At 29.7% G+C, this 57,671-nt stretch carries 50 protein-coding genes and 2 riboswitches (1 of these 52 running past the window's edge); of the genes, 40 read left to right on the forward strand and 10 right to left on the reverse strand.

Annotation, left to right across the window (positions count from 1 at the left end; genetic code table 11):
- Window positions 1-593: 593 nt before the first annotated feature.
- The 7 genes from HBE96_RS16140 to HBE96_RS16170 all read left to right on the forward strand — a co-directional run bounded on the left by HBE96_RS16140 (window position 594) and on the right by HBE96_RS16170 (window position 6,493).
- Complete coding sequence (locus HBE96_RS16140; RefSeq protein ID WP_169298762.1) at window positions 594-755, forward strand: hypothetical protein; 162 nt, start codon at window positions 594-596, stop codon at window positions 753-755.
- 38 nt (window positions 756-793) lie between these two features.
- On the forward strand, window positions 794-1,192 hold the full coding sequence (locus HBE96_RS16145) for a hypothetical protein (protein ID WP_169298763.1): 399 nt from the start codon (window positions 794-796) through the stop codon (window positions 1,190-1,192).
- Between the two features lie 22 nt (window positions 1,193-1,214).
- Window positions 1,215-1,805, forward strand: a complete 591-nt coding sequence (locus HBE96_RS16150; protein ID WP_169298764.1) for a hypothetical protein — start codon at window positions 1,215-1,217, stop codon at window positions 1,803-1,805.
- Window positions 1,806-1,817: 12 nt separating this feature from the next.
- Window positions 1,818-2,054, forward strand: a complete 237-nt coding sequence (locus HBE96_RS16155) for a restriction endonuclease (protein ID WP_342590196.1) — start codon at window positions 1,818-1,820, stop codon at window positions 2,052-2,054.
- Between the two features lie 299 nt (window positions 2,055-2,353).
- Window positions 2,354-2,785: a MarR family winged helix-turn-helix transcriptional regulator gene (locus HBE96_RS16160; protein WP_169298765.1), complete on the forward strand. Its 432-nt coding sequence runs from the start codon at window positions 2,354-2,356 to the stop codon at window positions 2,783-2,785.
- Between the two features lie 50 nt (window positions 2,786-2,835).
- A complete protein-coding gene (locus tag HBE96_RS16165) occupies window positions 2,836-4,575 on the forward strand; it encodes an ABC transporter ATP-binding protein (protein WP_169298766.1) in 1,740 nt (579 codons plus the stop codon).
- Entirely contained in the window at window positions 4,562-6,493 is a 1,932-nt protein-coding gene (locus HBE96_RS16170; RefSeq protein ID WP_169298767.1) for an ABC transporter ATP-binding protein, read from the forward strand. Before HBE96_RS16165 ends, HBE96_RS16170 begins: the two co-directional genes overlap by 14 nt.
- Before the next feature lie 85 nt (window positions 6,494-6,578).
- Here the strand turns inward: HBE96_RS16170 and HBE96_RS16175 are convergent, their stop codons facing one another.
- A complete protein-coding gene (locus tag HBE96_RS16175; RefSeq protein ID WP_169298768.1) occupies window positions 6,579-7,346 on the reverse strand; it encodes a DeoR/GlpR family DNA-binding transcription regulator in 768 nt (255 codons plus the stop codon).
- Window positions 7,347-7,835: 489 nt separating this feature from the next.
- On the opposite strand from HBE96_RS16175, the gene HBE96_RS16180 reads away from it, so the two are divergent.
- From HBE96_RS16180 to HBE96_RS16250, 15 genes are all read left to right on the forward strand, one after another.
- Window positions 7,836-8,990, forward strand: coding sequence for an iron-containing alcohol dehydrogenase (locus tag HBE96_RS16180; protein WP_169298769.1), 1,155 nt, complete (start codon window positions 7,836-7,838; stop codon window positions 8,988-8,990).
- An 8-nt stretch (window positions 8,991-8,998) separates the two neighbouring features.
- On the forward strand, window positions 8,999-9,841 hold the full coding sequence (locus HBE96_RS16185) for a class II fructose-bisphosphate aldolase (RefSeq protein WP_342590193.1): 843 nt from the start codon (window positions 8,999-9,001) through the stop codon (window positions 9,839-9,841).
- An 11-nt stretch (window positions 9,842-9,852) separates the two neighbouring features.
- Window positions 9,853-10,869, forward strand: coding sequence for a 5-dehydro-2-deoxygluconokinase (gene iolC / locus HBE96_RS16190; protein WP_169298771.1), 1,017 nt, complete (start codon window positions 9,853-9,855; stop codon window positions 10,867-10,869).
- Between the two features lie 11 nt (window positions 10,870-10,880).
- A complete protein-coding gene (locus tag HBE96_RS16195) occupies window positions 10,881-11,681 on the forward strand; it encodes a 5-deoxy-glucuronate isomerase (RefSeq protein WP_169298772.1) in 801 nt (266 codons plus the stop codon).
- 28 nt (window positions 11,682-11,709) lie between these two features.
- Window positions 11,710-13,656: a 3D-(3,5/4)-trihydroxycyclohexane-1,2-dione acylhydrolase (decyclizing) gene (iolD, locus tag HBE96_RS16200; RefSeq protein WP_169298773.1), complete on the forward strand. Its 1,947-nt coding sequence runs from the start codon at window positions 11,710-11,712 to the stop codon at window positions 13,654-13,656.
- 106 nt (window positions 13,657-13,762) lie between these two features.
- Window positions 13,763-14,779, forward strand: a complete 1,017-nt coding sequence (iolG, locus tag HBE96_RS16205) for an inositol 2-dehydrogenase (protein WP_169298774.1) — start codon at window positions 13,763-13,765, stop codon at window positions 14,777-14,779.
- A 31-nt stretch (window positions 14,780-14,810) separates the two neighbouring features.
- Window positions 14,811-15,707 (forward strand): myo-inosose-2 dehydratase, encoded by an 897-nt coding sequence (iolE, locus tag HBE96_RS16210; protein ID WP_169298775.1) that lies wholly within the window; start codon window positions 14,811-14,813, stop codon window positions 15,705-15,707.
- A 218-nt stretch (window positions 15,708-15,925) separates the two neighbouring features.
- Complete coding sequence (locus HBE96_RS16215) at window positions 15,926-17,317, forward strand: sugar porter family MFS transporter (RefSeq protein WP_169298776.1); 1,392 nt, start codon at window positions 15,926-15,928, stop codon at window positions 17,315-17,317.
- A gap of 290 nt (window positions 17,318-17,607) precedes the next feature.
- On the forward strand, window positions 17,608-18,972 hold the full coding sequence (locus HBE96_RS16220; protein WP_206154966.1) for an MFS transporter: 1,365 nt from the start codon (window positions 17,608-17,610) through the stop codon (window positions 18,970-18,972).
- Window positions 18,973-19,149: 177 nt separating this feature from the next.
- Complete coding sequence (locus HBE96_RS16225; protein ID WP_169298777.1) at window positions 19,150-22,071, forward strand: metallophosphoesterase; 2,922 nt, start codon at window positions 19,150-19,152, stop codon at window positions 22,069-22,071.
- 227 nt (window positions 22,072-22,298) lie between these two features.
- Window positions 22,299-23,267, forward strand: coding sequence for a phosphatase domain-containing putative toxin (locus tag HBE96_RS16230; RefSeq protein ID WP_243186968.1), 969 nt, complete (start codon window positions 22,299-22,301; stop codon window positions 23,265-23,267).
- 197 nt (window positions 23,268-23,464) lie between these two features.
- Window positions 23,465-24,331, forward strand: coding sequence for a sulfite exporter TauE/SafE family protein (locus HBE96_RS16235; RefSeq protein WP_169298778.1), 867 nt, complete (start codon window positions 23,465-23,467; stop codon window positions 24,329-24,331).
- A gap of 961 nt (window positions 24,332-25,292) precedes the next feature.
- Window positions 25,293-27,275 (forward strand): methyl-accepting chemotaxis protein, encoded by a 1,983-nt coding sequence (locus HBE96_RS16240; RefSeq protein WP_169298779.1) that lies wholly within the window; start codon window positions 25,293-25,295, stop codon window positions 27,273-27,275.
- A 220-nt stretch (window positions 27,276-27,495) separates the two neighbouring features.
- A complete protein-coding gene (gene lgt / locus HBE96_RS16245; protein ID WP_169298780.1) occupies window positions 27,496-28,266 on the forward strand; it encodes a prolipoprotein diacylglyceryl transferase in 771 nt (256 codons plus the stop codon).
- Window positions 28,267-28,355: 89 nt separating this feature from the next.
- Window positions 28,356-28,508, forward strand: coding sequence for a small, acid-soluble spore protein, alpha/beta type (locus tag HBE96_RS16250; protein ID WP_169298781.1), 153 nt, complete (start codon window positions 28,356-28,358; stop codon window positions 28,506-28,508).
- Window positions 28,509-28,991: 483 nt separating this feature from the next.
- Here the strand turns inward: HBE96_RS16250 and HBE96_RS16255 are convergent, their stop codons facing one another.
- From HBE96_RS16255 to HBE96_RS26735, 4 genes are all read right to left on the reverse strand, one after another.
- Complete coding sequence (locus tag HBE96_RS16255; RefSeq protein WP_169298782.1) at window positions 28,992-30,221, reverse strand: S1C family serine protease; 1,230 nt, start codon at window positions 30,219-30,221, stop codon at window positions 28,992-28,994.
- A 160-nt stretch (window positions 30,222-30,381) separates the two neighbouring features.
- Complete coding sequence (locus HBE96_RS16260) at window positions 30,382-31,542, reverse strand: RNA-guided endonuclease InsQ/TnpB family protein (protein WP_169298783.1); 1,161 nt, start codon at window positions 31,540-31,542, stop codon at window positions 30,382-30,384.
- 50 nt (window positions 31,543-31,592) lie between these two features.
- Window positions 31,593-31,811 carry a MerR family transcriptional regulator gene (locus HBE96_RS16265; RefSeq protein ID WP_425350752.1) on the reverse strand — a complete coding sequence of 73 codons (219 nt, stop codon included), beginning with the start codon at window positions 31,809-31,811 and terminating at the stop codon, window positions 31,593-31,595.
- A gap of 302 nt (window positions 31,812-32,113) precedes the next feature.
- The gene (locus HBE96_RS26735) at window positions 32,114-32,248 is read right to left on the reverse strand and encodes a hypothetical protein (RefSeq protein ID WP_281064355.1); all 135 of its coding nucleotides are present in this window, start codon (window positions 32,246-32,248) and stop codon (window positions 32,114-32,116) included.
- A 139-nt stretch (window positions 32,249-32,387) separates the two neighbouring features.
- Between HBE96_RS26735 and HBE96_RS16270 the strand changes: the two genes are divergently transcribed.
- Window positions 32,388-34,016, forward strand: a complete 1,629-nt coding sequence (locus tag HBE96_RS16270; protein ID WP_169298784.1) for a TaqI-like C-terminal specificity domain-containing protein — start codon at window positions 32,388-32,390, stop codon at window positions 34,014-34,016.
- Window positions 34,017-34,494: 478 nt separating this feature from the next.
- Window positions 34,495-34,594: riboswitch (purine riboswitch) on the forward strand.
- A gap of 77 nt (window positions 34,595-34,671) precedes the next feature.
- A complete protein-coding gene (locus tag HBE96_RS16275) occupies window positions 34,672-36,105 on the forward strand; it encodes an NCS2 family permease (RefSeq protein WP_169298785.1) in 1,434 nt (477 codons plus the stop codon).
- 589 nt (window positions 36,106-36,694) lie between these two features.
- On the opposite strand, the gene HBE96_RS16280 is transcribed toward HBE96_RS16275, so the two are convergent.
- Together HBE96_RS16280 and HBE96_RS16285 are read right to left on the reverse strand one after the other, a co-directional pair.
- Entirely contained in the window at window positions 36,695-36,898 is a 204-nt protein-coding gene (locus tag HBE96_RS16280) for a transcription initiation factor TFIIIB (RefSeq protein ID WP_206154967.1), read from the reverse strand.
- 694 nt (window positions 36,899-37,592) lie between these two features.
- Complete coding sequence (locus tag HBE96_RS16285; protein ID WP_169298787.1) at window positions 37,593-38,018, reverse strand: GNAT family N-acetyltransferase; 426 nt, start codon at window positions 38,016-38,018, stop codon at window positions 37,593-37,595.
- Between the two features lie 335 nt (window positions 38,019-38,353).
- Here HBE96_RS16285 and HBE96_RS16290 point away from each other — a divergent pair, with 335 nt between their 5' ends.
- The 4 genes from HBE96_RS16290 to HBE96_RS16305 all read left to right on the forward strand — a co-directional run bounded on the left by HBE96_RS16290 (window position 38,354) and on the right by HBE96_RS16305 (window position 40,678).
- A complete protein-coding gene (locus HBE96_RS16290) occupies window positions 38,354-38,947 on the forward strand; it encodes a YdcF family protein (protein ID WP_169298788.1) in 594 nt (197 codons plus the stop codon).
- 105 nt (window positions 38,948-39,052) lie between these two features.
- Window positions 39,053-39,298, forward strand: coding sequence for a hypothetical protein (locus tag HBE96_RS16295; RefSeq protein WP_169298789.1), 246 nt, complete (start codon window positions 39,053-39,055; stop codon window positions 39,296-39,298).
- Window positions 39,299-39,401: 103 nt separating this feature from the next.
- The gene (locus tag HBE96_RS16300) at window positions 39,402-39,617 is read left to right on the forward strand and encodes a hypothetical protein (protein WP_169298790.1); all 216 of its coding nucleotides are present in this window, start codon (window positions 39,402-39,404) and stop codon (window positions 39,615-39,617) included.
- A 224-nt stretch (window positions 39,618-39,841) separates the two neighbouring features.
- The gene (locus HBE96_RS16305) at window positions 39,842-40,678 is read left to right on the forward strand and encodes an alpha/beta hydrolase family protein (RefSeq protein WP_169298791.1); all 837 of its coding nucleotides are present in this window, start codon (window positions 39,842-39,844) and stop codon (window positions 40,676-40,678) included.
- Here HBE96_RS16305 and HBE96_RS16310 read toward each other — a convergent pair.
- Both HBE96_RS16310 and HBE96_RS16315 read right to left on the reverse strand, forming a co-directional pair.
- Complete coding sequence (locus tag HBE96_RS16310; RefSeq protein ID WP_169298792.1) at window positions 40,638-41,231, reverse strand: GDSL-type esterase/lipase family protein; 594 nt, start codon at window positions 41,229-41,231, stop codon at window positions 40,638-40,640. The two genes, HBE96_RS16305 and HBE96_RS16310, sit on opposite strands and share 41 nt — an antisense overlap.
- Window positions 41,228-41,551, reverse strand: a complete 324-nt coding sequence (locus HBE96_RS16315; protein WP_169298793.1) for a hypothetical protein — start codon at window positions 41,549-41,551, stop codon at window positions 41,228-41,230. The genes HBE96_RS16310 and HBE96_RS16315 overlap by 4 nt, the downstream gene beginning before the upstream one ends.
- Window positions 41,552-41,830: 279 nt before the next feature.
- Window positions 41,831-41,932, forward strand: a riboswitch (purine riboswitch).
- A gap of 117 nt (window positions 41,933-42,049) precedes the next feature.
- On the opposite strand from HBE96_RS16315, the gene purE reads away from it, so the two are divergent.
- From purE to bcaP, 10 genes are all read left to right on the forward strand, one after another.
- Entirely contained in the window at window positions 42,050-42,529 is a 480-nt protein-coding gene (gene purE, locus HBE96_RS16320; protein ID WP_169298794.1) for a 5-(carboxyamino)imidazole ribonucleotide mutase, read from the forward strand.
- 1 nt (window position 42,530) lies between these two features.
- Entirely contained in the window at window positions 42,531-43,238 is a 708-nt protein-coding gene (purC, locus tag HBE96_RS16325; RefSeq protein ID WP_169298795.1) for a phosphoribosylaminoimidazolesuccinocarboxamide synthase, read from the forward strand.
- A gap of 58 nt (window positions 43,239-43,296) precedes the next feature.
- The gene (purF, locus tag HBE96_RS16330; protein ID WP_169298796.1) at window positions 43,297-44,736 is read left to right on the forward strand and encodes an amidophosphoribosyltransferase; all 1,440 of its coding nucleotides are present in this window, start codon (window positions 43,297-43,299) and stop codon (window positions 44,734-44,736) included.
- Between the two features lie 61 nt (window positions 44,737-44,797).
- Complete coding sequence (gene purM, locus HBE96_RS16335) at window positions 44,798-45,793, forward strand: phosphoribosylformylglycinamidine cyclo-ligase (protein WP_169298797.1); 996 nt, start codon at window positions 44,798-44,800, stop codon at window positions 45,791-45,793.
- The gene (gene purN, locus HBE96_RS16340) at window positions 45,781-46,392 is read left to right on the forward strand and encodes a phosphoribosylglycinamide formyltransferase (protein ID WP_169298798.1); all 612 of its coding nucleotides are present in this window, start codon (window positions 45,781-45,783) and stop codon (window positions 46,390-46,392) included. Before purM ends, purN begins: the two co-directional genes overlap by 13 nt.
- A 233-nt stretch (window positions 46,393-46,625) precedes the next feature.
- Window positions 46,626-48,128 carry a bifunctional phosphoribosylaminoimidazolecarboxamide formyltransferase/IMP cyclohydrolase gene (gene purH, locus HBE96_RS16345; RefSeq protein ID WP_169298799.1) on the forward strand — a complete coding sequence of 501 codons (1,503 nt, stop codon included), beginning with the start codon at window positions 46,626-46,628 and terminating at the stop codon, window positions 48,126-48,128.
- Between the two features lie 271 nt (window positions 48,129-48,399).
- Window positions 48,400-49,647 (forward strand): phosphoribosylamine--glycine ligase, encoded by a 1,248-nt coding sequence (purD, locus tag HBE96_RS16350; RefSeq protein ID WP_169298800.1) that lies wholly within the window; start codon window positions 48,400-48,402, stop codon window positions 49,645-49,647.
- A 268-nt stretch (window positions 49,648-49,915) separates the two neighbouring features.
- Window positions 49,916-50,926 carry a phosphodiester glycosidase family protein gene (locus HBE96_RS16355; RefSeq protein WP_169298801.1) on the forward strand — a complete coding sequence of 337 codons (1,011 nt, stop codon included), beginning with the start codon at window positions 49,916-49,918 and terminating at the stop codon, window positions 50,924-50,926.
- Between the two features lie 15 nt (window positions 50,927-50,941).
- Window positions 50,942-51,982 (forward strand): hypothetical protein, encoded by a 1,041-nt coding sequence (locus HBE96_RS16360; protein WP_169298802.1) that lies wholly within the window; start codon window positions 50,942-50,944, stop codon window positions 51,980-51,982.
- 404 nt (window positions 51,983-52,386) lie between these two features.
- Window positions 52,387-53,796 (forward strand): branched-chain amino acid transporter BcaP, encoded by a 1,410-nt coding sequence (gene bcaP / locus HBE96_RS16365; RefSeq protein ID WP_169298803.1) that lies wholly within the window; start codon window positions 52,387-52,389, stop codon window positions 53,794-53,796.
- Between the two features lie 142 nt (window positions 53,797-53,938).
- On the opposite strand, the gene HBE96_RS16370 is transcribed toward bcaP, so the two are convergent.
- Complete coding sequence (locus tag HBE96_RS16370) at window positions 53,939-54,832, reverse strand: MBL fold metallo-hydrolase (protein ID WP_169298804.1); 894 nt, start codon at window positions 54,830-54,832, stop codon at window positions 53,939-53,941.
- 214 nt (window positions 54,833-55,046) lie between these two features.
- Here HBE96_RS16370 and HBE96_RS16375 point away from each other — a divergent pair, with 214 nt between their 5' ends.
- A complete protein-coding gene (locus tag HBE96_RS16375; RefSeq protein WP_169298805.1) occupies window positions 55,047-55,370 on the forward strand; it encodes a hypothetical protein in 324 nt (107 codons plus the stop codon).
- A gap of 825 nt (window positions 55,371-56,195) precedes the next feature.
- On the forward strand, window positions 56,196-57,671 hold the 5' portion of the coding sequence (locus HBE96_RS16380; RefSeq protein ID WP_169298806.1) for a WXG100 family type VII secretion target. It continues 381 nt past the right edge of the window; 1,476 of the gene's 1,857 nt are visible here — the first part of the coding sequence; it begins with the start codon at window positions 56,196-56,198; its stop codon lies beyond the right edge, outside the window.

The raw sequence follows: 57,671 nt of genomic DNA on the forward strand, positions 1-57,671 counted from the left end.
TTTGAAATATTATTAGATTAATGTGTAAAATTCTTATTTGACGTAACAACTGAAAAAACGAACAATTTGTAAAGACACTGCATTATTCAAAGTTGAATTATGTGGTGTTTTTGTGTCACAATACAAATACAATGTTTATATATTGTAAAAATTACAATATATACCAGCCGGAATGCAGTTGAAAGTTTCTTCGGTTACCTGCATCTCAATATTTTTAAACAGCGAAAGTTAAGTAATTACGATTAGATTATATCTTTATCAAGTTCAACCTTGCAGGTTTCACAAAGACCACAGGGGTGTAAAATTTTCCAGGGATAAGCTTTCATTTTTTACACCCCAGGGGTTCTTGGCGAACTCTTGAGTGAGCCTTTCTATAGCAAAAGAAGTACTTGTTCCTTTATATCAAACTTCTATTTAATAGTATTAAAAATATGGTATAATTTTCATTGCATAGGTCGGAGTTGTAAAATATGGTGAAGGTTTTGCTTTGTCATAATTATATGATTTAAACAGTTTCATAGACATAAATAATATATTTGGTATATTATTTATGTCTGTAATGTTAACTAGATTTCAAAAGGAGTTGTACAGTTATGCAATTTTTAATAGAAAGTTTTTATGATAACGAGAATAGACAATCTACAGAACTATCAAATTACATATTGACTATAGAGGATAATTGCTTAACTATGAAAGTATGTAATAAATTTAATGGAAATAAAAAAATGTTGAGTTATTTAGAAAATCATTTGTAGGATGGCATAATATTAGATTTAATAGAAATAAATATGTAATGGATAGTGGTATATATATAAGTATTGAATCGGATATTTTAACTCAAGATGCTGACAAATATGAAATTAAACAATATAGTATATCATTCGTACCTAGACAAATATACAATTTAGATAAATTCTTTAATTATCTAAACGAACTTAATAAAAATGGTTTCAATGGTTTCAATGAAGAACAATTAAGAATAGCAGAGCAATTTAAAATTAAAAAACAGAGAGCTAAACAATTAGAAATACAAAATTTTATTAATACGCTTAATAAAATAAAACAATTTAAAATGCAGAAGGTGGAAGCTGAACGACAACTTAAAATACAACAATTGGAAGCCAAACAAAGAGAAGAAGAAAGAATAAAAGCTGAAGAAGAAAGAATAAAGGCTATAGAAATTGAAAAATAATTATCTGTATGAAAATGTTAAGATGGACTTTCCAACATTATATATAATTACTGTAGATTATTCTATTAATGGACATAATTATAAATTGTATCAGATTGATAAGATGGTTGAATTTATGCATAGAAAAATTTCAAATTCAAGTAAGGAGTGTGCTAAATTACTTACTTGGATTGAAATTTGTGATGTAGCAATGACATACTATTCTAATTGCTTTTATGAATTATATGGAAAACAAATTGGTAATATAGAGAATCTAAACCTTAATGATTCTATATTTAAGTACATTCATTCAGATATTCTTTATGACGAAGAAGAAATACGTGATATGTTTGTGTATTTCCTTATGTTATTAAATAAATTTGAAAAAATGGATTTTAATAAAGGTTACATATATTGTAGGAAAATCTTTATGGATACTTGTGATAAATTGAAGAATGAAAGTGAATATAATAGTTTTATTAGTAGTTTGTTATTTAATAAGCAAATAGATAAGAAGATATATACTATAGATGATGTAGATTTAATGGCAGGAAGTGAATTTGAAATATTTGTAGGTGAATTATTTAAGGAAATGGGATATAAAACTATAGTCACGAAAGCCTCTGGTGATTAAGGAATTGATGTTATAGCAGAAAAAAATGGAGTAAGATATGGCATACAAGCTAAATGCTATTCTAATATTGTTTCTAATTCAGCCATTCAAGAAGTTGTGGCTGGTATATCATTTTATAAGTGTGATAAAGCTATAGTTATAACTAACAATCACTTTACAAGTTCAGCCATTGAATTAGCTAGAGCAAATGAAGTTGTTTTATGGGATAGAGAAATGTTGAAACAAAAAATTGGGGATTTATTTTCATAAACCACAATTTTAATTTTATCAAGTTCAACCTTACAGGTTTCACAAAGACCTCATGGATGTAAAATTTTCTAGAGACAAGCTTTATAATACTAATATAGAAAAAGTATTGAAATGATGGAAATCATGTAAGATAAATAATTTCCATTTTTTGCACCCCAGAGGTTCTTGGCGAACTCTTGAGTGAGCCTTGCTATAGTTCACAAAATGTTAATTATATATAAGGTTTACATTATATTGACAAAAATCATAATTGAAAATATAATTAGTTAGAAGTCTAACAAAATGATAGAGGTATGATAATGGATAAGGAAGAATTTGTAGGTAGAAAGATAAATATTTTTACCAATAGGATGAACAGAAGGATAAATAAAGAGGTTGCTAAGTATGGTATAACAGGGATTCAAGGTATGATACTTGGTTTTGTACGTCATAAGTCTGAAACAAGAGATATATTTCAAAAGGATATAGAGGAAGTTTTTGATATTAGACGTTCTTCAGTAACTAGTGTACTTCAATTGATGGAGAAAAACGGATATATTCAGAGGGTAAGTGTTTCTGAAGATGCAAGACTTAAAAAAATAATACTTACGGAAAAAGGATTGGAAGTTCAAAGAAACGTATATGATTCTATTGTTAAAATAGAACAGTCCTTAAGAGACGAGTTAAGTGATGATGAAATTTATATACTAATTCATTTAATTAATAGGCTATCTAAAAAGATTGGTGATTAAATCCGATTTTTTGCAATATTAGTTAGAATCCTAACAAGAGGAGGGAAATTATGATAAAAAAATTAGTAAGTTATGTAGCAGAATTTAAAAAAGACGCAATTTTAACTCCAATATTTGTTGCTTTAGAAGCAGTAATGGAGACAATTATTCCATTATTAATGGCATGGATTATTGATAATGGAGTAGGAAAAGGAAATATGAAATATGTATGTGTTGTTGGAGCAGCAATGCTGGCAGTAGCATTCATATCTCTTACTTGCGGTGTATTGTCAGGGAAATATTCAGCTAGTGCATCCTCTGGCTTTGCTAGAAATTTAAGAAGAGCAATGTATTATAATATACAGAATTATTCTTTTTCTAATATAGACAAGTACTCTACAGCTGGACTTATAACAAGGTTAACTACAGATGTAACAAATGTTCAAAATGCGTTTCAAATGGTAATAAGAATGTTTGTTAGGGCACCATTCATGTTGGTTTTTGCTATGGGAATGAGTTTTTATATTAATGCAAAGTTGTCTTTGGTATTTTTAGGAGCAATTGTTTTTTTAGGAATTATATTATATTTTATAATGACTAGAGTACATCCGTACTTTATGCAAGTCTTTAAAAAATATGATGATTTGAATGCAAGTGTACAGGAAAATTTAACTGCTATTCGTACAGTAAAAGCTTATGTAAGAGAAGAACATGAAATAAACAAGTTTTATAAGGCTTCTGAAACCTTATATAAATATTTTATAAGAGCTGAGAAATTAATAATAATCAATGCTCCAGCAATGCAATTTGCAGTTTATACATGTATTTTACTTTTATCCTGGCTTGGAGCGAAGATGATTGTTTCAAAGACCATGACCACTGGGGAATTAATGAGCATGTTTGCTTATACAACTAATATATTAATAAGTCTTATGATTATTTCTATGGTGTTTGTAATGGTAATTATGTCAAAAGCATCTGCTGAAAGAATTGTAGAAGTATTAGAAGAAAAAAGTGATTTACAAAGCCCAGAAAATCCAATTTGTGAAGTAAAGGATGGAGCTATAACATTTAAAAATGTTAATTTTTCATATAGTAAAAGTTTAGACAAGTGTGTTTTAGAGGATGTAAATATAAAGATTAATTCAGGTGAAACTATAGGAATTATTGGGGGAACAGGTAGTGCTAAATCTACTTTGGTTCAACTTATTCCAAGACTGTATGATACCACAAGTGGAAGTGTTGAAGTTGGAGGAATAGATGTTAAAAACTATGATATAGAAACTCTTAGAGATGAAGTTTCAATGGTACTCCAGAAAAATGTATTATTTTCTGGAACAATAAAGGAAAATTTAAGATGGGGAAATAAGAATGCTTCAGATGAAGAGCTAATTGCTGCATGTAAACAAGCTCAAGCTGATGAATTTATAGAAAACTTCCCCGATAAATATGATACTTTCATTGAACAAGGTGGAAGCAATGTATCTGGAGGACAAAAACAAAGATTATGTATTGCAAGAGCACTTCTTAAAAAACCTAAGATATTAATTTTAGATGATTCGACCAGTGCTGTAGATACTAAAACTGATGCACTTATTAGAAAGGCATTTAAAGAGACAATACCAGATACTACAAAGATTATTATTGCACAGCGTATTTCATCAGTACAGGATGCAGATAGAATAATTGTATTGAATGATGGAAAAATTGATGGATTTGGAACTCACGATGAGCTTTTAAAATCAAATAATATATATATCGAAGTTTATGAATCTCAAGTGAAAGGAGCTGATAATAATGAGTCAAAATAGGAATGTTAAACCTAGAGCTATGCATGGTGCAGGTGGACGTGGACATGCAAAGATGAGTAAAGATTCTTTGAAAACTTTAGGCAGATTATTATCTTATGTACTTAAGGAATATAAATTTTTATTCTTTATGGTAGTGGTAACTATTATTATAAGTTCTCTTGCCAATGTTATTGGTACACTATTTATAAGAAACCTGATAGATGAATATATAACACCGCTTTTAAAGAAGTCTGGGGGAGCTGATTTTGGACCGTTACTTAAAATGATAGTCACTATGGCAGTAATCTACTATGTTGGAGTTTTATCAACATATGTATACAGCCGAATGATGATTATAATTTCTCAAGGATCACTTAAAAGAATAAGAGATGATATGTTTTCTCACATGGAAACTTTAAGTATTAAATATTTTGATACACATGCTCATGGAGATTTAATGAGTCTTTATACAAATGATACAGACACATTAAGACAAATGATAAGTCAGGGTATACCCCAGTTATTATCAGCAATTATAACTGTGCTTGGTGTATTTGTTTCTATGATATTCTTGAGTTTACCATTAACAGGTATTGAAGTTTTAATTATAATTTTAATGATTAAGGTTACTAAATCTATTGGTTCAAAAAGTGGAAAATATTTTGGACTTCAACAAAAAGATTTAGGAGCAGTAAATGGTTATATAGAAGAAATGATGGAAGGTCAAAAGGTTGTAAAAGTCTTCTGTCATGAAGAAGAAGCAAAGGTTAATTTTGATAAGTTTAATGATATGTTATTTAACAGTGCAAATAATGCAAATAAATATGCTAATATCTTAATGCCTATTATGGGTAACATTGGATATATAAATTATGTGGCAGTTTCTATTGTTGGTTCTATTCTTGCCATTGGAGCATTCGGCGGATTTACTCTTGGAGGTCTTGCATCCTTTTTACAATTAACAAGAACCTTCAGCCAGACAATAAATCAAATGGCACAACAATTTAATTTTGTTATTATGGCTTTAGCAGGAGCTGAGCGTATATTTAAACTTCTTGATGAAGAGAAAGAAACAGATGAAGGATATGTAGGTTTAGTTAATGCTAGGGAAAATGAAAATGGAGAATTAATAGAGGTTAAAGAGCACACTGGATTATGGGCATGGAAACAACCTCATTCAGATGGAACAGTCACATATACAAAACTTTGTGGTGATGTAGTATTCGATGATGTAGATTTTGGTTATAACGATGATAAAATCATACTGCATAATATAAAACTCTATGCGAAACCAGGACAAAAGGTAGCTTTTGTAGGTGCTACAGGTGCTGGAAAAACTACTATTACTAATTTAATCAATCGGTTTTATCAAATTCAAGATGGAAAAATAAGATATGATGGTATCAATATCAATAAGATTAAAATTGATGATTTAAGAAGTTCACTTGGAATAGTGCTTCAAGATACCCACCTGTTTACTGGAACAGTTGCGGATAACATTAGGTATGGAAAATTAAATGCCAGTGATGAGGAAGTTTTTGCAGCTGCTAAGCTTGCAAATGCAGATCAATTTATAAAACATTTACCAAATGGATATGAAACAATGCTTTCAGGTGATGGAGCTAACTTATCACAAGGACAAAGACAGTTATTGGCTATTGCTAGAGCTGCTATTGCTGATCCTCCAGTTTTAATACTCGATGAAGCAACATCCAGCATAGATACGAGAACTGAAGCTATTGTACAAGATGGCATGGATAAACTGATGAAAGGAAGAACAGTATTTGTGATTGCACATAGACTTTCTACAGTTAAGAATTCAGATGTTATTATGGTATTAGATCAAGGATGTATTATTGAACGTGGAAATCATGATGAACTAATAAAACAAAGAGGTAGTTACTACCAGCTTTATACAGGAGCTTTTGAATTATCATAACTTTGGCAGAAAAAGTAAGTAAGCACTAGTTTTTATTTTTGGTGCTTACTTTTTTTATTAAAACAGTATATTTCAAAATTATAAGTTATTTCAATGTTTCTTCTGATACAATTAAATTTACAGAATTCTTTTCAATAAATTCTACATATTCATCTGGTGGAATCTTGTCTGTTATTAAATAATCAATATCACTTAAGTTACAATAGGTTACTAAAGAACAAACATTAAATTTTGAATAGTCAGCAAGTACAAATACTTTAGAGCTTTTTTTAACAGCAGTTTTTTTTATTTCACCTTCAAGAGGAGAACAATTTGTAATTCCATTGGTTAAAGATATACCTGTAGTTGCCATAAACGCTTTATTTATATTGTACTTTTTAAGCAGATTTAATGAGTCTATGCCTGCAAAAGAATTTGTTTTTCTAACTAAAGTTCCTCCGGTTGAAATTATATTTAAGTTATCATATTTAATACAATTTGTGATAAAGTTTAGGTTATTAGTTATTATGGTAAGGTTATTTTTATCCTTTAGAAAATCTGCCATATTTAAAGTAGTAGTACCAGAATCTACAAATACTATATCTCCATCATTAATGAAATCACAAGCGGTTTTAGCTATTAGATTTTTGGGGTAACTGTTTTTTATTTGCCTTTCATCAAAGGGAACTAGTGAATAAGAGTTAACAGCAACTCCTCCATAAACTTTTTTAATACGCCCTCTTTCAACTAATTCTTGTATATCTCTCCTAATAGTATTTTTTGATACATTAAAAATGTCAGTTAGGTTATCTAAAGTTACAATGTTGTTGTTTAATACATATTCTTCTATTTGATTTATTCTTTTGGTTTTCATAAGAGCCTCCTTTTACAAATATTATGTTTCTATATTTTAGGCATCTGAAAGAAAATAACAAGTTCAATATGTGACGGATATTTTTGTAAGACAAGGAGACAGGTTCCGCAGAAGCTTAATCTATCTAATGGTTCTGTGGATACAGTATTACAAAAAATGGATTAGTATATCAACTTGTTATTTTTTTGAAGATGCCTTAGCTAGTTATTAGGAATTATCTTAAGTTATACATATAATTATATATATAATTTGATAAAAGTAAACAACTTATAAGCATGTATTAGTTATAAGTTGATCATAAATTAATCAGATATGTGCAAATTACACAGAAATATACAAAAAAATGGTTCAAATAGTAAAAAGTATTGACTAAAATATGTAACAATGATAATATGTAACCAAAAGATAACCAAAAAATAACCAAAAACAATAAAGAAATAAAAAAAGTATAACAAGTTTCACAAAAATTGTACATAGGAAGGTGAAAAAATGAGTAATTTATTTTTAATGCCAAAGTATATTTTTACAGGTAAAAATGCTTTAAATAAAGCAAGCGATAGTATAAAACTACTTGGCAACAAAGCGCTTATAATAACAGATGATATTATGGTCAAGTTAGGAAGCGTAGAGAATGTTACAAATTTATTAGACAGAATTAATGTTAAATATTCTATATATCATGAAGTTAATGGAGAACCTACTGATGCCATGGTTAATAGTGGAATTGAAAGATATAAAAGCGAAAATTGTGATTTTTTAATAGCTCTAGGAGGAGGAAGTCCTATTGATACAATGAAAGCTATAGGAGCTATGATAACTAATCCGGGAACTATAAATGATTACCTAGGAAAAATAATAGAAAAGCAAACCCCACCTCTTGTAGCAATACCAACAACTGCTGGAACAGGATCTGAAGCAACTCAGTTTACTATAATAACAGATACTAAAAGAGATATAAAAATGCTTCTAAAAGGACCAAATTTAATTCCAACTATTGCTGTTGTAGATCCTGTTTTTACAATGACTTCTCCTAAAGGTGTAACATCTGCAACTGGATTGGATGCATTAACTCATGCTATTGAATCATACACATCAAGACTTGCACAACCGATGTCTGAAATATTCTCTGTTTCTGCTGTAAAGAAAATATTTGATAATTTACTTAAAGCTTATAATAATGGCTCTAATGTTGAAGCAAGAACAGAGATGTCCATAGCAGCACTTCAGGCTGGAATAGCATTTAATAATTCTTCAGTTACTATAGTTCATGGAATGAGTAGACCAATAGGTGCTCTTTTTCACGTACCACATGGCTTGTCTAATGCAATGCTTCTCACAAGTTGTTTAAAATTTGCTTTAAAAGATGCAGCTGATAAGTTTTGTGATTTAGCAAAAGCTGTTGATATGTATAAAGATGGTATGAGTGATATGGAAGCTGGACAAGAATTTATAAATAAAGTGGAAAAATTATGTTCTGATTTACATGTACAGACTTTAGAGGAATTTGGAGTGGATAAAACTAAATTCTTTGACAACTTAGATAAGATGGCAGAAGATGCATTAGATAGTGGAAGTCCTCAGAATACAATAAGAAAAGTAAACAAGGAAGACATAATAAATATATATAAAGGACTTTGGAAGTAGGTGAAATTGTGCCAATAGCAAATTTAAAAGATTTATTAACAGAAGCAAAGAAAGGTAATTATGCAGTAGGAGCTTTTAGTATTGCAAATATGGAAATGATAATGGGAGCAATAAAGGCTGCAGAAGAACTAAATGCACCTATTATACTTCAAATTGCACAGGTAAGATTAAAACATTCACCACTACAATTAATAGGCCCTATAATGATGTCAGCAGCGAAAAATGCTAAGGTACCCGTGGCAGTACATTTAGATCATGGCGTTACAATGGAATGTGTAAACGAAGCTCTTAAATTAGGATTTACTTCTGTAATGATAGACGGATCCAAATATTCGTTAGAAGAAAATATAGATTTAACAAAGAAAGTTAAAAAAGAAGCAGAAAAGTATGGAGCATCTGTGGAGGCCGAAATCGGAAGAGTTGGTGGAAGTGAAGATGGTTCTGAAGATATATCTGCTTTGTATACAGATACACAGGATGCAAAGAAATTTTATGAAGAAACAGGGGTAAATGCATTAGCTATAGGTATTGGAAATGCACATGGAGTATATAAGGGAACACCTAATTTGAATTTTAGTGTACTTCAGGATGTTAGTAAAAATGTAAACGTTCCTTTAGTATTGCATGGTGGATCAGGCATAAGCGATGAAGATTTTAGAAAATGCGTGTCTCTTGGAATGAGAAAAGTAAATATAGCAACTGCTACATTTATGTCTGTTGCTGAAAATGTAAAAAAGCTTTGTGAATCTAATAATGTGGATTATTTTAAATTACATGAGGCAGAAATAGAGGGTGCATATTTAAATGTAAAAAGGCATATTAAAATATTTGGTACCGAAAACAAGGCATAAGGAGGAGAAAAATGAAGTATATTGAGTTTGATAATAGTAGAAAATTTGATGTAATACCACTGGGAAGGGCAGCTATAGATTTTAATCCTGTAGATGTAAATATGACACTAGCAGAAAGTGGAACTTTTAAAAAATATTTAGGAGGTTCTCCAGCTAATGTAGCAGTTGGACTTGCTAGATTAGGAAAAAAGGTAGGATTTATAGGAAAAATATCAAATGATAGATTCGGAGATTTTATAATTAATTACTTTAAAAAAGAAGGTATAGATACATCAAATATTTATAGAGCTAAAAATGGTGAATCTTTAGGACTTACATTCACAGAAATATTAAGTCCTACAGAAAGTAGTATATTGATGTATAGAAATAGTATTGCAGATTTAAGTTTAAATGTAGATGAAATTGACGAGGAGTACATAAAAAATGCAAAGGCAATTTCAATATCAGGAACAGCATTAGCTCAAAGTCCATCAAGAGAAGCTGCTTTAAAAGCTTTGGAATATGCAAAAAAGCATAATACAATAGTTATTTTTGATATAGATTACAGAGAATACAATTGGAATAATAAAGATGAGATAGCAATTTATTATTCTATAGTTGGAAAGAGCAGTGATCTTGTAATAGGATCAAAGGAAGAATTTGATCTTATGGAAGGATTAATGACAAAAAGTAGTAGCGATGAAGAAACTGCTAAAAGATGGATTGGATATGGAAACAAAATTGTAGTTATAAAGCATGGTAAAGAAGGTTCAACAGCTTATACAAATGATGGTAAGAGCTATAATATTAAACCATTCCCAGTAAAACTTTTAAAATCATTTGGTGGTGGAGATGCATATGGTTCAGCATTTATATATGCTCTTTTAGAAGGATGGGATATAATGGATGCACTTGAATTTGGAAGTGCTTCTGCAGCAATGTTGGTTGCAAGTCATAGTTGTTCAGATGCAATGCCAACTGTTGATGCAATAAAGGAATTTATAAAAAAGGAAAAAGCCGAGTATGGTGAAATGGTAGCAAGAGTATAGGAGGAATATATATGAGTATGAGCGAGTTCGGTAATTTAGGTTCTTTAAAGTACGGAGTTAATAAAATATGCAATATAGATGGTGCATACAAAGAAATGCTTATGGACGTTTCTGTGAATAAGCTTAAAAAAGATACAGAGGAATGTTATGAAGAAAATGGAAAGGAAATAGCTATCCTTCTTTTAACAGGAAAAATTGAAATAAGTTGGCTTGGTAACAAAAAAGTTATGGAAAGACATTCTGTATTTGATGAAGATCCATGGTGCCTTCATGTTCCACATGGTGTAAAAGTAACAATAAAGGCAGAAGAGGAAAGTGAGCTAATATTCCAAGGCACAGAAAATAAAAATGATTTTGAAGCAAAATTTTATACTCCAAAAGATTGTCAAAGTGACATATTCGGAAAAGGTGTATGGAATGATACAGCAAGAAGAGTAGTTAGAACAGTATTTGATTACCACAATGCACCTTATTCTAACATGGTAATGGGAGAAGTAATAACTTATCCTGGTAAGTGGTCAAGTTACCCACCACATTATCATCCACAACCTGAAGTTTATTACTACAAATTTAATAAGCCTCAAGGATTAGGATTTTGCCTTACAGGAGATGATGCACATAAAATATCAGACAATAGTTTTGTAGCTATACATGGGGGAGATGTTCATCCACAAACATCAGCACCTGGATATGCTATGTATTATTGCTGGATGATAAGACATCTTAAGGATAATCCGTGGACTGACAGGATAGATATAGATGAACACAAGTGGTTATGGAATAAGAATGTAAAAATATGGCCTGAAAAATAATAAGCCTAAAATAAGAAGGAGGTTTAAAATGAATACAATTAGATTGACTACAGCTCAAGCATTGATTAAGTTTTTAAATAGCCAATATATAAAGTTTGATGGCAAAGAAAGCAAATTTGTAGAAGGAATATTCACAATATTTGGTCATGGAAATGTAGTAGGACTTGGACAAGCATTACAACAAGATTCAGGACAACTTAAAGTTTTACAGGGAAAAAATGAGCAGGGAATGGCTCAAGCTGCTGTAGCATTTGCAAAGCAAAACAATAGAAAAAAGATATATGCATGTACTTCATCTATAGGACCTGGAGCAGCAAATATGATAACAGCAGCAGGAACTGCAACTGCTAATAATATACCAGTATTGTTATTACCAGGAGATACATTTGCAACAAGACAGCCAGATCCTGTGCTTCAGCAGGTTGAACACATGAATAGTGCAGCTATAACTACAAACGATGCATATAAAGCTGTTTGCAAATATTGGGATAGAGTAACTAGACCAGAGCAACTTATGAGTGCCATGATAAATGCTATGAGAGTACTTACAAGTTTGGATGACACAGGTGCAGTATGTATTGCATTGCCTCAAGACGTTCAAGGAGAAGCTTATGATTTTCCAGAATATTTTTTCAAAAAGAGAGTACATGTAATTGGTAGAAGAAAGGCAACTGATGAAGAAATAGAAGATGCAGCTAAACTGATATCCTCCAAGAAAAAGCCATTAATTATTTGCGGCGGTGGTGTAAGATATTCTGAGGCAGGAGAAGAACTTAAAAAGTTTGCTGAAGAATTTAATATACCAGTTAGTGAAACTCAAGCAGGAAAGAGTTCAATAGAAAGTGATTTTTCACTAAATCTCGGCGGAGTTGGGGTTACTGGAAATTTGGCAGCAAATATTATAGCTGAAAATTCAGACCTTGTAATAGGGGTTGGAACAAGATTTACTGACTTTACATCAGGATCAAAGGAATTATTTAGAAATAAGGATGTTGACTTTGTTACAATAAATACTTCTATTTTTCATGCTGGCAAGATGGATGGAACAAAGGTAGTAGGAGATGCTAAAGCGAGCTTGGAACAGTTACAAGAAGCACTTGAAAAATTAGCATATAAGAGTTCATATAAAGATGAAATAGTAGAAGCTAAAGTTAAATGGGAAAATGAAGTAAAAAGATTATATAGTATTAAATATCCTGAATCAAATTTTAAGCCTGAAATAGAGGGTCAAAATGAAAAATTTCTAGAAGAATTTTATAAAATGTATAGATCAGCACTTCCACAAACTACAGTTATAGGTGAAATTAACAAATTTGTTGAAGAAGAATTAGATGGAAATTATGTGGTAGTTGGTGCAGCTGGAAGTCTTCCAGGAGATTTGCAAAGGTTATGGAAATCAAGCAAAAAATATAGCTACCATATGGAATATGGTTACTCTTGCATGGGATATGAGATAGCTGGAGCTTTAGGGGCAAAACTTGCAAAGCCAGATAAAGAAGTATATGCCATGGTTGGAGATGGAAGTTATTTGATGCTGCATTCAGAGCTTGTAACATCAATTCAAGAGAGAAAGAAAATAAATGTACTTTTATTTGATAACTGTGGTTTTGGGTGCATAAATAATTTACAGATGTCTAATGGAATGGATAGCTTTGGCACAGAATTTAGATTTAGAAATGAAGATGGATCTAGATTGAATGCAGACTATGTTCCTATAGATTTTGCAAAGTGTGCAGAAGGTTATGGTGTTAAAACATATAAGGTAAAAACTATTGATGAATTAAAGAACGCATTGAAAGATGCTAAGAATCAAAGTATATCAACTTTAATAGATATAAAAGTTTTACCTAAAACTATGACAAATGGATATAAGTCTTGGTGGCATGTTGGTGTAGCTGAAGTTTCCGATAAAAAATCAATACAGGAAGCCTATAGTCAAAAACAAGGTTTTTTGGAGAATGCAAGAAAATATTAAGTAAAATTAAGTGTTAGCTATATATACTGTTTTCAATATATACAAGTTATTAAAAAGCAGAATAAATAGTTGAAAATAAATAACAATTAATAAGGAGATGTTTCGTATGTTAAAGGTTGGAATTATTGGTGCAGGTAGAATAGGTAGAGTACACGGAGAAAGTATATCAAAATATGTAAAAGAAGCAGAAATTAAGGCAATAGCTGATCCGTTTTTAAATGAAGAACAAAAAAAATGGGCAAAAGAAAAAGGAATACCTTGTGCATATACAGACTATAAAAAAATATTGGAAGATCCAGAAATTGATGCTGTTTTGATTTGTTCATCAACAGACACACACTCAAAAATTTCAATTGAAGCTATACAAGCTCATAAACATGTTTTCTGTGAAAAGCCAATAGATCATGATGTTTCTAGGATAAAAGAAGTTATAGAAGAACTTAAGAAAAACCCTTCTGTTAAATATCAGGTTGGATTTAATAGAAGATATGACCATAATTTTAAAGCAGTTAGACAAGCTGTTGTTGATGGAAAAGTAGGAGAGCCTCATATACTTAAAATAACCTCAAGAGACCCTGAACCACCATCAATTGACTATGTTAAAGTATCTGGAGGAATGTTCCTTGATATGACAATACATGATTTCGATATGGTTAGATACCTTATGGATAGTGAAGTTGTTGAAGTTTATGCTGCAGGAAATGTTTTAGTTGATAAAGCTATAGGAGAAGCTGGAGATATAGATACAGCTATTATAACTTTAAAACTTGAAAATGGAGCAATGGCAGTTATAGATAATTCAAGAAAATCAGCTTATGGTTATGATCAGAGAGCAGAAGTATTTGGATCAAAAGGACAAGTTACTATAGCAAATGATTCAAATTCATCAGCAGTTGTATCAACAGAAAATGGTGTTACAGCAGAAAAGCCAATGTTCTTCTTCTTAGAGAGATATATGCAGGCTTATGCAGAAGAAATTACAGAATTTATTGATGCTATTGTAAATGATAAAAACACACCTGTAAATGCAGATGATGGATTGAAGCCTGTACTTATAGGACTTGCAGCACAAAAATCCTTAAAAGAAAATAGACCAGTTAAGATATCAGAAATAAAATTTTAGAAAGTACTTTATAGCTAGGAGGAATTATAACATGTTTAATAAAGATAAAGTAAAAATAGGAATTTGTCCTATAGGTTGGACTAATGATGATATGCCAGATTTAGGAAAAGAAAATACATTTGAACAGGCTGTAAGCGAGATGGCGTTAGCAGGCTTTAAAGGTACGGAGGTTGGAAATAAGTATCCTAAAGATGTAAAGGTTTTGAAAAAGGCCCTTGACCTTAGAGGATTGCAGATAGCTAGTGCATGGTTTAGTTCATTTTTAACAACTAAACCATTTGAAGAAACAAAAAAAGCTTTTATAGAACATAGAGATTTTTTACATGCCATGGGAGCTAAGGTGATAGTTGTATCAGAGCAAGGCCATAGTATACAAGGACAGATGGATGTTCCAATATTTGAAGGTAAATATAATATGAATGAAGATGAGTGGAAGAAGCTTGCAGATGGGCTTAATAAATTAGGTGAACTTGCAAAAGAGAAGGATATGAAGATAGTTTATCACCATCATATGGGCACAGTGGTTCAAACTACTGAAGAAATAGATAAACTTATGGACATGACAGATGATAATTTAGTTTATTTATTATTTGATACAGGACATTTAGTATATTCAGGAGAAGATCCTGTAGCTATAGCAAAAAAATATGCAAAGAGAATAAAGCATGTTCATTTAAAAGATATAAGATCAGAGAAAAAAGATAAGGTTAAGAAAGAAAAACTAAGTTTCCTTAAAGGAGTTAGAGAAGGAGCATTTACAGTCCCTGGCGATGGATGTATAGATTTTCAACCAATATTTAAGGTGCTTTCTGAAAACGATTATGAAGGGTGGATGTTAGTTGAAGCTGAGCAAGATCCAGCTATAGCCAATCCTTTTGAATATGCATTAAGAGCGAGAAAGTATATTCAAAACAAAATAAGTTTTTAAAAAGTTTAAAGAGCTGTTTTGTGTAAGTTTATAATTTGTTAGGGGATTTAGTAGTAATCTTATTTATAAAATTAAGTAAGGTACCTCCATAGATAGAATAATAAATATAAACTTGTAAGGTTATTTAAAATTTAAAGCTATCATGGCAAGATACCCTAATGAATTATAACTAAAAAACAAAAATAATGCAAATAGAATTCAAAACTTTGGAGGGGTAAATGGAAGAAGATAGAAAGAAAAAAAAGTTTTTAAGAAAAATATCAATTCTAGCTACTTTTGGATCACTTCTATTTGGGTATGATAGTGGGGTAATTAATGGTGCACTTAGTTTTATATCTAGGAAGGACCAGCTTAATCTCACGCCTTTAACTGAAGGTTTTGTTACAAGTTCTTTACTACTAGGAGCAGCTTTAGGAGCTGTAGTTATGGGACGCTTTTCTGATAAATATGGAAGAAAGAAAATTTTAAAGATACTTGCAGCGATTTTTTTTGTTTCAACTATAGGATGTGCAGTATCTCCTACTGCATCAATTATTATTGTATGTAGATTTATAGTTGGATTAGGGGTTGGAGGAGTATCAGTAGTTGTACCAACATTACTTGCAGAAATGGCACCTACTGAAATAAGAGGAAGTATTGTTTCTCAAGATCAATTGATGATTGTTACAGGACAGCTTTTAGCTTATGTATTTAACGGCATCCTAGGTAATATTTGCTCAAATCCAGGTGTTTGGCGTTATATGATAGCGTTATCATCAATTCCAGCAGTAGTTTTATGGTTTGGTATGTTAGTAGTTCCTGAAACTCCAAGGTGGTTAGCAGCAAACGGAAAAGTTGCTGAGGCACTAAAAGTTTTGAGAGAAGTACGTAGTGATGAAGAGGCGGAAGTAGAAATTAAAGAAATCCAAAATAATATTGAAGCTGAAAAACATTTAGATCGTGCTACTTTTAAGGACTTAGGAACTCCATGGATACGTCGAATTGTATTCATTGGATGCATAATTGCAATTATTCAACAATTTGCAGGAGTAAATGTAATGATGTATTATGGTACAACCTTGTTAGAAAAGGCTGGTTTTGGAACCAAGACAGCATTAATTGCTAATATAGGCAATGGAATAATGTCTGTTATTTCTTCATGGTTTTATATGTCGGTGATGGCAAACAGGTGCAATAGAAGAACACTGCTAATACTTGGATATGGTGGGACTACTTTAATTTGGATTGTTATAGCAATAGTTTCACATGTGTTTATAGGTTCAGCTATATTACCTTATATGATAATTACATTGACTATGATGTTTCTTGCTATTGATCAAGCTACTATAGGACCATTAACATGGCTTTTGTTATCAGAGATTTTCCCACTTAGAGTAAGAGGAATTGGTTTTGGTGTTGCAACTTTCTTTAATTGGATAGGTAATTTCTCTGTAGGTCTAACTTTTCCTATATTAATAGCAATCTTTGGACTTTCTAAAACATTTGTAATATTCATAGTACTTGGATTTGTATGTGTAGGATGTGTAATTAAATTTGTGCCTGAAACTAGAGGAAAATCATTGGAGGAAATGGAGAAATACTTTAGAAATTATGAGTCGGTTGAATTATAAAAAAGCCTTTAAATAATTAAAATTATATAATTTTAATGCCTATTGTTTAGTACTAAGAAAAAATATAATATAAAAAGCTTTATATGTCAACTATTTGAATAATGATATGAATTTTATATAAATAGAGCTGTAATAATTAAAAATAAAAATTAGGTTTAAACAAGATTATAAGCCTAATAGGGTAAAAAATCTTCAAATGGTATTAAAGTAAATCAGTCATAATATTTATTAGAACTTAAAATAATTTTTTTACAAATGTTGTGACTAACATTAATAAGGAGGGTTTAATTGTGAATATATTTAGATGGTTTTTAACTGGGGAGGAGAAACCACGAATTATGGATCAATCTCTTGTAAAAAGTATGTTTAAACGTGCTAGAATACAGGGAGTAGCAGCTATGATTATTGGCTATGGGATGTATTATGTTATGAGATTAACATTAGGTATTGTAAAACAACCAATGCTTAAAGAAGGATTTACTCCTATGCAGCTTGGGTCAATTGGTGCTGGCATGACAATTGCAATTGCATTTGGAAAATGTTTGAATGGATTCCTTGCAGACAGATGTAACATTAAAAAGATTGTTCCATTAGGATTACTCGGTGCAGCAGTAGTTAATTTTATTTTAGGATTTTCGCATAGTTATTGGGTTTTCTTAGTCTTATGGTTTATAAATGGGTGCTTTCAATCAATGGGGTCAGCTCCATGTATTGTATCTTTGTCACAATGGTTTTCGAAGAGTAAGTTAGCTACATACTATGGAGTTTTTAGTATTGCACACTATATTGGTGAAGCAACAACTTATATTGGTTCAGCTCTTATAGTAGCTGCGTTTGGATGGCATTCAGCATTTTATGTTCCTGGAGTTATGTGTATTTTCTTAGCAGCTATTATGTATAAATGCATGTACGACAGACCACAAGCGTATGGATTGCCTTCTGCAAATGAATTTGAAGGTGAAGTAGAAGTTGCTAAAAAGGAAAAAGAGAAATCTACAAAAGAAGCACAATTGGAAGCAATAAAAAATCCTTATGTTTGGATAGTAGCATTGAGTGCAATTTGTTTAGGAATTGTGAGATATTCTGTTAATAGTTGGGGAGTTGTATTTTTACAAGAACAAAAAGGATATAGTTTGGTTGCGGCAGGAAGTATAATTGCAATATGTCCAATAATGGGTGGAATAGGCTCATTTTTATCAGGGATTATATCAGATAAAGTTTTTAAATCTCGCCATTCTGTAACAACAATCGTTTTTGGAATAGTAATGTTAATAGGCATAATTGGTTTTTGCTATGCACCTGCAGGAAGTCGTATGCTTAATATGATTTTTATAGCTATATATGGATTTGGGTTAGGTGTTAATTTATGTTTCATAGGTGGAATGCTTGCTGTAGATTTTTGTTCTCAGAAAGCTACAGGTGCAGCAATGGGAATAGTTGGCTTACTTGCTTATTTTGGTGCAACAGCACAAGAATTTGTTAATGCTAAATTAATGTCTATCAGTAAACTTGTTGTAGATGGTAAGACTATTTATAATTTTCATAATATTGAGATATTTTGGATTGCTTCAGTTATAATAATGACAGTAGTTATAGTTCCAACATTATGGGGTAAAAAGGTAAATAAGAAAGAAGAAAATCAAGTTGAAGCATAGTTAAAATTTGAATAAAAATGGGTTGTTGCATTAGGAGTAAATGATACAATATATTGTGTTAGTTTTTAGTTTATAAAACAATGCGCTGTATATAAATTATTTAGTGCAATAGCCCCTTAAGTTTTTAGAAATATTATACTAATAAATATATGGTTTATTTGTAAGGAGGAAATGTATATGATAGGTAATAATGTTATATTAAATGGGCCATATTTATTGTCTCCAACTGCGAATGGTATAACTGTAGTTTGGGAGACTAAAACTCAAATAGATGCAAAAGTATATTATGGAGTTAATGGTCAATTTGATCATGAAGCAGAAATACAATTTCATATGGGAACGCCTTATAAGGATAACCATACGGGTAATTTTATTTATAATGCTAATATTAATAACCTTTATGAAAATACAGAATATGATTATAAGATCCATTTAGAAAATGGTGAGAAAGCATTTGGACAGTTTAAGACTTTAGGTGCCAATCCACATAAGATCAAAATTTTTACAATAAGTGATTCGCATTTATTTTATACAAGTGATCAGTTTACTAATATAGCTTTAGAAAATAAGCCTGACTTTATTATTCATGTAGGAGATATCCCCTTTGGAACAGGATATCAAAGGGAACAATATGAGGATAATTGGTTTAACAAGGTTTCTAAATTAATTAAAACAGTTCCATTTATACATATACCAGGTAATCATGATGATGGACCTTTTTACAATGATTTCTTTACAGTTCCACAATCACAAACTTATAAATGTGATAAAAAAGGAAGAACATTTTCTTTTAATTATGGAAAAACACATTTTTTAATGATTGATAGTAATTCTTGGGGATTATTTGAAATGAATGCAGTTAATTCAGGTTTAACTGCAGATGATAAGATTAAGAAAATAATTTATAATACATTAGCTTGGATAACTGATGATTTAAAATCAGAACAAGCACAAAAGGCTAATTGGCGAGTAATGGTACTTCATCATCCATATACAGATGAATTTAACAATAAATATATTGTCCCTATTGCAGAAAAATATAATGTTAATTTTGTATTAAGTGGTCATTTGCATTATTATATTAAGAATATTTCTATAAATCCTAAAGTAGGTGCAAAAACAGTTTATATAACACAAGGAAGTGCTCAAGATGGAGAAAGTGAATTAAATTTAGGAAATTCAAACAAACGTTTATTAGCAGAATTTCCAGAGGTTGTTGCATTAGGAAAAGGAAACTATGGATGTTTAGAGATAACAGATGATAGTTTTACTTATGAAAGCTTTGGATTTGATAATGATAAAAAAGAAGAAATATTAGTTGATACAGTAACTTTAGTAAATGAAGAACCTAAAGTAGTAATATCAGATATTGAAATTAATAGCATTGATAATTTTGGACATGTTGAAATTGCTGGTAGAGCCAAAAATTTAGGACATGGTATAGCTTCTGTAGTGGTTAAGGTGATTGATAATGGAAGCGAGCATTTAGTTAATTTATTTGGCAGTAAGGGTAATGAGAGAGTTATTGCATTAAATTATAATGACGAGAAAGATTTCATTGCAATATATGAAGCAAAAACTCCAGGACAACATGAATTATGTATTAAAAATGTAATTAAAAAGATTATGGTATCTGAACCGGAGCAGTTAACTTTTGAACATATGAAACTTAAAATTGATGATGAGAGAAACAGCAATATATTAATTGCTAGTGTGGAGATTACCAACAATTTAAGTAGTAAAATGCATATTCCAGTTGAACTTTTTGTTGATAAAAGTGTTGTTGAAACAAAAATGGTATTTTTAAGAGGATACGAGAAAAAAACTATAGAATATCATTATAAATTTTCACGAGGTGGAAACTATAAAGTGAAAATAGGTAATTTAGAGGAAAAAGAAGTCAAAGTACAAGGTTCTATATGCATAATACCAAGGGTTAAGGATTTATCTGGAAATGGTAATGATGCACTATTACATGGAACAACAAAAGTACAGAAAGAAAATGGTAGGGTAGTTGTTGATTTAGATGAGTATGGTGATTATTTGGAAATTCCTGATCACAATAGTTTGCGTGTAGATGATGGTTTTACTGGTATGGTTTGGGCAAGTGTTAAGCGATTAGCTAAAAATACAGAAATGTCACATAACCCATTAATGGTTAAAGGAAAATCCATTGGATGGGGGGCTACATATTTGCTTCGTATGGCAGTTGAGAGAGCAGGAAGTTTGAAATGGGGAGTTTGTCATGATATTACAGAATATGCATGGCAGGGTGGTAATGCGAGTTTAAATGAATGGGTTCAATATACAGCAACTTTCTCTAAAGAAAGTGGTGGTGTTTCTTATTGTAATTCAAATAAGGTTGCAGAAATTTTGGGCATTACAAAAGATGCTAAATTAAGAAATTGGGAAGGTGAACCAATATTTGTTGGATATTCACGTATTGGCCATGTAATCAAAGAAATTGAAAAACCTAAATATTATACACATCTTCCAGCAAGGGTTAGTCAAGTAAGATTTTACACAACAAAGCTATCTAGTGAGGAAAATAAATTTATTTATAAAAATCCTACTGAAGTTGGACCAAAAGCTGATAAGTTAGCAGTTTGGTTGGATTTCAGTAATATAGAATGTACTGGAACGCATATTACAGAATGGAGACGTCCTGCGGCATTTAATCCTTCATATAAAACAGAAAAAAATCATTGGAGTTTTAATGAAATTAATATTACTGCTGCTGTTCCAGGAAAATCCTTGGTGGAGATAATAGTAGAAGTTTCTGACGATGGTGATTTAGTAAAGGATTCTAAAAATATTTGTATTAAGGATGGAACAAGTTGTGTAGATATTTCACATTTGCAGCAGGCACAGTATATTAGGGTAGTAACAAAACTTACTGCTGAGGTGTGTGACAAGGGTACTTTTATTCCAGAGATATTTGAATATCGGATAATTGCATCAAGGGAAAATAATTTTACTGAAATGATATGGTCAACACGTGATGATTGGCAAAAAGGAGAATTTTTAGGTGCAGTTGGCTTTGAAAATGCTGATAGATTAAAAACTTTTCACGAGTATACAGATGTTATTCATGGATAACCTGACATGCAATTAAGCATATATTCTGTGAGAATAACTGAAAGGTTATTGTTTATTAATATAAGATTTTTAGATTACAAATTATCTTATTATCAATTAGAACTTAGATATACAAGTGTTTTTAAATTTGCCTTATATATTTAAGATAAATTATTAGTCAGAAGTCTCAAATGTATTTTAGATAATTAAAAGGGTTTGATTATAATAAAATAAGGGGATGTGTTATATTGAAAAAGAAAATTGGGTTAAGCATAATAATTCTGTTCTTTATTGGAGCTATTTTTACTTCATGTAACTATACTGATTCAAAAAAAACAGATACTCAAACGAATAAATCAATAAATGAGGCTAGTAAGAAAGATGTTAAATTAGTAATTGATCTAGAAAATAAAGATTCTCTTCCCAAAAACTTTAGAATGTCAAATAAAAAGCTTGACGCTGATAAAGTAGGTTCTACTAATCTAGAAGGATTAGCTAATTTAAATATTGCAGGAGGACAAACAGTTTCTGAAAAAAATCTTGCTTTAATAAAAAAAGAAATAGGTGATAAACCTATTATAGACATTGATCTTCGTCAAGAATCTCATGGACTTATTAATGGCATGGTAATTAGTTGGTTTGGTAATAATGATGATGCTAATATTGGTCTTACGAGAGAGCAAGTCGTAAAAGACGAAAAAGATAAATTAGACAAAATATCAAAAGAAAAGTATGCTAAATTTGAAAACCTTCCTAAAGAATCTGTAAATACTATATCAGAAATTAAAAATCCAGAAAAGGTCCAAACTGAAGAAGAATTAGCCAAATCACAAGGTGTAGGTTATCTAAGAATTACTGTATCAGATCATTTGAAGCCTCTTAATGATCAAGTTGATTTATTTGTCAGCTCTGTAAAGGATACACCTAAGGATACATGGTTATATTTTCATTGTAGAGCTGGTATTGGCAGAACAACAACCTTTATGGCAATGTATGATATGATGCATAATGCTAAAACAGTGTCTTTTGATGACATAGTAAAACGTCAGTTTTTAATTGGAGGTACTAATCTAGTAGACTGTACTAAACCAAGAAATAAAAAACAACATGAAGAGAGAGCTGAATTTGTAAAGAAATTTTATCAATATTGCCACGATAATAATGATGGTTTCAAAACTACTTGGTCACAGTGGTGCAAAAATAATAATATTCAATAAGGAATCTTCCAAAAATAATAAGTCTATCATATTAGAGATATTAATAAAAACACTAGCATTATGCTTAGTGTTTTTGTGTTTTACAAGTAATATTTTTAATTACATTGAAAAAAATTATGTAATATTATAAAATAAACATAATAATATGTAGAAAAAATAGCATAAGCTCATAAAACAACGAAAGATAGGTGGAATTGATGTTAAAGATCATACTAGGATTTATGGTAGTAAGTGCTTTATGTTTTCTAGTAATACTTATCAAAGATTACATTAAGAAAAAAAATAATGGCATACTGGAAGAAGGAAGTTCTATAAAGTTTGGATTCATTGGTATGTTAGGCAACTTTTTAGACACTTTAGGAATAGGAAGTTTTGCTGTAGAAACATCGCTATTTAAGAATTTTAATATGATAGAGGATAAAAAGCTTCCAGGAACTTTAAATGTAGCTAATACTATTCCTACTATGACAGAAGCACTTATATTTATGACTGTAATAAAAGTAGATGCTGTTACTCTTTTCAGTATGCTGGCATCTGCAGTAGCAGGTGCTGTTGTAGGTGCAAGAGTTGTTTCTAAGTTTAAGGAAAGAACCATTCAGATTGCTATGGGTATATCTTTAGTAGTAGTAGCTTTACTTATGGTAGCAGGACAATTAAATCTTTATCCAGTAGGGGGAAATGCTACAGGCTTAACAGGAGTAAAACTTGCAATTGGAATTATAGGAAATTTTGTATTTGGAGCACTTATGACTGTAGGTATAGGACTTTATGCACCTTGTATGGCTTTAGTATTTGCATTAGGAATGGGACCTAAGGTTGCATTCCCTATAATGATGGGTTCCTGTGCGTTATTAATGCCATTCTCATCCTATGAATTTATAAAAAGTGGAGCATATTCAAGTAAAGCATCGATACCTATAACTATATTAGGTACTATAGGAGTATTAATAGCTGCATATATTGTAAAGTCATTACCTTTAAATATTTTGAAATGGGTAGTTGTTTGTGTAATAATTTATACTTCATTTGTTATGTTTAAATCTGCTAAATTAAATCGCAGGTAGGAATTGAGTTTGTGGATTAAAATTAAAAAATATTAGGGGGGTGGTGCACTAATTAATTAGTGAGTCAGCCCTTTTAAGATATATGTATATCTTAAAACACCATTGTCAATTCTCAACTTTTAGGAAAATTTATATATAAAATGGAATGTTTAAAGGAGCTAATTGCAACTAAAAACCATATATCTCCATTCAGGCTGCTACTATAAGGGAGAGTCTGCTCTTTGAATGAGGAGTATTATTCTATAAAAGTCTAGTTTAGATGCCTTAAATATAAAAAGTGATTATAATGCAGATGTCAATTGAGATATTTTATAGAAATTAAACACTAGTGATTTAAATTAAAAAAACAGCAAAAAACATCGAAAATTTAATAATAGTGTATTTTTTTGAATTTAAATGTTATAATATATCAAAGAATGTATACTATTTTAGAAATAGTAATAATAATATATGTTTAAATAATCACACTTATTTTATAATAATCCAAGAGTGTTAAAAATTTTTTTACTAACTCCGTTTTTAGCTTATAGGTATATCTAATAAATTAAATTTATATCCTTATCCGATTTACAATAACTTTTACATACATCAGAAGTACAATAAAGATAAGGCTTGTTAGTTCGTGATGAAGGCTAGCTTTCTTACTAATAGTGTTATTTATATGAAACAAATCATATACCATAGGTTGATTGCGTTTTCAGATAGAAAAATTGACTTTAGTATGTCCAATTAGAGATGCGTATTTATTTTTCTTTTGACCTAAAATATTTCTCAATCATTCGTAAATAAATCCCATACTAAAAAACTTGGAATTTTATTAAATTTGCCAAGTATTTTAAGTAAAAATTATTTTTACTTAAAATTTGGAGGTGAATAATAAGAAAGCATCCTTAAGGATTATGATAAATGGAGAATTAAGGGTTTTCAAATATATTTTTATTAAAAAATAAGGGGAGAAAAAATGAAAAAAAAATATTTGAGCACAGGAAGTAGAATAATGATACAAGTAGTATTACTAATTGTATTAATTTCTTCAATAACTTTAGGAGTATCATTTTATAAAACTAAAGAAAGTATAATTTCTACTACAAATCAAACATTAATTAATCGCACAAAAGATAATACTAATAGTATATTAGACGAATTTAATAAGAGAACCTATCAGCTAAAGTATATAAGTTCACTGCCAGAAATTCAAAGTTTTGATTGGAAATTACAAGAAAGCGTTCTTATGAGGGAATCTAAAGTTTGGGGATTTGATTGTATTTATTTAGTTGATAATAGTGGAATGGCATATTATCCAGGTGGTGGACAATCAAAAACAGACGACAATTTTTTTAGTGAAATTAAGAAGAAACAACAATTTATAACAGAACCATGGGTAAATAACAGCAAGACAGAATCTGTTACTACAATCATAATACCAGTAAAGGATTCCAATGATAAAGTTAAAGAATATATGTGTGGAACACTAAATTTAAAGAATGTTAATGATATAATTCAAAGAGTAGAAGTTGGAGACAGCGGTTATGCATTTATAGTTAATAATCAAGGTACAATAGTTGCGCATAAAAATATGGAAATGGTAATGAATAAAAAAAGTATATATGACGCAAATGCTAAAGACCAAGTTAAAGCTTTTATGGAAAAAGTAACAAAGAGTGAAACTGGAGTTCAGAAAATAAATTTAGATGGAAAGAAAGTGTTTGCATCATATACACCAATAAAGGGGACAACTTGGTCAACTGTTCTAGTTGTATCTGAAGCAGAAATATTAAGTGATATAAATAATATTGCTAAGATTGAGATACTATTATTAACCAGTGCAATTATAGTAGGAATTATTATTTCTCTTGCCATAAAATTTGGCATAGCACGTGAGTTAAAAAGCTTTAAAATATATTCAGAAGAATTATTTAAACGAAATTTAACTCATAGAGGGATAATAGAAAGAAAAAATGATTTTGGAAAAGTGTTAGAATCGTTAAATACCAGCATTGACGTACTGCATAGTACTATAAATAAAGTAAAGGATGAAAGTTCTAATATTTTGAATAGTAATTTAGAAATAGATTCAATGATTGTAGGAGTTTCAAATGAATCTCAACAAATTGCTGCTACCATAGAAGAAATATCAGCTAGTATGGAAGAATGTTCTAAGGTAACAAAGCAAATTAATTTGATGATACAGGAAATTAATGAAAATTCCCAAAAATCGGTTACACAAGCGGATTCTGCAATAAGTCTAGCTAATAATATAGAAATACAATCAAATAATGCGAATATAGAGACAATGGATTCAAAGAATAAAGTTGAACAATTATATAAAAAATGTAGGGATAATTTGTTAAATTCATTAGATAAGATAGGAAATGTTCAAAAAATTTCAGCAATATCTAAAAGTATTCTTGAAATATCAGAACAAACTAATTTATTATCGTTGAATGCATCAATTGAAGCAGCTAGAGCAGGTGAGGCTGGAAAAGGATTTGCAGTTGTAGCAGATCAAGTAAAGAGATTAGCAGAGGAATCAGCAAATGCTGTTAAAGATATTCAACTAAATGTTAATGAGTCATTAACTGCAGTTAATGATTTATCAGTAACTTCAAAAGAATTATTACAGATTGTTGAAAGTGACATTTTAAATGACTACAATAAATTATTAAATGTAACAGCTTCGTATAAAGGAACAGGTGAAGATGTAAAGAATATGGCAAATAGTTTTTTCAATATGTCTAATGAAATTTATATATCAATTAATTCTATTGAAGAAAATATAGAAGAATTAAATACATCAATATCTAATGTTGCAGAAGCTTCGGCATTAATTGCTAAAAATATGACTAATATAAGTAATGATAATGAAGGAATTGTAGAGAAATCAAATTCAAATAAAGAAAAGGCTAATGCATTGTTTGAATTAGTTGATAAGTTTAAATTGTAATTAGAAATAAGAATTAGCATATGAATTTACCTACCTGCTTTTTAATTATATTGGAAGATAATTTATATTTCTCTTATAATGTTTAAGTCTGCCAGGTTTAGTAATAAATTAGTAGTTGAAGGTTAAAAAATTATTAAGACTTTCAGTAGCATATATACTACTGAAAGTTTTTTAATGTATAATATTAATATTTAAAATTAAAAATGAGGAAGGTGATTTTATGAATCCTATAGCTTTTTCCATCAATGGGTTTGATATAAGATGGTATGGAATAATTATAGGTTTTGGGGTTGTGATGGCCCTTATATTAGGAAATATAAATTGTAAATTTAGAAAGTATAGCTTTGACAGTCTTATAGATGTGTTTCTAATTTCTTTTCCCGTTGCTGTAATAGGAGCAAGAGCTTATTATGTATTTTTTGAGTTTGACCAATATAGGAATAATATTATGAGTATGTTTAATATACGACAGGGTGGATTAGCTATTCATGGAGGCGTATTATTTGGATTAACTACAGCCTTTATTTATACAAGATATAAAAAAATAAACTTTTTAGAGTTAGCTGATATAGCAGCACCGTCTATAATCTTAGGGCAATGTATAGGAAGATGGGGAAATTTTTTTAATGGAGAGGCTCATGGAGGAGTTGTATCTTATGAATTTATAAAGCATTTTCCTTTATTTATACAAAAAGGTATGTATATAGATGGAAGCTACTATCATCCTACTTTTTTATATGAATCCATTTGGAATTTTTGTGTATGTTTGATACTTGTATATCTGCTTCGAAAAATATTAAAAAATGGAAGTGTTATTTTAGTTTATATAGGATTATATTCTTTAGGAAGATTTTTTATAGAAGGATTAAGAACAGATAGCTTAATGTTTTATGGTGTTAGAACGGCTCAGTTAGTAAGTATGACGGGAATAATTTTCAGTATTGGATTTTTATTATTTATGTATAGAAAAAAATTTTCTAGAAACTCCTAATATATTTTTTTATATTGGTTAGATTATGAAATGAAGCTTTACAAGAGTTTTGCAAATTATAATTTAATGTATTAGGAGGTAGGGAAAAAATGTCTCACAAGAATAATAAAAATAGCAAGGATAACAAAAAAGCTGGTAATAAAACAAAAGAAGAACTTCATAAGATGAAAATGGAGATTTCAAATGATATAGGTTTTTCAAGTCAAACTAAAAAACTTGGAAAAAACAAGCCTAAAGATTAGAATATAATAAAAAAATACCTTAGCTATTTTATATTTACGTACTAATAAAATAGCTAAGGTACCTAACGGAGGATAGAACTATTGAGTATTTATTTTTATGTAATAATTACAACCAAACCGTTCATGATGTAAAAATTACTTATAAGTAAATTATACCATTAATTATATGGATTAATAAAGTAAAATATTATATAAATAGCTAATTAATTTAATTAGTCATCTGAAGGGAAATAACAAGTCCAATATGCCACGGATGTTTTTGTAAGACAAGGAGACAGGTTACGCAGAAGCTTAAGCTATCTAATGGTTTTGTGGACGCAGTATTACAAAAAATAGACTATCATATGGACTTGTTATTTTCTTTGAAATGCTTTATATATAAGATTACCCAGCACTTTTACAAGTACTGGGTAATCTTATATATTTGAAATTTTAAGAGGGCATTTATGAAGTTTTAAAATTATTTTAAATCATATTTTTAAGTTATTCTGATAATTTTAATTTTAAAGTTTTATTTGAACCATTTCTAAATACTTCTAATTTTATTTCGTCACCAGATTTATGTTTGGATTTTATTTCATCTAGACTATTTGCGGATTTTACTGATTTACCATCAAACTTTGTAATTATATCTCCAGATTGTAGTCCAGCCTTTTCAGCAGGGCTAAATTCTTGAACCTGAGCTACAAGAACTCCTTCAGGAACATTGTTTTGTTTAGCCAAATCAGAAGTAACATCTCTTATAGAAATTCCTATTTTTAATATAGGTTTTAAAAGATTGTCTATTTTAGGTTTAATTGAATCCATAGGAATTGCAAAACCTAAGCCTTCAACTCCACTTCCGCCAACTTTGGCTGTATTTATACCTATAACCTGACCCTGAGAGTTTACTAAAGCACCACCACTGTTACCAGCGTTTATAGCTGCATCTGTTTGTAAAAATGTTTGTTTTGTAGTACTGGTGCTACTTTCTTGAATTTCTCTATTCTTAGCGCTTATAATACCAGTTGTTACAGAACCTAATAATTCTTTGCCTAAAGGATTTCCTATAGCAACTACAGGATCGCCAACTTCAAGAGCATCCGAGCTTCCAAGTTCAGCTACAGCAGGCATTTTTACATTGCTATCAGTAATCTTTACTATGGCTAAATCCATGTCTTGATCATAATTTACTATTTTTGCAGATACTTCTTTTTTATCATTAAATATTATTTTTACTTGCTGAGCTCCATTTATAACATGAAAATTTGTTAAAATGTAACCTTCACTATTTATTATAATACCTGACCCCATACCTTCTTGTTTTTGAGCAAATCCATAATCATTTTGAGCAATACCCGTAGTAGAAACACCAACTACAGCAGGGCCAACCTTTTTAGCTATTTGAGATACAGTTAAAGAACCTTTTGTAGATACAGGTGATGCACTAATAAAATTTGAAGAAGTAGTGCTTTGCTGCTTTAAGCTCTCATATAAAGGTGTATTTTGGAAAAATTTTGATTTTGGAACATAATACAATGAAGCTGCAGTAGAAGCTGTTCCTCCTACAATACTGCAAATCAATCCAACTATTACATAAGACATAAGTCCTTTTTTTACTTTTCCGTTTTTATTATTAAAAAATTTATTTTGAAAGTTATTATTATTAAAATCATTACTTTCGTTAGTATCAACTAATACAAATTGTTTTTTTTCATTATTTATCTTATCCATGATAAGTACCTGCTACTCAAAATATGGTCAAATATATCCATATTGAGATTGTTACTGTTTCAATGTACTCTGCCTTGCCGAAGCTACTACAGTTTGTTTAGCACTCCACAGTCGTTAATTCCCCAAATAGCCTTGGGTACATATATAAGTGCTTGTTTAATTAAGCTATCTTATATTTCTTAGCATTGGCTAAATTTATTGAAGCATTTAAATCTCTGTTTATACTTAATCCACAAGAGCATTTATAAACTCTATCTGCTAGTTTTAAATCTTTCTTATATGCTCCACATGAGCTGCATATTTTACTACTTGAATAAAATCTATCAGCTATTCTTATTTCAATGCCATTTTGTTTAGCTTTTGAAATAAGTTTAGTTCTAAACGCATAGAACTTTTGCTGTGCAACTGCCTTTGCTAGATGTTTATTCTTCATCATTCCTTTTACATTTAAATCTTCAATGGTTATAAAGCTTGGTTTTTGCTTTATCAACTCATTTACTGTTTTATTTATATAATCTGTTCTAATATTTGTAAGTCTTTGATGAAGTTTTTGTACCTTGACTATTTGTTTTTGGATATTTTGACGAGCAGCTTCTCCTTTCTCGTTTTTATTTCTTAATTTTAAACTTTCATATTTCCTTGAAAGCTTTCTTTGCTCACGTTTTAGTTTCTTTTCTTCTTTTTTAACTCTTTTAGTTTTGTTAATATTCTTTTTAGTTAAGCCATTATTACAGATTACAAAATCCTTTAGTCCAAGATCTACACCTATTCCTTCTGAATAAGTTGTTTTGTCTACTTTAATATCCTCTTCAACTAAAATTGAAACAAAATATCTATTTGCTTTTTCACTTACTGTACCACTTTTAACTATAGAGTTAACTGGAATATATCCAAATTCTTTTAATTTAATCCAACCTAAAGTTGGCACTTTAACTCTATATCTTTCAATGGTCCAATCTGTTTTATTATTCTTTGGAAAGTAAGCTTTAACATCTTGGTCCTTCTTTTTCTTAAATTTAGGAAATGCTGTTTCTCCTTTGAAGAACCTCTTGAATGCTTTTTCTCCATTCATAATAGCTTTTTTGGTTGCTTTAGAAGATACATCTTTAATCCATAGTTTATTTTCATTATTAGGAATATACTCATTATTGAGCCATTTAGAAAAATCCATACCACTAATAAACTTTTTCTCTTTTTCATAAACTTCTTTATTATGGGCAATATAAAAATTATATATAAACCTACTTACACCAATAGTTTGATGGATTTTAGTTATCTGTTCTTCTGTTGGTTTAATTTCTATTTTGTATGCTTTTTTCAACTTCTTCATCTTCCTTTATCTTTTTCTTGTATTTTCTTAAACCATAAATTCTACAACCGAAAAGTTGAAACTCTTGCATATATAGTTGTTCTTTTTACAGAAGATGTTATCCCTTTGAATTCTTTACATTGCTCATAAGTGTAATATTTTCTATTTGTTGGGGTTCTGAATGATTTTAATGTCCATTCAATATTCCATCTTTGTAATGTTCTAACTGATACATTTATTAACTCTGCAAATTCATTAGGGTTATAATTATTATTCTTCAAATGTACTCACTCCTTTTACACAAGTACATTTTACTATATTTTTAATAACTAAATACTTCATCCTTAGGTTTTATTGATATCCTATGCTTATTATATTAAGATGGTTTTGTGACATTTCTATGTCAAAAATGTGAACGTAATATAACATTTCTGTATAATAATTGTTAATATATTCAAAGTTTAAAACTTATAAATGTCTATTTAATACAAAAGTAATTTTGTAAGCATGAAGAGGTTTTACGAGTAATTTAGAAACATTGCTATTAGAATTTAATGAATAATAATTAATGAAGCTCCCTTAATTAAGGAGCTTCATTAATGTTAACGTCTAAAGTACTTTGAGGATTCTTTTTTTTCATTTCCTGTTCTCTAGTTACATCAGGTTTGGCAAACTTTTTATTCTGCATCTTTTTTTCTTTCTTACTTTCACGGTGCATTAAAGTCACCCCTTTCAACATTAATATAATAACCTTAAAAAATTTATTTATACTACTAAAAAAAGTATGATAACATATAATATATAATTGTAGATAAGTATTTTTGTTTTAAATAATTTGATAATTAAGAAGGATGAATATGTATAAAGATGTTAAGTTAGAAAAAGGTTATGATACCCTTATGGAAAAAAGCCAGAGAAAAAATTACGGATGTTTTTATACCCCGGATTATATTATAGATTATATTATAGAAAACACTTTTAATGACTTAGATGTTGTTAAAAATCCATTTGTAAAAATTCTTGATCCTTCCTGTGGTTCAGGATACTTTTTAATTAAAGTAGTTAAATTCTTAATGAAGGAATTTACTAAAAGTATTAATGTTTTACAAGAAAAATATAAAGAAGAAGAATATTTTATAGATAGTTTTAGAAAATTAAAAGGAAACGATTATTGGAAGGTAAAAAACTTAAAATTTCATATAAAAACTTATTGTATTTATGGTGCAGATATAGATCCTTATGCTGTAGAATTATGCAGACAAAATATTAGCGGCCTTTGTAAGCATAGAAAGGGTGGTACTTTAAATATAATTTGTTGTGATAGTTTAATTAGGTGGGAAAAGAAAAGTGGAACAAAAATAGAAAAGTTAAAGCCTTTATCAACATTTTGGAATGAAAAATATGATTATATTGTAGGGAATCCCCCCTGGGTATCCTTAAATAGAAAAAATAAGCAATATAAAGATAAGAAACTTATAAATTATTATATAAGAGAATATGAAGGAGATCTATATCTACCTAATTTATATGAATATTTTATTAAAAGATCTCTAGAGCTTATAAAAACTAGAGGAAGAATTGGATTTGTATTACCAGATAGATTTGCTAAGAATCTTCAATATAGGAATTTTAGAAAAGCAATAGTTTTAAATTATAATATAAAAAATTTAGCTTTTGAAATAAAGTTTCCTAGTATAAATACAGATGTGATGGTTTTTATAGTAGAGAAAACTTATAGTAAAAATAATAAAGTTAGTGTAGAGGTATATAAAAAGAGAAATTATGAAATTTATCAAAGTCAGTATTTAAAAAATCAAAATAATGAGTTTTTATATGATAGTAATAGTTTTAATAGAAGCATTAAAGAAATAGTAGAGAGAAATAGTAAGGTTTTAGGAGATATAAGTACAACTTTTACAGGATTTATAGGAAATTCTAAGGAAATAAAAAAAGCCAGAGTAAATAATAATCAAATAAGTATATTAAAAGGAGAGAATATAACTAATTTTAAAGTTTTAAATAATTCTTATTATGAATTTGAAGAGAAAAATATAAAGGGTGGAACAAAGGATGTAAGAAAATTGACATATGCTCCTAAGATAGTAGTGAGAAAAACTGGCAATGGAATAATTGCAGCTTTAGATAAAGAAGGAATAATTATAGAGCAATCTCTTTATGGCATAATTAAGTTGGATGAAAAGTTCTCCTATAAATATGTATTAGGTATATTGAATTCTAAGTTAATGCAGTGGTATTATTTAAATTTCCTTATAACAAATCTAAATTCTATTCCTCAGCTAAAAAAATACAGTTTGAATCAAATACCTATAAAATCTTGTGATGCAAAAAGCCAGTATAGAATAGAGAACTTGGTGGATAAAATTAACAATAAGTATAATTTATATGAAAAGGTTAAAAAGGAATTAGATGAAGCTGTATTTGATTTGTATGACATAAAGGATGAATACAGAAATAAGTTTGTTTAAATATTTAATTTTGCAACTCAAAATAGTAAAAGTATTTTTGATATATCTGCAATTCATAATATGAAACTAAGGCATATTCAAAAAAATAACAAGTCAGTATGTTAGTATATTTTGCGTCATACTGCGTCAACAGAACCCTTTGATAGAACAACTATCAGCGGAACCTGTTTCCTTGTCTGACGCAAAATATACTAACATCTTTGACTTGCTATTTTCTTTCATATGCCTAATATAAAATTTTGTCAACGAAATAGTATGGCTTTTCAGTATTATTAAAACAAATGTTTATGGAAAAATCTATGTATATTTAATGTATAGAGTGTATTACGAATTGCAGGATATATGTGTAAAAGTTCGATATGGTACGAATATTTTAAATATAATTGCATTAAATAGTAAAATCTGCATAGAACATTAATAACCTGAATAGGTTAGAACATATTGACTTTACGTTTGTAAGATGTTAACATATATACCGTACTAAAACTAAATAATCATCCGTATAATCTTGAAAATATGGTTCGAGAGTTTCTACAAGATACCTAAAATATCTAACTATGGGTGAATCCGCAAAGTTTGTATTAAGAAATTTAAGTTTCTGTTTGGATTTACTTGTAATCTGGGCAGAAACTTTTTTATTATTAGGGAGGGAAATATGTACATGGAAAAACCTAGACAGGAAGAACAAAAGAAATCATTTTTAAATTCATTCTTTAAATTATCGGAAAACAATACAAATGTTAAAACAGAAATATTAGCCGGAATTACTACATTTATAACTATGGCTTATATAATTTTTGTAAATCCTTCAATACTTATGCAGGCGGGAATTAACTCAAAGGGACTTGTAGGAGATGCAGCAGTAAAAGCAGGATTGTCAGCAATTAATGATCCAGTTGTAGCTTCAGTATTTGGTGCTACTTGTATAGCAGCTGCAGTAGGTACATTGATAATGGCTCTTTATGCTAACCTTCCTTTTGCTCAAGCACCAGGAATGGGACTTAATGCATTTTTCACTTATAGTGTATGTTTGACTTTAGGATATACATGGCAGCAAGCTCTAGCAGCTGTATTTGTATCAGGAGTACTTTTTATAATAATTACTGTTACTTCAATACGAGAGAAGATAGTTGATGCCTTGCCACAAAACTTAAAACTTGCAATTTCAGGTGGTATAGGATTATTTGTAGCAATTGTAGGCTTAAAAGGCGGCGGAATAATAGTAGCAAGCAGCAGTACTTTGGTAACCTTTGGAAGTTTTACAAATCCACATACTTTAGTAACTGTTATAGGATTAGTTATTACAAGTATTTTAATGGCAAGAAGAGTTAAGGGTGCAATGCTAATAGGTATAATACTTACTACTATAGTTGGTATTCCTTTTGGAGTAACACATCTTGCAGAAGTAAAAATAATAAGTCCACCACCATCTTTAGCACCAACATTCTTTGCATTAGATTTTAAGGGACTTTTAGGACTTGGAAAAGCATCAGCAGTTGGAGCGTTTACAAGCTTAATTATGGTTGTTATAACTTTTAGTTTAGTAGACTTATTTGATACTATTGGAACTTTAGTTGGAACTGCACAAAAAGCTAAAATGTTAGACAAAGATGGAAAAGTTAAAAATATGCACAAGGCTCTTTTATCAGATGCAGTAGCAACTACAGTAGGATCACTACTTGGAACAAGTACAGTAGTAACTTATGTTGAATCCACATCAGGAGTATCAGAAGGTGGAAGAACAGGACTAACAGCTTTTACAACTGCAGTATTATTTTTATTAGCATTATTCTTTGTAGGTCTTGTTGGAGTAGTTCCAGCAGAAGCCACAGCACCAGCACTTGTAATAGTTGGAGTTCTTATGATTGGAGCTATAACAAAAATTAATTTTGAAGATTTTACGGAAGCACTTCCAGCATTCTTTACTATAGCTATTATGCCTTTTAGTTACAGTATAGCTAATGGTATAGCAGCAGGAATAATATTTTATCCTATAGTAAAAATAGCTACAGGAAAACATAAAGAAGTGCATCCTATAGTATATATACTTGCTTTATTATTTATATTAAGATTTACACTACTTCCATAAGAAACTTATACAAGAGATTTAAATATTTTAGAGTATATAAATATGTAATTATTTATGTGCTCTATTTTTAGTATAATTAGCAACTGCAAATAAACGAAGAAACGTTAAACTGTATTCCGGCTGATATATGTTGTGAAGGAACACTCACTTCATTTAAGAAGTTCTAATGCCTGAGATATTGCAAAATCCCTACCTCCTCAAATGTGACGTCCTGTCACTTTCGGAGCTTTTGCCGTTCTGGCAAAAATTACGGTATTTTTCAATATCTCAAGCAAAGAACTTCTAAAATTCGTTCGAATTTTCCTTCACAACATATATCAGTCTACATACAGCTTAACGTTTCTTCTTACTTCAGTTTACATATATACTATTATCTTAAAAGAGTAGCTTTCATAATAATCATTTTTTATTTAAGCTATGTTTTAATATAATGTTGAAATATAGCCTTAAAAAATTATGGGTGGAATTGTCCACCTATAATGATAAATAAAGGAAAGATACACCATAAATGTGCTATAATTGAAAATTCTGACTTTCCTTATGAAAATTTGTTACGCACACTATTGATAGTGTGAAAAAATATTCTTTTCTATTTGAATTTTTCTGGTTTTGAAACTCTCATATTCAATATATGTCCGCATTTAGTACATATCTCTGCAAAAACTTCTGAACCTTTTCCTGGCTTAAATATTATATTAATAGGCAATAGTTTTGGTTCAGCACCAAATGTTCCTTGTGCAAATTCTGTACCCCCACATTCAGGACATTTTCTTTCTTCATCCACACTATTCATCTCCTATGTTACTTTTTTATTTTAATAATATTCATAAAAACTTATTATTAGAACAAAGACATAATGAGTTACCATTGTTCATTTGATTATTAGCAACAGAGATTGTCTGTTAACTTCGAATACCTGTAAGGTACCTGACACCTTACAAAAGCTGGAATAGTTTTTATTGTTAATAAATAAATTTATTTATAAGCTTTTTATGACGACTTTTTCTTGTGCATAAATTAATATAAATAAAAATATACTAGATACTAATGAAAACTTTGAATAGTTAATTACTGTGAGATAATTACCTAATAATCCTACTATTAAGCAGAGAATACTTAACCCCATATACCCATATATTGCAAATATTTTCTTTTTTGAGATTAGTTTTATGAATGTGATAGATAGTATACATATAAATTCCAGTACAATTATTTCTATAAATGACATACTTGGATTACTTTTTTGCACATAAAATCTGCTAAAAACAAATATAAAAATACCTAAATAATTTATAATCATTAAAAAGTAAATCATTATTTTTTTTAGTATAGTTATAATACTTTTAAGCCTATGCATGTCTACCATCCTTTCATTAGACAATTAACACATAATTATAACTTTTCATTAGCAACATAGATTGTCTGTTAATTTTCAATCTATGTAAGGTACCTGACCCCTCTTACAAAAACTGGAACAGTTTTTGCTGCTATAAATTTTTTTTCATATAATAATGCTTATGTTCTGATGGACAATCATCTAATATACCAAATACTTCATATCCATGTTTTAAGTAAAAATCTTTTGCTTGAAAATCGAAGGTATCTAAATGAACTAATTTACAACCTTTTTGTTTGGCTATATTTTCTACTTCATTTATAAGTGCTGAACCATAGCCTTCTTTTCGGAAATCTTCTTTTACCCATAAAATGTCTACATATAGGCAATTCCAACAATATAATACGCTATTTATTCCTGCTATTACATCTCCATCTATGCTTCTTATAACTCTATTGATTGGTAAAAAGTGTGGTTCTTGTGTAAAAGGGACTTTTGAACAATTATATTTAACTATTCCATCATCAACTATCTGACATTCTTTTCTTGTACTTTCCTCAATTATAAAACCTTTCATTTATTCTCCCCCTATCCTACTATACCAATAGTTTTTTAGTTCGTAAAAAAATTACTATTGTTCATTTGATTATAGTTTTTAATAACACTTACCATATATCATGGAGTAAAAGTTAAAATCAAAACTTCTTCTATACTTTAAGTTGCTTTGCAATATTTTTAGTTTATGATGTTAGAAAGAAAAATATGATTATTTGATGTTTGTACTTTTCTATTTGAAAACTCATTAGTTTCTTTGTAAGATATTAACAATGTATTAAATGTAGTTAAGTTTCGTTGAATTGATATACAAAATAAATTACTATTAATTAAAAGATGAATGTTAGGGGGGAGTTTATGATTAGATTTAGAAAATTAGTTTTATATGGAATAGGTATAATAGCAGTTTTAGTTATAATATTTGCTTTTCAAGTTGTTTATTTTGGAGAAAGTTCAAAACCTCAAAAATCTGATTGTATAGTCATATTGGGGTGTAAGGTTTATGGAAGTACTCCAAGTCCTTTTCTTGCTTGGAGGACAGATGAAGGACTTAAATTGTTTAAAGAAGGATATGCAAATTATATAATAGTTTCTGGTGGAAAAGGAGAAGGGGAGAACATATCAGAAGCTGAGGCTATGAAAAGATATTTAGTTCATAAAGGTGTTGATGCTTCTAAAGTAATTATAGAAGATAAGTCGGCAACTACTATGGCTAATTTGATAAATTCAAAAAATATAATGGAAAAAAGGCAATTTAAAACGGCAATAATAGTGTCAAATAAGTATCATCTAAAGAGAGCATCTCTTATGGCTAAGGATCAGGGTATAAATGCTTCTTATTCAGGTGTTTTTGTTACACCCTATAAGTCTAATGAAATTATTGGATACATTAGAGAAGTTCCAGCATTAATTAAGTATTACGGTTTAAAAGTTTACTCCAAAATGTTTTGAATAAAAAAGGAAATTCAGCTTTGAGGTAGAATATATAAAATATGATAATATTTATATATTCATTTAAAAGTTAATATTAAAACAACGAATTAGGAGGTAATACTTATGGACAGAGTTTATTACTGCATAGACTGCAAGAGAGTAATAGCAAATGACAAGGTATGTGATTATTGTAAAGGTGAAGATTTAAAACAACTTACAATTAAGGCTCCTGTAAATGTTATTGGAACAAAAATAAAAGGAAAGGTTTTAAAAATTAAAGCTGGAAAGGTAAATATTTTAACGAGAAATGAAGCTAATGAAAAAGTAATAAAAGAATATGAACTTGAACAACTAAAAAAGTTGTTATAATTTTAAATAGAAAGAGGCTATTGATGATTAATTAATAGTCTCTTTTAGTACATCCAGCATGGGCGTAATATTGTTGGTGAAAGTTTGATATGGGGGGATTAATATGTTTAAAAAAGTAATTATATCAATATTATATGCATTTCTAATCTCTGTATTTTTTATTCTTGCAATAGGGCCTATCTTAGATTTTATATTTCATTACAGCCGTGAAGCTATAACATCTTATTTTTATATTGGTGATTCACTTTTAGTAGCAACTATTTTTACCATTATATTATGCACACTAATAATTATTGAGAAATGTGGAAAATCTGATTAATAGCAAAACAAATTATTCAAGTTATTACACCAAATAACGGTGAATGGATTGTTATCACAGCTTTCTCAAGCATGTACAGCTTAATGTTTCTTCGGTTACTTGAGTCACATTATGCTTAAACTGTGAAAGTTAAACTATTATTATATCAGACATATTTAAATTATGGTAAAATGTGAAGTATAAAAATTTTAATGTATATAATTTAAAAAAAGGAGTGGATCTATTTGCGGTATGATTTGATTTTTAAGGATGAACTTGAAGTTGATAAAAAATATCCAGCTTGTTTGAAAACAGTGATTTTAAAAAGCAAAGAAAAAAGATGTGTAGGTTCAATGTACATAGCACAGGGAAAAGGACCACATCCTACTATAAATTTACTTCATGGATTTCCTGGATATGAACAAAATATAGATTTAGCACAGGTTTTAAGACGCATTGGATATAATGTACTTATATTTCATTATAGAGGTTCCTGGGGCAATGAGGGAGATTACTCATTTACTGATGTATTGGAAGATGTACAGGTATCTATGGAGTTCTTAAATTCAGAAGAAGCGTTAAATGAATACAGAGTAGATAAAAGTAAAATAACTCTTATAGGACATAGTATGGGAGGATTTGCAGCACTAATGACTGCTGCTAGCGATTTTAAAATAAAAGCGGCAGTGTCAATATCTGGATTTAATTTAGGGGCTTTTGCTGAAAGTATTTATTCTAATAAAGAGAAAATAAATAAATCTATAGAGGAATGGATAGAAAATATATATCCTCTTAATGGCACATGTTCTAAAAGGCTGGTTAATGAAGCCTTAAATAATATACATAAGTATAACATTATAAATTATGCAGATAGGTTATCTAAAGTTCCATTACTTTTAATTGGAGGGACAAGGGATAAGGATGCTCCAATTAATATTCACCATATCCCTTTAGTAAATGCTCTAAAAGAGAAAAATGCTTCAGCTCTAGAAGAAGTTATATTAGATTCAGATCATGCCTTTTCAGACAGAAGAATTTCACTTATTCAGGCAGTAGTTTCATGGCTTGAAAGGCATCAATAACACATTGATACATTAATTTGTGTCCAAGGGAATTTGGATGAAGACCATCTACATATAATTCTCTTGGATTTATATTTTCTAAAACCTTTTTAAAATATTTATGAAAATCTATATAGTTTATTTTACACTTATTGCAAAAATTTATTATCCAGTCTCTATAACTTTCCTGAGTATTGTTTACTAAGATATAATCTACATCTTTACTCCATTTTTCTTCTGCTAGAGCATGGCCTATTGGAGGTTCTATACCTACTATTGGTATTATGTTGTAGCTTAAAGCTTCTTTTAATAATTCAGCTAAATTATTTTCTACCATAGTTAAGCTGCGGTTGCCCATAAAATCATTGTAGCCTCCCATAATAATTACGTGGGTAGGTTTAAGAGTAACTACATCTGTGTAAGACCTAGATAACATTCCAGCAGTAGTATCTCCGTTAACACCTTTGTTAATAACATCTGATTTTAATTCATTGTTTAATAGACTTACCCAAGATTCATTTTTTAAAACTCCATAACCAAAAGTTATGCTGTCACCTATACATACTAACCTCATATAAATAAATCCTTTCTTCTTAAGTTGTTTAGTTCAATAAGAAGCTCCTGCTGTTTTAACATTTGTTGTTGAATGGACCAAGCATTAGCTCCGTAAGCAAAATTACCATTTAAAATACTTTTTAAATTTGCCTGACTTTCACTAGTTAATAAATTTAGAAGTTTCTCCTGATAAACTTCAGGAGTGGAATAAAAAATACTTTTTATTTCTTCATTAAAGTTTTTTAAATTATTTGTTAGCTCTTCTGTTCTTTTCTTGAAATTATTTTTACACATTATAATAGCTAATATGATTAAAATAAAAAGAAGTAAAATGCCCATTTAAAAGTACCTTCCTTAACATTATATTTTAAAAATCAACCTTCACTGTCCTCTGTCCTCTAAAAAAATAATATCCACCTTACAAATTATATTATAACAAAATTAGAGCCTTAATGCTAAATTTCTCATCTTATGGAGTAATGACTATGAAACACATTGTTCGTAATGGTACGAATTATATATAATAGTATGTGGATAAAACACTACAAAAATACGAATATTTTCTTATATAATCATAAAAACATATTGATTTTTAAAAAATAGTGTGCTACCATAAATATATAAGATGAATAAAACATCCATATAATCCTGATAATAAGGTTTGGGAGTCTCTACTAGGAAACCATTAATTTCCTTTCTATGGGTTAATCTGAGGAATATAGATATTTTTCAGCTTTTACTGAAAGTATTTTTTGAGTTCCACTGCCAGATTCCCTGTGAATTGGTAGTGGAATTTTTGTTATTATGATATATATTGAAAAACGAGGAGGAACTTTAATGAAAGTTGCTATTATTTTTGGAAGTAAATCAGATACGGAAAAAATGAAAGGAGCTGCTAATGCGTTAAAAGAATTTGGAATAGAGTATAAAGCTTATATACTCTCAGCGCATAGAGTTCCAGAAAAGCTTATGGAAACAATTCAAAATATAGAAAATGAGGAATATGAGTGTATAATAGCTGGAGCAGGTCTTGCAGCTCATCTACCAGGGGTTATAGCTTCGCATACAATTCTTCCTGTTATAGGAGTGCCAATAAATGCAGCAATAGGTGGAATGGATTCGCTTTTAGCTATTGTTCAAATGCCAAAATCAATTCCAGTGGCAACAGTAGGCATTAATAACAGTTATAATGCCGGAATGCTTGCAGTTCAAATGATATCTTTGAAATACCCAGAAATTAAAGAAAAACTAAAAAAATATAGAATAAATATGAAACAAAAATTTATAAAAGATAATGAAGAGGGAGTGGAGTTATAAAATGGAAAAGAGAGAAATGATATATGAAGGAAAAGCTAAGAAGGTATATGCTACAGATGATAAGGATAAGGTAGTTGTTTATTATAAAGATGATGCTACAGCTTTTAATGGTGAAAAAAAGGGTCAAATAGAAGATAAGGGAGTTATGAATAATTCAATTACTTCAGCATTATTTGAATTTTTAGAGAAGAATGGAGTAAAAACTCATTTTGAGAAGAAACTAAATGAAAGAGAACAACTTTGCAAAAAGGTAGAAATAGTTCCTCTTGAAGTTATAGTTAGAAATGTAGCAGCTGGAAGTATGGCTAAAAGATATGGCCTAGAGGAAGGTTTTGAACTTAAAACTACAGTGCTTGAATTAAGTTATAAAAATGATGATTTAGGAGATCCACTTATTAATGATTATCATGCAGTAGCTATGGGAATCACAACTTTTGATGAATTAAAGACTATATATGCTATGGCATCAAAAGTTAATGAAGTTCTAAAAGAATTCTTCTTAAAGCAAAATATAAAATTAATAGATTTCAAGCTAGAGTTTGGAAGATTTAATGGAGAAATACTTTTAGCAGATGAAATATCACCAGATACATGTAGATTTTGGGATGCAAAGACTAATGAAAAGTTAGACAAAGATAGATTTAGAAGAGATCTTGGTAATGTTAAAGAAGCCTATGTAGAAATACTAAATAGAATAAATGCAAATTAATCATTAAGTAAAAGTTTATCCAGTACTATTTAAAAATTAAAAAGAGGGGAATCTTATAATGTGCAATTTAAATAAATGTATTAATAAGTCTTTAGTATTTGATTTAGAAGAAGATAAATTTAAAGATGAATGTGGTGTTTTTGGTATTTTTTCACCTGATAATCTAGATGTAGCATCTATAACTTACTATGGACTTTATGCACTTCAACATAGAGGACAAGAAAGTGCTGGAATAGCGGTATCAGATGGCAAGGAAATAAAATGCTATAAAAATATGGGTCTTGTTTCAGATATATTTAATGAGAATATAATACAAGATTTAAAGGGAATAAGTGCAATTGGTCATGTTAGATATTCTACAACAGGATCAAGTAATGCTAACAATGCACAGCCTTTAGTTGTAAAATATAAATTAGGTTCTCTTGCAATTGCTCATAATGGCAATTTAGTAAATACTGATGTAATAAGAGAACTTTTAGAAGATGGGGGCTCTGTTTTTCAGACTTCCATTGATACAGAAGTAATTTTAAATTTAATATCAAAGGGTTCTAAAAAAGGTATAGAAACAGCAGTAGTTAATGCTATACAGGCAGTAAAAGGATCTTATGCAATTGTGCTTTTAACTGAAGATAAACTTATAGGAGTACGTGATCCTAATGGTATAAGACCACTTTGTGTGGGTAAGATAGGTGATAGCTATATACTATGTTCTGAAAGTTGTGCACTTGATTCTGTAGGTGCAGAATTTGTAAGAGATGTAGAACCTGGAGAAATTGTTATTATAGATAAAGAAGGTATTAAATCTATAAATTTTGCAGAAAAGACAAAATGCGAAACTTGTTGTTTTGAATATATATATTTTGCAAGACCAGATAGTACTATAGATGGTATAAATGTTTATAGTTCAAGAGTAAAGACAGGCAAAAAACTATATGAAGAATGTCCAGCAGAAGCAGATATAGTTATAGGAGTACCTGATTCTGGTATACCAGCAGCTGTAGGCTATGCAGAAGCTGCTGGAATACCTTATGGAACAGGATTTATAAAAAATAAGTATGTAGGAAGAACATTTATAACTCCTTCGCAGGAATTAAGGGAAAGAGCAGTTTCAGTTAAGCTTAATCCTTTAAAGGTAAATGTAGAAGGTAAGAGAGTTGTAATTGTTGATGATTCTATAGTAAGGGGTACTACAAGTAGAAAATTAGTAGAGGCTTTGAGAAAGGCAGGAGCTAAGGAAGTTCATTTTAGAGTTTCATCACCTGTAGTAAAATATCCTTGCTATTTTGGAATAGATACTCCTTATAGAAGTGAACTAATAGGAGCTCATGCTGAATTAGAAGAAATAAGAAAAGAGATAGGTTGTGACAGTTTAGGTTATGTAAGTATTCCAGGACTTTTAGAGGCTTTAGATATAAATAAAGGTTTTTGTCTTGGATGTTTTAATGGAGTTTATCCTGTATCAGCTCCTATGGAGAAACCTAAGGATCATTTAGAATAATGAGGAGATACTTATAGTATCTCCATTCTTCAATTAAATAAAATTTTGAGAGGTGCAAGTTATGGTAACATATAAAGATTCAGGTGTTAATATAGAAGAAGGATATGAATCAGTAAAGCTTATTAAGGATCATGCAGCAAAAACCTTTATACCTGGTGTATTAAATAATCTTGGAAGTTTTGCCGGTATGTTTGAAATTGGAAATTATAAAAATCCTATTCTTGTTTCAGGAACAGATGGTGTTGGAACAAAGCTTGAATTAGCTTTCAAAAGTAAAAAGTATGATACTGTAGGAATTGATTGTGTGGCTATGTGTGTAAATGATATATTGTGTCATGGTGCAAAGCCTATATTTTTTCTTGATTATATTGCTTGTGGAAAATTAGAAGCAAATGTTGCTGCAGATTTGGTTAAAGGCGTATCAGATGGTTGTATTCAAGGTGGCTGTGCTTTAATAGGTGGAGAAACTGCAGAAATGCCAGGCTTTTATCCAGATGGAGAATATGATATGGCAGGATTTGCAGTAGGTATAGTTGAAAAAGAAGATATAATAGATGGAAGCAAAATAGAAGATGGAGATGCACTAATAGGTATAGATTCAAGTGGTCCTCACAGTAATGGATATTCATTAATAAGAAAGCTTATTAAAAACTATGATGAAGATTTTAATGGTAAGAAAATAGGGGATGTATTATTAACACCTACTAAAATATATGTTAAACCTGTGTTAAAGCTTATGGAGAAATTTGATATAAGAGGAATGGCTCATATTACAGGCGGTGGTTTTTATGAAAATATACCAAGAATGTTTAAAGAAGACTTTACATCTGTTATAGACAAAAATAGTTTTGAAGTACCTGAAATATTTAAACATATAATAAAACTAGGTGTAGATGAAGATCATATGTTTAATACTTATAACATGGGTATTGGTTTTGTTCTATGTGTTAAAAATGAAGATGTAGAAGAAATCATAAAAGAATTAGATAATATGGGCGAAAAAGCATATAAAATTGGATATGTTGAAAAGGGAGATAAAAAAGTATGTTTAAAATAGGAGTACTTGTATCTGGTGGTGGTACGGATCTCCAATCAATTATAGATGCAATAAACACTGGATACTTAACAAATTGTAGTATTGAAGCAGTTGTAAGTGATAGAGAAGGTGTATATGCTTTAGAAAGAGCAAAAAATAATGATATAAATACTTATGTAATCGAAAGAAAAATATATAAAAATACAGTTTCTGATGAAATACTTAAATTACTTTATAAAAAAGTAGATTTAATAGTTTGTGCAGGCTGGCTATCAATACTTAAAGGTGAGCTTATAGAAAAATTTGAAAACAAAATAATAAACATACATCCTTCATTAATACCAGCATTTTGTGGAAATGGTATGTATGGGATGAAAGTTCATGAGTGTGCCTTAGAATATGGTGTAAAAGTATCAGGTTGTACAGTACATTTTGTTGATAATGGAACAGATAGTGGTCCAATAATTTTGCAAAAAACTGTACCCGTATATGCAGAAGATAGTGCAGAAGAACTACAAAAGAGGATATTAGATGAAGAGCATAAAGCCTTGCCGGAAGCAGTAAAATTAATTTCGGAGGGTAAGGTTAAGGTAAGTGGAAGGATAGTTATAATCAAGTGATTCTTAAACTAAGATTTAATTAAGAGGAATACTCGCTTACTAGAGCAGAGTTTATTAAATGGTACTTAGATCCTGAGCAGAGCTCACAAAATGCTATTTAGGCATTTTAGCAATCTGAGTTTTAGAAGAATTTATCTAGGGGTGTATCAGCTGTTAGTTCCCAGTTTAAGAAAATGGGAATGTTACGGATGGTAACTATAGGATAAATAATAATTAAATTGGAGGTATATGAAATGTTAAAACGTGCATTAATAAGTGTTTTCGACAAAACAGGGGTGCTAGATTTAGCAAAATTTTTAGTTGATAGAGAGGTTGAAATACTTTCTACTGGTGGTACATACAAACATTTAAAGGAAAATAATATACCTGTAACAGAAGTTTCAGATGTAACTGGATTTGAAGAAATATTAGATGGAAGAGTAAAAACTCTACACCCATTTATTCATGGTGGAATTTTAGCTATAAGAGATAATAAAGAGCATATGGCAACTATAGAAAAGAAGGGAATAAAGCCAATTGATATGGTGGTTGTAAACTTATATCCTTTCTTTGATAAAGTAAAAGAAAATCTAGAATTTGAAGAAAAAGTTGAATTTATAGATATCGGTGGACCTACTATGATAAGGGCTGCTGCGAAAAATTTTCAAGATGTTATAGTCTTAACAGATGTTAATGATTATACAGATGTTATGAAGCAAATAGAAGAAAATGGTGATGTAGATTTTAATACAAGAAAAAAATTCGCAGGAAAAGTATTTAATCTCATGTCTGCTTATGATGGAGCTATAAGTAACTTCTTATTAGAGGAAGAAGAATATCCTGAATACCTATCAGTTTCATATAAAAAATCTATGAATTTAAGGTATGGAGAAAATCCACATCAGAGTGCAGCTTATTACACTTCTACTGCAGAAAAAGGTTCTATGAAAGATTTTGTTCAGTTAAATGGAAAAGAATTATCTTATAACAATATAAAAGATATGGATGTAGCATGGAAAGTAGTAAATGAATTTGAAGAAATAGCATGTTGTGCTGTAAAACATAATACACCTTGTGGTGCAGCTATAGCAGATAATGTATATGATGCTTATATGAAGACCTTTGAATGTGACAATACTTCAATATTTGGAGGCATTGTAGCAGTTAATAGAACTTTAGATAAGAAAACAGCAGAAGAATTAGTAAAGATATTCCTTGAAATAGTTATTGCTCCTGATTTTGATGAGGATGCTTTAGAAGTTTTAAAAACTAAGAAGAATTTAAGAGTTATAAAGAGCGATATAAAACCTCAAAGCAAAGTTGAATTTGCAAAAGTAGATGGAGGAATTTTAGTTCAATCATCTGATGATAAATTAGTAGATGAAGTAAAGGTAGTAACAGAAAAAGCTCCAACAGATGCAGAAATGAAAGACTTAATGTTTGGAATGAAAGTATGTAAATATGTTAAATCCAATGCTATAGTTGTAGTTAAAGATGGTGCTGCAAAAGGAATAGGCGGCGGACAGGTTAACAGAATTTGGCCAGCTTGTGACGCTTTAAAGAGAGCAGGAGACGGTGTAGTTCTTGCTTCAGATGCATTTTTCCCATTTGGAGATATAGTTGAAGAGGCTGCAAAGTACGGAATAAAAGCTATAATTCAACCAGGTGGATCTTTAAAGGATGATTTATCCATAGAAGGCTGTAACAAAAATGGAATAGCTATGGTATTTACAGGGGTAAGACACTTTAAACACTAATTTTTATTAGAGGACAGAGGACAATGGACAGAGGACAGTGAAGGAAGATTTTTCTACGCTACACTACGAAAAATCTTTAATTTATATAAACTAGTAATGTTTTGCATTAGCAAAACAAGCTTGAAAAAATAAATTAGTTTTCTGACATAAGGAAGAAAACTCACCTTCATTGTCCTCTGTCCTCTGTCAATTGTCCTCTCAAAAAGTTGCTTCGTATTATTTTTATATTGCTAAATTTAAATTATAGCGAATAATTTTGGAGGAATAAATCATGAAAGTATTAGTAATTGGTTCAGGCGGACGTGAGCATGCTATTGCATGGAAGATAGCTCAAAATTCTAGAGTGGAAAAAGTTTATTGTGCACCTGGAAATGGTGGTACAGCGGTAGAGGATAAATGTGAAAATGTAAAGTTAAAGAGTAATGAAGAGTTACTACAGTTTGCTAAGGATAATGAAATATATCTTACTGTAGTTGGACCAGAAGTTCCTCTTACAGAAGGTATTGTAGATTTATTTAAAAGTCAGGGATTAAAGATTTTTGGACCTTCTAAAGAAGCTGCACAGCTTGAGGGCAGCAAGGCTTTTTCAAAAGAATTCATGAAAAAGTATGGTGTTAAAACTGCAGAATATGAAGTTTTTGAAAATGAAGATGAAGCTATCAAATACTTAAAAACATGTGCATATCCAATAGTTATAAAAGCAGATGGATTAGCTGCAGGAAAAGGCGTAGTCATTTGTGAAGAATATAAGATGGCAGAAGAAACTATAAAAGACTTTATGATCAATGATATTTTTAAAGGATCAGGTAAAAAAGTAGTAATAGAAGAATTTTTAGAAGGACCTGAGGCATCAATACTTTCTATAACTGATGGAGAAACTATAATTCCTTTTATATCGGCTAAAGACCATAAACAAATATATGATGGTGGGAAAGGTCCGAATACAGGTGGAATGGGAGCTGTAGTACCTAATCCTTATTGCAGTATTGAAGTTCTTAAAGCTTTTGAAAAAGAAGTAATAGAACCTACACTAAAAGGCATTAAAGAAGAAAAATTTGATTATACAGGTATAATCTTTTTTGGAATAATGATAACTAAAAAAGGACCTTATCTTTTAGAATATAATGTGAGACTAGGAGACCCTGAGACTCAGGCTGTACTTCCTATAATGAAAAGTGATCTACTAGAACTTATAGAAGCAGCTTTAGATAAAAAGCTTTCACAGTTTAATGTTAGCTGGCATAATGGGGCTTCCTGCTGCATTGCAGCTGTTTCTAAAGGATATCCAGGTAAATATGAAGTTGGATTTGAAATTAAAGGTACAGATGAAGCTAAAAGAGTTTTTGTAGCTGGAGCACAATATGAAGATAAGAAGCTTAAAACAAGTGGTGGAAGAGTTTTATGTACACAATCATTAGGAAACACATTGGAAGAGGCTATAGACGCTGCATATGATGATTTAAATAGAATAGAGTTTGAAGGTATGTACTATAGACATGATATAGGCAGAGCCAAGTAGGTAGAATATTTTATATTATATAATTTAAAAATTTAAGGTTAAATTTCTATATGAAATTGTGCCTTAAATTTTTTTTATTTATAATTTATACACAAATATATTTTATAATAAAAATAAGTCTGGTTATAATTAAAAAGGAAAATAGTATATAGTATTAAGTTACATAATGTAAAAGATGGTAGAAAAAATTTTAATTTAATAGTAAAATGTGATATGTATTTGTTTATGGCACTAAATTTTGAAATGTTTAAATTGTTTGGAGGTAAATATGCAAAAAAATAGAAGAGTAAGCAAAAAAGGAAAGAGAAAAAAGTTATCTTTAAAAAGACTTATGTGCTTTATAACTTATGAATTGATAGTAATAATTATCGCTACACCACTTTTAATATTCTATGGACCTTTTAAGAATGTTAGGACTAAATTTGTAGGCACAGCTATGGCTACTTTTACTCATCAATATTTTGCTACAACATTTTTATCTAAGGATAAAATAAATGAGATATTAAATGATAGTAAAAGCAATGGAGTCTCTGGCAGCGAATCTGAGAATTTAGGTAATGTTAGTGTAAATTACTCTAATGACAGTGGAATAGATAGATATGAAATAGATGATACTAAATTTCATGCATATATCCTTGAGGTAAAAAATCCTACAAGAATGAAAATTGGATACACAAATAAGCTGAAAGAAGTGGGACAGAAAACAAGTGAAATAGCCGAGGAAAATGGAGCAGTAGCTGCTGTTAACGGAGGTGGCTTTACTGATAAATCTTCAAATGGAAAGCTTTGGACCGGAACTGGTGCATATCCACAAGGTATAGTTATATCTGATGGAAAAGTTATTTACAGTGATGTTAAACATAATGAAGCAGTAAATGTTACAGCTTTTACTAAGGAAGGAAAATTGATAGTAGGAGATCATACTGTAAGTGAACTACTGAGGGATAATGTTACGGAAGCTATATCTTTTAGAAATAGTCTTATTATAAATGGAAAACCTGTCGCTTTAGCTGAAGAAGGATTAAATCCTAGAACTGCTATAGGCCAAAAGCAGGATGGTACTATTATAATGTTGGTTGTTGATGGAAGAAAAGGACTAAAAGCAGGTGCATCATTAAAAGAAGTTCAAAACATATTGCTTCAGAGAGGCGCTTTAAATGCAAGCAGTCTTGATGGTGGTTCTTCTTCTACTATGTATTTTAATGGCGAGGTTATTAACAGCCCCTGTGATTGGAATGGTGAAAGAACTATAGCTACAGCAGTGTATGTAAAACAGTAGAGAGGAGTTTAATGGATGAGAGGATTAAAAAAAGTACTAGTTTGGACAATGATTCCTATAGTTTTAGAAGTTGTAGGGTTTTTACTTGTGGATAATTTTTATTTAAATGACCAAACTACTTTTAATACTAAAAAAATAGATTCTGCTAAAAAAGCAGCTAATAAGATTAATTTAAAAATACCGGATGATGCTAAAAATATAGCTGTTTCTTATAATGGAAATTATGTTTCTTATTGTTCAGATGGAGTAATTAATGTGGTAGATACTTCAAATAATAAGAAAAAGGAAATAAAGTTTGAAGATGGAGCCGAGTTATCTTCATATAAATGGTGGCCTAATGAGAATATTATACTTATAGCAGAAAAGTATAATGATGGAGATTCTAGCTATCTAAAATTTCAATCTTACAATGCTAAAAAAGATGAAAAGAATGTGCTAAGCAATGAAAAAAATAAAGAACTAAAAATATCCCTGTTAGATAGTAAATATAATGTTTCTGATATAGCTATGTCAACTGCTAGTAATGTAACTTATGTTAAGGTTTCTAAAGAAGGAGTAAGAAGTAGGTTATATTGTATAAATGTAATGACTAATACAGAAGAAACCAGATATCCTAATTGTAAACTTGGTAAAATATTTGTTGAAAATAAGGAAGATAGATTAATATATGAGGATAATACAAATAATAGGATAAGAGGAATTGGTTTCAAAAGTCCTATAGCAACAGGTGAAAATGGCATTCATTATTTATTAAATATAGATGGTGAAGATAGAATATATATTGGTAATGGTGAAAATGAGAAAATCAAGAAAATATTCGTTATAAATTTAAAAAAGACGTCAGAAAATCAAAAATTACCACTATCTCAGCCAACGGATAAAAAAAATATATATATTACCCGAGATGGAAAGATATATGTGAATGATAGTTCAAAGAATGTAGTTACTGAGCTTTCTACTGGTAAAGAAATAAGTTATAAAGGGACTTTAGTAGAAATATATAGATCAGGTATAATATCTAAAGATAATGGGAAAATTATAGGTACACTATTTTAAAGAAGTTTGAAGTTGCACGACTAAATATTTAGTTGTGCAATTTTTGAAACTATTTTATCACAATTAGTCGTAAAGAAGAATAATTAAAATAGTTAGAAAATAAATATAATTAAAAACATAGCATAAATAACACATAATTATATCAATAATAATGCAAAAAAATTAAAAAGCAAAACAATATAAATATGTTTTTTTTACTAATAACAGTGAATGAGTTTATTGAAATAAGCTAAAGTACTGGTATTTGGGATATTCAAATATCGAAAAGATTCATATTCAGAATATTAAAAATATTGCGAATAATAAAAGAATGTGATAAATATGTGCTATAATTACACTAGCTGAAAAATTCATTATATTATATTATTTTATTTTACTTATTTTTGAAAGGAGTGTTTTTGAAAATGGCGAGTAGCAACAAATCAATTTTTAGAACTAAGTCTATTGAGGCGATGTTAGCTGAGGCATCAGGAAAAGGTCTTAAAAAAGTACTCGGTGCATTCGAACTTACAATGCTTGGAATTGGCGCAATTATAGGTACAGGTATATTCGTATTAACAGGTGTTGCAGCAGCTGATTATGCTGGACCAGCACTTGTGCTATCATTCGTATTTTCTGGAATAGCATGTTCATTCGCAGCTTTATGTTACGCAGAACTTGCAGCTATGATACCCGTAGCTGGTAGTGCCTATACTTTTGGGTATGTTGGCTTAGGTGAAATTTGGGCATGGATTATAGGTTGGGATCTTATCTTGGAATACATGGTTGCGGTTGCAGCAGTTGCAGTTGGATGGTCCGGATATATAGTAACATTACTTAAAGCAGCTGGAATAACTGTGCCAGCAGCACTTTCTAATCCACCAGGACAAAATGGAGGTATAGTAAACCTTCCATCAATCATAATTTTAGGTATCATTATGTTATTCTTAATTAAAGGTGTTAGTGAAAGTACTAAGTTAAATAATATACTTGTTATTATTAAATTAGGAGTTGTTATACTATTTATAGCTGTTGGAATAGGGCATGTTAATCCTGCTAACTGGCATCCATTCTTCCCATATGGTGTAAATGGTATATTTACCGGAGCATCTATAATATTCTTTGCTTATGTAGGATTTGATGCAGTTGCAACAGCGGCAGAAGAAGTTAAAAATCCTCAAAGGGATCTACCAATAGGAATAGTAGCTTCACTATTAGTATGTACGGTATTATATATTATAGTTTCAGCTATATTAACAGGAATGGTTCCTTATTCACAGTATCACAATAATGCAGCTCCAGTTGCTTATGCACTTCAACAGGTAGGAATTAATTGGGGTTCTGCTTTAGTATCAGTAGGTGCGGTTTGTGGTATATCTTCAGTTTTACTTGTTATGACATTTGGTTCAACTCGTATACTATTCTCATTATCAAGAGATGGATTATTGCCAACAGTATTCTCTGAAGTACACCCAAAATTTGGAACACCTGTAAAGAGTACTGTATTAGTTGGTGTAATAACAATGGCACTTTCAGGATTCTTGCAGATAGGAAGACTTGCAGAGATGACAAACATAGGAACACTTGCAGCATTCTGCGTAGTTTCAGCTTCAGTTATAGTTCTTAGAAAGAAGAGACCAGAGGTTAATAGACCATTTAGTTGTCCAGGAGTTCCTATTACTCCAGCAATTGCAATTATATTCTGCTTGTACTTAATATACAAATTACCATTGTTTACACAGGGAGTATTTGTAGTTTGGGTATCAATTGGAGTTATAGTATACTTTGCATATAGTAAGAGTCATAGTATAATGAATTTCGAGGATCAAAAATAAAGTTTAGTTTTAGTTAAAATTTATTAAAAAGACCTTTACAGCAGTGGTGTAAAGGTCTTTTTCTAAGAGGACTTTTATCCGATAAAATATACGGTCTAATACTTATACTTCTTAAAGTGTATGTTGAGAGCTGAATTATAACCTAAGATTTTTTGAAATAATAAAGTTTACCGCATTCTAGGGAATACTCTATTAATGATTTAGAATATAGATAAGATATAAAAGCAGAAACTCCTCCGAAATTAAGATGATACTGATAAAAATTAAAAGATAAATCATTTAAAACGGCGATGTTTTCTAAAATATCCTCGCGAGTTAAAGGCTGTTCTAAAAGTTCGAGAATTTGATTTTTGTAGTTTTCTATATTAGCTAAATTTTTATCACAGAGTTCTATAATTTCATCTTTGCACAGTACCTTATCTGAATGACTTATAACAAAATAATCAGCATCTATTGTTTTTATATTGTTTAAAGTATTAATACTTTCTTCTATATCATACAAATAAGGGAAAGAATACTTTTTAAGTATTTCTGAACTGAATATGGAATCTCCTAAAAAACACACTTTTTCTGGAGTTATAATTCCTATTTGTTCTATAGAGTGTCCTTTAAGGGGTATTATTTCAAATTTTTCATCATTGATTTTATTTGTACCATATTCTAATGTAAAGTCAACTGATAGAGTTTTATTACTTGTATCTATTCCTTTGATAGGACTAGATGATGATAATATAGATGCCTGAATTTCCTGATTTTCCATAAATAGTTTCTCTTTTTGTGAAGTATATACCAGGCATCCAGGATAATTTTTTTGAAAATAAATATTTCCTCCGCAGTGATCCAAATGATTATGAGTATTTATTATATATTTAGGATGAAGATTATTCTTTACTAATACATCATCTATTTTTTTCGCATCAGAATTATTTGAACCTGTGTCAATTATAAGACAATTTTTATTTTTAAATACAAAAATTCCAGAATTAGTAACCGAATTTATGTAATAAGTGTTTCCTTTAATTTTATCTAAAGACATAAAATCACTTCCTTAATAATTTATAATTTTAAGTATGAAACAGCTCAGAAAACTATGAGAAGCTCATATTTATAATAATATCATATGACAAAATAAATTTAAATTATATAAGGAAAAATTACATTACAGGAAAGTACAAAAAGCTTTGGATTTTAAACATACGCATGTTATAATGTAAAATAGTATAATATATTACTTATATGGAGGTGTAAAAATGGATGCAACAGCAATGACTAGTTTGATGACACTTCTTGCTTTTATGGGCATTGCTCAAGGCTTAAGCATGAAATACAGCAAAGCTGTTAGAAAGAAACTTATGCTTGATGCAGAAGGTATAGATAAAAAGTACGTTAATATGAAAATAAATTATTTAATAATTGTAGGATCATTTTTATTAGTAACTCAAGTTATATCTTATTTTAGACCTGATCTAGGAGAAAAGATAAATATATTACTTTCAGCTTTCTTATTACTTTCTATAACCATAGATATGATTTATAGAAAAATAAGAAGAAAGAAAATGTTGAAAAAAAATTAGATTTAAATTAATGCTGTTGATAGGTTATGTATCAACAGCATTTTTTAATAGATAATGTGAAGCAAGGGTTCGGTGGAAGTTTGGATTTTAACTTTTACTCCATGATATATGGTAAGTGTTTCATCACTGCTAAATGTTTTAATTATTCTAGAGCTCGAAATTTTTGAAAGCCTAAGAACTTTGTCAAACTCGGTTCCCTCAAACAGGACTAAAGTTCTAAGGCTTTCAAAAATTTTGAGCTAAGAATAATACTAAAACAATTTAGCTAATGTGATGAAACACTTACCATATATCACTACATAAAAGTTAAAATCCAAACTAGTAACTTCAGTTCTACATATCAATATTGATAATTTAGATTTTAAAAATTTAGGCGAAAGCCTTCAAAATAAACACATAAAGCAAAAATATTTCTCTTTGTATAATAGAATTGCGAGGATTGAAAATAGTCAAAATAAGATGCTATACAACACATAGATTCAAAACTGAAAATGAGCCTATTACTTCAGGCTACGTCTTAAGTTGTGATTAGAATAACTAACTTAAAATATATAGATAAAAATAATTACTATAAAAGCTATGCTTTTAAGATAATAGTATGTATGTAGACTGAAGTAAGAAAAATTTCATTTTGCAAAAGGGAAAGGTCAATATTTTTGTATTTGAGTTCAATTCAAAATGTATTAAAGCGTTTTTAACACATAAGGTAAAATAAGACAATATTGACATATATGTGAATAAAAATTAAAATAAAGAGGTATTTGAATATTAGTGTAAAAATTACATTTATGCATAATAAAGCAATTAGCACATGGGGGTAAATAAATGGATTTCAGTTTAGACATAGGGGAGTTAACTAATGCAATAAGTCAATATGAAAATGTAATAAAGGATTTAGAAGAACAAAAAGAAAACATCAACAATGCAATTAAAGAACTTACTGACCAAGGTTGGTCAGGTGAAGCAAAAGATAAATTTATAGAAAATCATATTAAAAAGCAGGAATTTTACACAAATTTTATAGAAAAAATGAAATATACGAAAAATGCTTTAGAAAATGAAGAAAAGCCAAGGGCAATTCAATTAAAGAAAAGAAGTGAGAATTTTGAAGCATGCATAAAAAGAAGTACAAGCGGAGTAGCTCTTACAAATGATGATTCAGGAATTATTTCACTTCAATATGGAGGAAAGTTTCCAATAAATAATAATGTTAGTGAATGTATAGATTATTATAAACAAATGAATTCTAAATTCGTAGAAATACTAAGTTTGGTAAACAGCCTGACATTTACAACATTTCCAATTACAGATGATGTTGTCAATTTACAAAACTCACTTAGAAACCAGACAACAAGTTTGACAGAATTTAATGATTCATTTAATGCATATTGTAATAGTGTAAGGGATATGGAATATAATATATGTTCCATATTTTCAAAAATATCAGGAATAACTGAAGGAATATCTCAAATCAGAGGTATGCAAATTATCTCAGAAGATGGACAAGTAGATAGGAATAAAGTAATGCAGTTAATGTTAAAAAATCCCGATAGCTTGACTAATGAAGAAAAAGAGATATTAGCATATGTAGAAAAAGTATTAGGCGAAGAGAAATATGCTCAATTAAAAAATCAAGCAGTGAATCAATCTGGAAATGAAAAATTGATATTATCAATACTTCAACAAAACCAATCACTATATAATACAACTATTACGGATTACATAATAAATCCGAAAACAGGTGAAGTGTTTGATCTAAATTCTATAGCAGACAAGGATACGAGGGAACGTGTAAAATATTTAATAAGAGAGATAAATTCAATGAGCGATAATGAGAAAGTAGATGAAGGCCGCTGGGGATTTTCCCTACTCTACAGTAGACAAGATTATATAGATGAATTAAGTAGAGTGATGAGTGTTGTACAAAGTCCTTACTATCAAAAAACTACAGCCTTTCAAAAGAGGGTTAATTTGACAGCAGATGGAGCTTGTGAATTGGTAGGCGGTGTTACTGAAGTTCCATTTGGTTGGACAGTTGCAACAGGGGGAAGTTTCTTAACAGGAGGTACGTTTTCACCATTAGCTGTTCCTGTAGGTGGTTATCTAATAGCTGATGGTTCTAATAGTATATTTGAAGGCTTTACTAAAGTAAAGAATGCAGCAATTAATCCAAATGGAGACACGACAAATTTTTTAAAAGATAAATATAAAGAATATTTAGGACCAGAAAAAGGAGAAATGGTTTATAATGGAGCTTCTATGGTAACTGCTAGTTTATGTTTAACAAATGACTTTAAAACA

The organism is Clostridium muellerianum (genome assembly GCF_012926525.1).
Taxonomy (GTDB): Bacteria; Bacillota; Clostridia; order Clostridiales; family Clostridiaceae; genus Clostridium_AM; species Clostridium_AM muellerianum.

Bases quoted from the DNA above. Each gene is read 5' to 3' on its own strand.
- HBE96_RS16140 (WP_169298762.1), top strand. From the start codon at position 594: ATGCAATTTTTAATAGAAAGTTTTTATGATAACGAGAATAGACAATCT.
- HBE96_RS16145 (WP_169298763.1), top strand. From the start codon at position 794: ATGGATAGTGGTATATATATAAGTATTGAATCGGATATTTTAACTCAA.
- HBE96_RS16150 (WP_169298764.1), top strand. From the start codon at position 1,215: ATGGACTTTCCAACATTATATATAATTACTGTAGATTATTCTATTAAT.
- HBE96_RS16160 (WP_169298765.1), top strand. From the start codon at position 2,354: ATGGATAAGGAAGAATTTGTAGGTAGAAAGATAAATATTTTTACCAAT.
- HBE96_RS16165 (WP_169298766.1), top strand. From the start codon at position 2,836: ATGATAAAAAAATTAGTAAGTTATGTAGCAGAATTTAAAAAAGACGCA.
- HBE96_RS16170 (WP_169298767.1), top strand. From the start codon at position 4,562: ATGAGTCAAAATAGGAATGTTAAACCTAGAGCTATGCATGGTGCAGGT.
- HBE96_RS16175 (WP_169298768.1), bottom strand. From the start codon at position 7,346: ATGAAAACCAAAAGAATAAATCAAATAGAAGAATATGTATTAAACAAC.
- HBE96_RS16180 (WP_169298769.1), top strand. From the start codon at position 7,836: ATGAGTAATTTATTTTTAATGCCAAAGTATATTTTTACAGGTAAAAAT.
- iolC (WP_169298771.1), top strand. From the start codon at position 9,853: ATGAAGTATATTGAGTTTGATAATAGTAGAAAATTTGATGTAATACCA.
- HBE96_RS16195 (WP_169298772.1), top strand. From the start codon at position 10,881: ATGAGTATGAGCGAGTTCGGTAATTTAGGTTCTTTAAAGTACGGAGTT.
- iolD (WP_169298773.1), top strand. From the start codon at position 11,710: ATGAATACAATTAGATTGACTACAGCTCAAGCATTGATTAAGTTTTTA.
- iolG (WP_169298774.1), top strand. From the start codon at position 13,763: ATGTTAAAGGTTGGAATTATTGGTGCAGGTAGAATAGGTAGAGTACAC.
- iolE (WP_169298775.1), top strand. From the start codon at position 14,811: ATGTTTAATAAAGATAAAGTAAAAATAGGAATTTGTCCTATAGGTTGG.
- HBE96_RS16215 (WP_169298776.1), top strand. From the start codon at position 15,926: ATGGAAGAAGATAGAAAGAAAAAAAAGTTTTTAAGAAAAATATCAATT.
- HBE96_RS16225 (WP_169298777.1), top strand. From the start codon at position 19,150: ATGATAGGTAATAATGTTATATTAAATGGGCCATATTTATTGTCTCCA.
- HBE96_RS16235 (WP_169298778.1), top strand. From the start codon at position 23,465: ATGTTAAAGATCATACTAGGATTTATGGTAGTAAGTGCTTTATGTTTT.
- HBE96_RS16240 (WP_169298779.1), top strand. From the start codon at position 25,293: ATGAAAAAAAAATATTTGAGCACAGGAAGTAGAATAATGATACAAGTA.
- lgt (WP_169298780.1), top strand. From the start codon at position 27,496: ATGAATCCTATAGCTTTTTCCATCAATGGGTTTGATATAAGATGGTAT.
- HBE96_RS16250 (WP_169298781.1), top strand. From the start codon at position 28,356: ATGTCTCACAAGAATAATAAAAATAGCAAGGATAACAAAAAAGCTGGT.
- HBE96_RS16255 (WP_169298782.1), bottom strand. From the start codon at position 30,221: ATGGATAAGATAAATAATGAAAAAAAACAATTTGTATTAGTTGATACT.
- HBE96_RS26735 (WP_281064355.1), bottom strand. From the start codon at position 32,248: ATGCACCGTGAAAGTAAGAAAGAAAAAAAGATGCAGAATAAAAAGTTT.
- HBE96_RS16270 (WP_169298784.1), top strand. From the start codon at position 32,388: ATGTATAAAGATGTTAAGTTAGAAAAAGGTTATGATACCCTTATGGAA.
- HBE96_RS16275 (WP_169298785.1), top strand. From the start codon at position 34,672: ATGTACATGGAAAAACCTAGACAGGAAGAACAAAAGAAATCATTTTTA.
- HBE96_RS16280 (WP_206154967.1), bottom strand. From the start codon at position 36,898: ATGAATAGTGTGGATGAAGAAAGAAAATGTCCTGAATGTGGGGGTACA.
- HBE96_RS16285 (WP_169298787.1), bottom strand. From the start codon at position 38,018: ATGAAAGGTTTTATAATTGAGGAAAGTACAAGAAAAGAATGTCAGATA.
- HBE96_RS16290 (WP_169298788.1), top strand. From the start codon at position 38,354: ATGATTAGATTTAGAAAATTAGTTTTATATGGAATAGGTATAATAGCA.
- HBE96_RS16295 (WP_169298789.1), top strand. From the start codon at position 39,053: ATGGACAGAGTTTATTACTGCATAGACTGCAAGAGAGTAATAGCAAAT.
- HBE96_RS16300 (WP_169298790.1), top strand. From the start codon at position 39,402: ATGTTTAAAAAAGTAATTATATCAATATTATATGCATTTCTAATCTCT.
- HBE96_RS16310 (WP_169298792.1), bottom strand. From the start codon at position 41,231: ATGAGGTTAGTATGTATAGGTGACAGCATAACTTTTGGTTATGGAGTT.
- HBE96_RS16315 (WP_169298793.1), bottom strand. From the start codon at position 41,551: ATGGGCATTTTACTTCTTTTTATTTTAATCATATTAGCTATTATAATG.
- purE (WP_169298794.1), top strand. From the start codon at position 42,050: ATGAAAGTTGCTATTATTTTTGGAAGTAAATCAGATACGGAAAAAATG.
- purC (WP_169298795.1), top strand. From the start codon at position 42,531: ATGGAAAAGAGAGAAATGATATATGAAGGAAAAGCTAAGAAGGTATAT.
- purF (WP_169298796.1), top strand. From the start codon at position 43,297: ATGTGCAATTTAAATAAATGTATTAATAAGTCTTTAGTATTTGATTTA.
- purM (WP_169298797.1), top strand. From the start codon at position 44,798: ATGGTAACATATAAAGATTCAGGTGTTAATATAGAAGAAGGATATGAA.
- purN (WP_169298798.1), top strand. From the start codon at position 45,781: ATGTTTAAAATAGGAGTACTTGTATCTGGTGGTGGTACGGATCTCCAA.
- purH (WP_169298799.1), top strand. From the start codon at position 46,626: ATGTTAAAACGTGCATTAATAAGTGTTTTCGACAAAACAGGGGTGCTA.
- purD (WP_169298800.1), top strand. From the start codon at position 48,400: ATGAAAGTATTAGTAATTGGTTCAGGCGGACGTGAGCATGCTATTGCA.
- HBE96_RS16355 (WP_169298801.1), top strand. From the start codon at position 49,916: ATGCAAAAAAATAGAAGAGTAAGCAAAAAAGGAAAGAGAAAAAAGTTA.
- HBE96_RS16360 (WP_169298802.1), top strand. From the start codon at position 50,942: ATGAGAGGATTAAAAAAAGTACTAGTTTGGACAATGATTCCTATAGTT.
- bcaP (WP_169298803.1), top strand. From the start codon at position 52,387: ATGGCGAGTAGCAACAAATCAATTTTTAGAACTAAGTCTATTGAGGCG.
- HBE96_RS16370 (WP_169298804.1), bottom strand. From the start codon at position 54,832: ATGTCTTTAGATAAAATTAAAGGAAACACTTATTACATAAATTCGGTT.
- HBE96_RS16375 (WP_169298805.1), top strand. From the start codon at position 55,047: ATGGATGCAACAGCAATGACTAGTTTGATGACACTTCTTGCTTTTATG.